This window comes from Actinomadura sp. NPDC047616 (assembly GCF_040642915.1).
GTDB lineage: Bacteria > Actinomycetota > Actinomycetes > Streptosporangiales > Streptosporangiaceae > Spirillospora > Spirillospora miaoliensis.
Window position 1 is genome coordinate 284,119 of record NZ_JBEYTB010000006.1, and the last position, 56,172, is coordinate 340,290.

Below are 56,172 nucleotides of genomic sequence, written 5' to 3' on the forward strand. Positions count from 1 at the left end.
CGATCCCGGGAGCGGGCCGGCGGTGGAGCCTGGCCGGGCAGCTGCTGGCGCTGCAGGCGGCCGTGGTCGCCCTGCTGGTGGTGGTCGGCGCCGCGCTGGCGTACCTGGACGCGGCGCGCGCCGCCGACGACCGCGCCCGCGAGACGGTCACCGTCGTGGCCACCACGCTGGCCGACTCCCCGGGCGTGCGGGAGGCGCTGGCCGAGCGCGACCCCAGCCGCACGCTGCAGCCGCTGGCCGAACGGGTCCGCGTCGACACCGGCGTCGACTTCATCACGATCATGAACCGGAACCGGATCCGCTACTCGCACCCGAACCCGGAGCAGATCGGCCGCCCCTTCGTCGGCAACATCGGCCCCGCCCTGGCCGGGCGGCCGTTCACCGAGACCTACACCGGCACGCTGGGGCCGTCCGTGCGCGCCGTCGTGCCCGTCTTCGACGAGGGGCACCGGGTGGTGGCGCTGGTGGCGGTCGGCATCACCGTCCACGCGATCTCCGCCGAGCTGCGCGAGCGGCTGGTCACGCTGGCCCTCGTCGTGCTGGCCGTGCTGGCGGTCGGGATCGCCGGCAGCGGCCTGGTCAGCGCGCGGCTGCGCCGGCAGACCCGGGGCGCGGCGCCCGCCGACCTGCGCGCCATGTTCGACTACTACGAGTCGATCCTGCACGCGGTGCGCGAGGGCCTGATCCTGCTCGACCGGGACGGCCGCGTCGTGCTGTGCAACGACGCCGCCCGCGAGCTGCTCGACCTGTCCGGCGACCCGCGCGGCCGCCGGGCCGCCGACCTCGGCCTGCCCGACGAGCTGACCGCCGCGCTGGTGTCGCCCGAACCCCGGTCCGACGAGATCCACGTCGCCGACACCCGGGTGCTGGTCGTCAACACCGTCCCGGTGCGGTCGCGGGGCCGCGCCATGGGCACCGCCGCCACCCTGCGCGACCACACCGAGCTGCAGACGCTCACCGGCGAGCTGGGCGCCGTGCGCGGGTTCGCCGAGGCGCTGCGCGCGCAGGCGCACGAGGCCGCCAACCGCCTGCACACCGTCGTGTCGCTGGTCGAGCTGGGCCGCAGCGAGCAGGCCGTCCAGTTCGCCACCGCCGAGCTGGAGACCGCCCAGCGGCTCACCGACCGGGTGGTGGACGCCGTCGGCGAGCCCGTGCTGGCCGCGCTGCTGCTCGGCAAGGGCGCCGACGCCGCCGAACGGGGCGTCGAACTCGTCCTCACCGACGAGTCGGCGCTCGGCGACACGGTGGTCGACCAGGCCGGGATCGACCCCCGTGACCTGGTCACTATCCTCGGAAACCTGATGGACAACGCGGTCGACGCCGCGATCGAGGGCGCGGCCTCCCACCGGGAGCCGCCCCGGGTGGTGGTCACCGCCCGGACGGACGGGGGAGAGCTGGTACTGCGGGTGGCCGACAACGGTCCGGGCGTGGACCTCGAGCGCGTGCCCGCCATGTTCCGGCGCGGCTGGACCACCAAGCCCGCCGAGGGCCCGGTGGGGCACGGCCTCGGGCTCGCGCTGGTCGGCCGGGCCGTGCGGCGGTACGGCGGCACCATCGAGGTCACGCGCGACGTCGGCGCGGTCTTCACGGTCCGCCTGCCGCTGCGCGCGAGGAGGACGCCGTGATCCGGGTGCTGGTGGTGGAGGACGATCCGGTCGCCGCCGAGGCGCACCGGACGTACGTGGAACGCGTGCCCGGGTTCGCCGTCGCCGGGGTCGTCCACTCGGGGGCGGACGCGCTGCGGTTCTGCGAGCGCACGCCCGTCGACCTGGTGCTGCTGGATTTCTACCTGCCCGACACCCACGGGCTGAAGGTCTGCCGGGCGCTGCGGGCCGCGGGCAGCACGGTCGACGTGATCGCGGTGACGTCCGCCCGCGACCTGGCCGCGGTGCGCTCGGCGGTGTCCGCCGGGGTGGTGCAGTACCTGCTCAAGCCGTTCACGTTCGCGGCGCTGCGCGACAAGCTGGAGCGGTACGCGCGGTTCCGGCAGCGCGCGGCGCGCTCCGGGGAGGTGACGGGCCAGGCCGACGTGGACGCGATGCTCGCCACCCTGCGCACCCCCGACCGCGGCTCGCTGCCCAAGGGCATGAGCGAGGAGACCCTCCAGGCGATCACCGAGGCGCTGGCCGGGGCGGACGAGGGGTTGTCCGCCGCGTCCGCGGCCACCCTGACCGGCGTGTCCCGGGTGACCGCGCGCCGCTACCTGGAGTACCTGGCCGACCAGGGCGTGGTGCGGCGCCGGCCGCACTACGGGCAGGTCGGCAGGCCCGAGGTGCGCTTCTACCGGGCCGGCGCGGCGGAGTAGATCTTCGCAGGTCCGGGTACGTAACCCGCTGTCCGACCAGGACCGAACGGCAACGGGGGGATGCGCTGTGGGGGACCTGCACGACAACACCGATCGCACGGGCGCCGCGCGGGCGGGCGGCCGGGCCGGGGGCAAGGGCACGGGACGGGACCGGCGCGCCGGCGGCGAGACCCGCCGCGACGACGCCCGCCGCGACGACGTCCGTCCGGATGACGCCCGGCGCAAGGGACAGGTGCGCCGGACCCCGGACAAGGCCAAACGGAACGACGCGGCGAAGAAGATCAGGGCGATGTTCGAGCCCAAGCTGTAGCGGCCGCACACGCGCGGGCCGGTGGCGCCGACTGAGGGGCCACCGGCCCTTCGGCGGACTGGACGGTTGTGTTCTCAAACTCACGACGCTACGTTCGGGGCCAGTGAGTTGGATTTTCCAACTCGACCATCGAACGTGATCTCGGAGGAACGCCGTGAGCAGTCCGACCATCCGGGCCGGGGACGCCGCAGCGGACGGGGCGGTGCGCGGGGCCCGGCCGGCGGCCGTCTTCGCCGTCGTCGCCGCCGGAGTGGCGATGTCCAACCTGGACTTGTTCATCGTCAACGTGGCCCTGCCGCGGATCGGGGAGCGGTACGCGGGGGCGTCGCTGTCCGAGCTGTCCTGGGTGCTCAACGCGTACGCGGTGGTCTTCGCCGCGCTCATGGTCCCGGCCGGCGGATTCGCCGACCGGACCGGGCCCCGCCGCGCCTACCTGCTCGGCCTGGCCGTGTTCACGGCCGCGTCGGTGGCCTGCGCCGTCTCGCCGGGCGTGTGGTCCCTGGTGGCCGCGCGCGTCGTCCAGGCCGCCGGGGCTGCGTTGCTCATCCCCTCCTCGCTGGGGCTCCTGCTGGCCGCGACCCCGCCGGAGCGGCGGCTGCCGGCGGTGCGCGGCTGGACCGCCGTCAGCGGGCTGGCGGCGGCGCTCGGTCCCGTCGCGGGCGGGCTGCTCACCCAGTTCGACTGGCGCTGGGTCTTCCTGGTGAACGTGCCGATCGGGCTGGCGGCGCTGGCGGCGGGCGCGAGGCTGCTGCCCCGTCCGCCCGCCCGCGCGGACGGGGCGCGACCGGACCTGCCGGGTGCGGCGCTGCTGACCGCCGGCGTCGCCGCGCTCGCCCTCGGCGTGGTCAAGAGCGACGACTGGGGCTGGACGTCGGCGCGGGTGCCGGGCTCACTGGCGGCCGGTGCCGTGCTGCTCGCGCTGTGCGCGTGGCGGTCGGCGCGGCACCCGTCGCCGGTGGTCCCGCCCGGGCTGCTGAGGCTGCCCGCGTTCGGCCCGGCCACGGTCGCCAACATCCTGTTCGCGGTGGCGTTCGCCGCCATGCTGCTGTCGGCGGTGCTGTGGTGCCAGCAGGTCTGGCACTGGTCGGCGCTGCGCACGGGGCTGGCGATCTCTCCCGGTCCGCTGATGGTGCCCGGACTGGCGGTGGGCGCGGCACCGCTGGCCCGCCGCGTGGGCGCCGGGCCGCTGTCGTTCCTCGGCTGTGTCCTCTTCGCGGCCGGGATCGGCTGGTGGATGTGGCGGATGGAGGACGGCTACGCCGCCGGCATGCTGCCCGGGATGCTGCTGACCGGAGTGGGCGTCGGGCTGACCCTGCCGACGCTGATCGGCGCAGCGGTGTCCGCGGTGCCGCCGCGAAGCTTCTCCACCGGCTCGGCGGTGGTCACCATGGCCCGGCAGGTCGGCACCGTCCTCGGCGTCGCGATGCTCGTGGCGCTGCTGGGCGCGGGGGACCCGCGCGCGATCTCGTTCGACGCCGGCTGGCTGGGCACCGTGCTCGCCGCCGCGGCCGCCGCCCTGGCCTGCCTGACGCTGCCCCGCGCCCGCCGAGCCTGAGCCGGCGCGGCGCCCGCCGGATGTGATCCGGGCCACCCGGCGAGTGGGTTGTCTTTTCCAACTAACCAGCCGAGAGTGGGATTCAGAACGGGATTCGGCCCGGTGGGGTCCGACTCATCGAAGGAGACCCAGATGCGAGACGCGGTGATCGTGGAGGCGGTGCGCACGCCGGTCGGCAAGGGCAAGCCGGGCGGGCGGCTGCACTCGGAGTACCCGGTCGACCTGCTGGCCCGTACCCTCAGGACCCTCGTGGAACGGGCCGGGATCGACCCGGCCGAGATCGACGACGTGGTGGGCGGCGTGGTCACCCAGGTGGGCGACCAGGCGGTGAACGTCACCCGGTCGGCCGTGCTCGCCGCCGGGTTCCCCGAGAGCGTCCCGGCGACCACCGTCGACCGGCAGTGCGGGTCCTCCCAGCAGGCCGCGCACTTCGCCGCGCAGGGAGTGATCAGCGGCGCGTACGACGTCGCGATCGCCTGCGGGCTGGAGTCGATGTCGCGCGTCCCGATGGGGTCCGGCGTGCTGCCCGGCAGCAACCCGTTCGGCGCCCTCCTCCCCGAGCGCTACCCCGGCGGGCTCATCGGGCAGGGCATCGCCGCCGAGCGGATCGCCGCCCGCTGGAAGCTCTCCCGCGAGGAGTTGGACGCGTTCGCCTACGAGTCGCACATGCGCGCGCACGCCGCCTGGGAGAACGGCGAGTTCGACCGCGAGGTCGCCTGGAGCGGGCAGCGCGACGAGACCGTCCGGCCCACCACCTCGATGGAGGCGCTGGCCGGGCTCAAGCCCGCCTACTACGACCCCGTCTACGAAGAGCGGTTCCCCGAGATCGGCTGGCAGATCACCGCGGGCAACGCCTCCCCGCTCAACGACGGCGCGGCCGCGCTGCTGATCATGAGCGGTGACGCCGCCCGGCGGCTCGGGCTGCGGCCGCGGGCCCGCTTCCACGGCTTCGCGGTGGCCGGGGACGACCCCCTGCTGATGCTCACCGCGATCATCCCCGCCACCGAGAAGGTGCTGAAGCGCTCCGGCCTGACCCCGGACGACATCGACCTGTTCGAGGTCAACGAGGCGTTCTCCTCGGTGGTGCTGGCGTGGCGGCGCGAGACCGGCGTCTCCTCCGACAGGGTCAACGTGCGCGGCGGCGCGATCGCCATCGGCCATCCGCTGGGCGCCAGCGGCGCGCGCATCATGACCACCCTCCTGCACGCCCTGGAGGACCGCGGCGCCCGCTTCGGCCTCCAGGCCATGTGCGAGGCCGGCGGCATGGCCAACGCCACCGTCATCGAACGCCTCTGACCACCGTCCGCCGGGGGCCGGGCGACCCCGGCCCCCCCTCCGGGGCGCACGACGAGCGGGCGCGTCGGAAAATCCAACCAACGTATTGTGGGGTCCATGCCGAAAGACGCCGACCCGCGCGAGTGCTCCATCGCCGACGCCCTGCAGATCGTCGGCGAACGCTGGAGCCTGCTGGTCATCCGCGAACTGGTCTACGGGGTGCGCCGGTTCGACGGAATCGCCCGCAACACCGGCGCCCCGCGCGACATCCTCACCGCGCGGCTGCGCAAGCTGGAGACCGCCGGAATCGTCCGGCGCGAGCTGTACAGCGAGCGTCCGGCCCGGTACGAGTACCACCTCACCGAGGCGGGCTGGGAACTGAGCGACGTGCTGGCCGTGTTCATGAGCTGGGGCGACCGGCACCTCAACCCCGACGACCCGCCCGTCCGGTGGACCCATGTCTGCGGCGAGCGCCTGCGGCCCCAGGTGGTGTGCGCCTGCTGCGGCCGCCCGGTCAGAGACGGCGCGACGCCCACCGGCCGCGGCGCCCGCACCTGACCCGCCCGTCCACCGCCCTCCAGGCGGACGGACGACACGACTCCGGCGGAACTCCTCACGCGGAGACGACGCGCAGCGCCTCGGCGATCTCCTTCACCTCGATCTCCGAACACGACGTCGCGATCCGGACCACCAGATCGAACGCCTCGTCCTCGGCGAGATCCGGCCGTCCGCCGTTGAGGGCGAGCATGGCCCGCATGGCCGTCCATGCCGTGCGCTTGTTGTCGTCGACGAAGGCATGGTTGCAGATGACCGAGTGAAGCAGGGCCGCCGCCTTCTCGGGGAGCGTGGGATACGCCTCGACGCCGAAGGCGACAGTGGTCGGGCGCATCGCCGACGATGTCACCAGGCCCGCGTCGCGTACTGTGGCCGTACCGCCCAGCACGGCCGCGTTGATCTCGGTCAGGTCTTCCGCGGTGAGGTATTCGGTCATGCGTCGGCCAGCCGCCTGAGCAGGTTCGCGTCCTCCGTCATGACCTCCGCGACAACCGCTTGCACCCGTGCGCGGTGGTCGCGCGCCTGGGCCCACTGCTCCACCGCCTGGACGATGGCCGCGTTGATGGAGATGTGCTCCGCTTCGGCGGCCCTGGTGAGAAGTTCGTCGATGTCGTCGGGGATGCGGACGCTGCGAGTGGTCATGTCCGCAGCATAACTCGTCGTCATACCGAAATGGTATCGCATGATCGTGGCACTGCGTCATCAATTGACTACGCAAGGCCATTTCGCCTGGCGGTCAGCACTCGATCACGTTGACGGCCAGGCCGCCGCGCGAGGTCTCCTTGTACTTGTCGAGCATGTCGCGGCCGGTGTCGCGCATCGTCTTGATGGCCTTGTCGAGGGAGACGAAGTGGCGGCCGTCGCCGCGCAGGGAGATGCGTGCGGCGCTGATGGCCTTGGTGGCGCCGACGGCGTTGCGCTCGATGCAGGGGATCTGCACCAGGCCGCCGATGGGGTCGCAGGTCAGGCCCAGGTTGTGCTCGATGCCGATCTCGGCGGCGTTCTCCACCTGCTCGGGGGTGCCGCCGAGCACCTCGGCGAGGCCCGCGGCGGCCATCGAGCAGGCCGAGCCGACCTCGCCCTGGCAGCCGACCTCGGCGCCGGAGATGGACGCGTTCTGCTTGAACAGCACGCCGATCGCGCCGGAGGTGAGCAGGAAGCGGACCACGCCGGTGTCGTCGGCGCCGGGCACGAAGCGGTCGTAGTAGTGCAGGACGGCGGGGATGATGCCCGCGGCGCCGTTGGTGGGGGCGGTGACGATGCGTCCCCCGGCGGCGTTCTCCTCGTTCACGGCCAGCGCGAAGAGGGTCACCCAGTCCATCGCGTGCAGGGGGTCGGCGGGGCTCTCGGCCAGGAGCTGGCGGTGCAGGTGGGGGGCGCGGCGCCGCACCTTCAGGCCGCCGGGCAGCAGCCCCTCGCGGGTGCAGCCGCGTTCGACGCACGCGCGCATCACCCGCCACAGGTCCAGCAGCCCGGAGCGGATCTCGTCCTCGGTGCGGCCGAACGCCTTCTCGTTCTCCAGCATCAGCGCGGGGATCGACAGGCCCGTGTCGCGGCAGAGCGCCAGCAGTTCGGCGGCGGACGCGAACGGGTAGGGCAGGACGGTGTCGTCGGGCTTGATGCGGTCGGCGCCGGCGGCCTCCTCGTCGACGACGAAGCCGCCGCCCACCGAGTAGTAGACGCGGGCGCGCAGCTCGCCGCCGGAGTCGTCGAACGCGGTGAAGAGCATCCCGTTGGGGTGGCCGGGCAGCGTCTGCTTGCGTTCGAAGACCAGGTGCTCGCCGACGACGAACGGGACGTCGTGGGAGCCGAACAACCGCAGCGCCTTGTTCGCCCGGATGGCGGCCAGGCGTTCGTCCACGGTGTCGACGTCGACGAGCTCGGGTTTGTCGCCTTCCAGGCCGAGGATCACGGCCTTGTCACTGCCGTGGCCCTTGCCGGTCAGGCCGAGCGACCCGTACAGGACCGCCCGGACGGACGCGGTCTTCTCCAGCAGGCCGTCACGGGCCAGGCCGCGGGCGAAGCGGTGTGCGGCTGCCATCGGCCCGCCCGTGTGCGAGCTGGACGGTCCGATTCCGATCTTGAAAAGGTCGAAGACACTGATGGCCATCGCACGCTCCCTCCGTGACCGGGGGGTCGCCCCGGTCACGGGAGGCACTAGAGGGTCGGATACAGGGGGTGCTTGTCGGCGAGCGCCCGCACGCGGGCCGCCAGGGCCGCCTGGTCGCAGGACGGCTGCAGGGCCTCGGCGATCACGTCGGCGACCTCGGCGAAGTCCTCGGCGGTGAAGCCGCGGGTGGCCAGGGCGGGGGTGCCGATCCGCAGGCCCGAGGTGACCATCGGCGGACGCGGGTCGTTGGGCACGGCGTTGCGGTTGACGGTGATGCCGATGTCGTGCAGCCGGTCCTCGGCGTCCCGGCCGGTCAGCTCGGAGTCGACCAGGTCGACCAGGACCAGGTGGACGTCGGTGCCGCCGGTCAGCACCTTCACCCCGGCCTTGGCCGCGTCCTCGGCCAGCAGCCGCTCGGCCAGGATGCGGGCGCCCTCCAGGGTGCGGGCCTGCCGGTCGCGGAACTCCGCCGACGCGGCGATCTTCAGCGCGACCGCCTTGGCGGCGATCACGTGCTCCAGCGGGCCGCCCTGCATGCCCGGGAACACCGCCGAGTTGATCTTCTTGCCGTACTCCTCGCGGGCGAGGATCAGCCCGCCGCGCGGACCCCCGAGGGTCTTGTGCGTGGTGGTGGTGACGATGTCGGCGTACGGGACGGGTGAGGGGTGCAGCCCGGCCGCGACCAGGCCCGCGAAGTGCGCCATGTCCACCATGAGCAGGGCCCCGACGGAGTCGGCGATCTCGCGGAACGCGGCGAAGTCGAGCTGGCGCGGGTACGCCGACCAGCCCGCCACGATCATCTTGGGGCGGTGCTCGGCGGCCAGCCGGGCGACCTCCTCCATGTCGACGCGGCCGTCCTCGGGCCGCACGTGGTAGGCGACCACGTTGAGCATCTTGCCGGAGTAGTTCAGGCGCATGCCGTGGGTCAGGTGCCCGCCGTGCGCCAGGTCCAGGCCGAGGATGGTGTCGCCGGGCTGGAGCATGGCGAAGTAGACCGCCGTGTTGGCCTGCGCGCCCGAGTGCGGCTGGACGTTGGCGTGCTCGGCGCCGAACAGCTCCTTGGCCCGGTCGATCGCCAGCTGCTCGGTGACGTCGACGTGCTCGCAGCCGCCGTAGTAGCGCCGCCCCGGGTAGCCCTCGGCGTACTTGTTGGTCAGCACCGAGCCCTGCGCCTCCAGCACGGCGACGGGCGCGAAGTTCTCCGAGGCGATCATTTCCAGCGTGCCCTGCTGGCGGCGCAGCTCGGCGGCGACGGCCTCGGCCACCTGCGGGTCGACGGCCGCCAGGGACTCGTTGAGGGACACGGGTCAGCCCTCCTCGATCAGCTTGCCGTAGGCGGTGGCGTCCAGCAGGTCGCCCGGCTCCTCGCTGAGCCGCACCTTGAAGATCCAGCCCTCGCCGTACGGGTCGTCGTTGATGACCTTCGGCTCGTCGACCACCGTGGCGTTGATCGCGGTGATCTCGCCGCTGACCGGCGAGTAGATGTCGCTGACCGACTTGGTCGACTCCACCTCCCCGCAGGGCTCCCCGGCCTCGACGGTGTCGCCCTCGCCGGCCTGCAGCTCGATGAAGACGATCTCGCCCAGGGCGTCGGCGGCGTGCTGGGTGATGCCGACGGTGACGATGCCGTCCTCGTTGTCGAGGCCGGACACCCACTCGTGCTCCTCGCTGTAGCGGAGCTGTTCCGGAACGCTCACGTTCGTTTCTCCCAGGTGTTTCAGGATCGCTTGTAGAACGGCAGGGGGACGACGTCGACCGGCTCGTGCCGGCCGCGGACGTCCACGGCGAGCCCGCTCTCCGCGACGCCGCTGTCGACGTACGCCATGGCGATCGGCCTGCCCAGTGTGGGCGACGGAGCGCCGCTGGTCACGACGCCGCACGGCGTGCCGTCGGAGCCGACGACCGGGTACCCCTTGCGGGGGGCCCGGCGGCCGCGCGCGACCAGCCCCACGAGCCTACGGCCTGGCGGGGTCTGGGCCTGCGCCGCCAGGGCGGACCTGCCGACGAAGTCGGCCTTCTTGTCGAGCTTGACCACGCGGCCGAGCCCGGCCTCGTAGGGGGTGGTCTCGGAGGTCAGCTCGTTGCCGTACAGCGGCATGCCCGCCTCCAGGCGGAGGGTGTCGCGCGCCGACAGCCCGGCGGGCACCACGCCCTCGGCGGCGGCGAGCGCCCGCCACAGCGCCACGGCGTCGCCGGACGAGACGAACAGCTCGAAGCCGTCCTCGCCGGTGTAGCCCGTGCGGGCGATGAGCGCGTCCACCCCGGCGACCTCCCCCGCCATGACGGCGTAGTAACGCAGGTCGGCCAGCGGGGCCTCGGTGTATCCGGAAAGGATGTCCTGGGAGCGGGGGCCCTGCAGCGCGACCAGGCCGTAGGAGGCGGAGCGGTCGTCGACGGCGGCCTCGAAACCGGCGGCCCGCCCGGTCAGCTCCTCGCGGACGGTGTCGACGTTGGCGGCGTTGGCGACCACCATGAACGTCTCGGCCGCGAGCCGGTAGACGATCAGGTCGTCCAGCACGCCCCCGTCGTGCGCGCAGATCATCGTGTAGCGGGCCCTGCCGACCGCCATGGGGGACAGGTTCCCCACCAGCGCGTGGTCGAGCGCGGCGCCCGCCCCCGGCCCGGACACGAAGATCTCTCCCATGTGGGACAGGTCGAACAGCCCGGCCCCGGTGCGGACGGCGCGGTGCTCGGCGGTCTCGCTCTGGTAGCGCAGCGGCATCTGGTAGCCCGCGAAGTCGACGAGCGTGGCGCCGAGGTCGGCATGGACCTCGTAGAGCGGCGTCTTCCTGGACATGGGTGGGCTCCTTCATCGCGGGGGCGCGCGTCGGGACGCGCATCATCATCGTCCCATCGGCGCACCGGCGTCGTCGGTGCCTCCCCCTCTGTCATCGGCGCCTGAGAGCTTCACCCCTCGCGCGGGGTTTTCACCTTCGGCGGGGGACCGTGTCCCCGCTTTCCAGAGGGCGCCTGGCCTGCGCGGTCCTGGGGCCTGAGAGGTTCCGGGGAGGATTTGCTCCTTCGGCGGCCCCCGCCGGCTGCGAGGGCGCTCTCCCGCACGGGATCAGCGGCGCAGGGTCAGCGTATCAGCGGCCTCCCCTCCCGCGTAGATCCGCGCCGCGGCGACGAAGGACAGGAACAGCGCCGGGTCGTCGCCCACCTCGGGATGCCACTGCACGCCCAGCGCGAACGCGCGTCCGGGCAGCTCGGCGGCCTCGACGACGCCGTCGTCCGCCCAGGCCACGGCGCGCAGGCCGGTGCCGAGACGGTCGATCGACTGGTGGTGGTAGTGCGCCACCGTCGGCGTCGTGTCGCCGCCGAGGGCCTCGGCCGTCCGCGACCCCGGCTCCACGCGGACGGGGAAGTGCCCGTAGACGCCGGGGGCGGGGGAGTGGTCGGTGCGGCCGCCGACGACGTCCGGCAGGTGCTGGACGAGCGTGCCGCCCAGCGCCACGTTCAGCACCTGCAGGCCCCGGCAGATGCCGAGGAACGGCAGGTCGCGGTCCAGCGCGGCGTGCACGAGCGCCAGCTCGGAGCCGTCGCGGAAGTCCCGGACGCCGGAGACCTCGGGGTGCGGCTCGGCGCCGTACAGCGCCGGGTCGATGTCGCCGCCGCCCGCGACGACCAGCCCGTCCAGCCGGTCCACCAGGGACGCCGGCGCCCCGACGGGCGGCAGCAGCACCGGCTGCCCGCCCGCCTCGGCCACCTGCCGGACGTAGGCGTAGGGCACCAGCGCCGACCGCATGTTCCACACGCCGAAGCTCGCGTCCTCGACGTATCCGGTGATGCCGATGACGGGGCGGTTCGTCTCGTTCGCGGTGCCGGTCATAGCGGGGTGACGTAGGCGCCGGAGATCCCGCCGTCCACCAGGAACTGGGACGCGGTGATGAACGAGGCGTCGTCGGAGGCCAGGAACGCCACCGCGGCGGCGATCTCGTCGGCCTCGGCGAACCGGCCCATCGGGATGTGCACCAGGCGCCGCGCCGCCTCCTCCGGGTTGGCCGCGTACAGCTCGCGCAGCAGCGGCGTGTCCACCGGCCCGGGGCACAGCGCGTTCACCCGGATCCCCTCGCGGGCGAACTGCACGCCCAGCTCGCGGGTCATGGCCAGCACGCCGCCCTTGGACGCGGTGTAGGAGATCTGCGAGGTGGCCGCGCCCATCACCGCCACGAACGACGCGGTGTTGACGATGGAGCCCCTGCCCTGCTCGCGCATGTACGGCAGCACGTGCTTGCAGCACAGGTACACGCTGGTCAGGTTGACCTCCTGCACGCGCCGCCAGGCGTCCAGCCCGGTGTCCAGGATGGACGCGTCGTCGGGCGGGGAGATTCCGGCGTTGTTGAACGCGACGTCGACGCGGCCGTAGGCCTCCTTGGCGGCCCGGAACAGGGCCTCCACCTCGTCCTCCCGCGCCACGTCCGTGCGGACGAACAGCCCGCCGACCTCCTCGGCGGCGGCCTTGCCCGCGGTCTCGTCGACGTCCGCGACGACGACCTTCGCGCCCTCGCGCGCGAACCGGCGCGCGGTGGCCAGCCCGATGCCGCCGCCGCCTCCGGTGACGACGGCGACCCGGTCCTGCAAGCGCTGCATCCTGAGCCACTCCTACTCGGTAGCGATGAAGACGTTCTTGACCTCGGTGAACGCGTCGAGGGCGTCCGGCCCGAGCTCGCGGCCCAGCCCGGACTGCTTGAACCCGCCGAACGGCGTCCAGAAGCGCACCGCCGAGTTGGAGTTGACCGACAGGTTCCCCGAGTCGACGGCGCGGGAGACGCGCACGGCGCGGCCCACGTCGCGGGTCCAGATCGAGCCGGACAGGCCGTACTCGGTGTCGTTGGCCAGCCGGACGGCCTCGTCCTCGTCGTCGAACGGCGCGACGACCACGACCGGGCCGAACACCTCCTCGGTCCAGGCGGGCAGGCGCGCCGGGTCGCCGGGGGCCAGCAGCACGGTCGGCGCGAACCAGAACCCCGGGCCGTCCGGGGCCGAGCCGCGGAACGCCACGTGCGCGTCGTCCGGGACGAACGAGGCGACCTTGGCGCGGTGCGCGGCGCTGATCAGCGGCCCGACCTCGGTGTCGTCCTTGCGGGGGTCGCCCACGACGACGTCGCGGACGGCCGGTTCCAGCAGCTCCATGAACCAGTCGAAGACGGGGCGCTGGACCAGGATCCGGGAGCGGGCGCAGCAGTCCTGCCCGGCGTTCTCGAACACCGCGAGCGGGGCCGCGGCGGCGGCCCGCTCCACGTCGGCGTCGGCGAAGACGATGTTGGCGCTCTTGCCGCCCAGCTCCAGCGTGACCCGCTTGACCCGGGGCCCGGACGCGGCCAGGATCTCCCGGCCCACCCGCGTCGACCCGGTGAAGACGATCTTGCGGACGTCCGGGTGGTTCACCAGCCGCCGGCCCGCCACCGGGCCCTCCCCGGGCAGCACCTGCAGCACGCCCTCGGGCAGGCCCGCCGCCAGCGCCAGCTCGCCGACGCGGCGGGCGGTCAGCGGGGTCAGCTCCGACGGCTTGACGATCACGGTGTTGCCCGCGGCCAGCGCCGGGGCCACGCCCCAGCCCATGATCGGCATCGGGTAGTTCCACGGGACGATCACGCCGACCACGCCCAGCGGCTCGTGGAACGTCACGTCCAGGCCGCCCGGCACGGGGATCTGCCGCCCGGTGAGGCGTTCGGGCGCGGCGGCGTAGTAGTACAGCGTGTCGCGCAGGTTGGCGACCTCCCAGCGGGCCTGGCCGAGCGGGTGCCCGCAGTTGGTCACCTCCAGGTCGACCAGCTCGTCGGCGTGGTCGTCGACCTGCGCGGCGAACGCCCGCAGCAGCCGGGCGCGGTCGCCGGGCGCCACGGCGCGCCAGGCGGGGAACGCGGCCTTGGCGCGTTCCACCGCCGCGTCGACCTCCTCGGTGGAGGCCATCGGCACGGCCGCGACGATCTCCTCGGTCGCCGGGTTGATCACATCGAAGTCCATCGGTCCCCTCACAGGCGCTCGAAGCCGCGGAACAGTTCCCAGTCGGTCACGGCACGGTCGTAGGCGTCCAGCTCCACCCGGGCGGCGTTGGCGTAGTGCTCGACGACCTCGTCCCCGAACACCTTGCGGGCGAGCGCGCTGGAGCGCCAGTCCGCGGCCGCCTCGCGCAGCGTCCCCACCACCCGCGGCGCGTCGGAGGCGTAGGCGTTGCCGCGGTAGGCCTCCTCCAGCGGCAGCCGCTCGTCGACGCCGTGCAGCCCGGCGGCGACCAGCGCGGCGACGGCCAGGTAGGGGTTGACGTCGCCGCCCGGCACCCGGTTCTCCACCCGCAGCGACGGCCCGTGGCCGACCAGCCGCAGCGCGCACGTGCGGTTGTCCACCCCCCACTTGATCGCCGTCGGGGCGAACGAGCCGGGCTGGTAACGCTTGTAGGAGTTGACGTTCGGCGCGTACAGCAGCGTGAGGTCGCGCAGGCACGCCAGCTGGCCGGCGACGAAGTGCTCCCCGATCTCCGACAGGCCGTACGGGCCGTCCCCGGCCATGACCGGCGTGCCGTCCTCGGCGCGCAGCGAGACGTGGACGTGGCAGGAGTTGCCCTCGCGCTCGTTCGGCTTGGCCATGAACGTGATCGACATGCCCTCCTGGGCGGCGATCTCCTTGGCCCCGGTCTTGTAGAGGACGTGCTGGTCGCAGGTGGTCAGCGCGTCGGCGAACCGGAAGGCGATCTCGTGCTGGCCGAGGTTGCACTCGCCCTTGGCCGACTCGACGTACATCCCGGCGCCCTCCATCGACAGCCGGATGCGGCGCAGCAGCGGCTCGACGCGGGCGCCGCCGAGCAGCGAGTAGTCGACGTTGTACTGGTTGGCCGGGGTCAGGTCGCGGTACCCCTTCGTCCAGGCCTGCTCGTAGGAGTCCTGGTAGACGACGAACTCCAGCTCGGTGCCCACGTACGCGCCCCACCCGCGTTCGGCGAGCCGGGCGAGCTGGCGCCGCAGGATCTGCCGCGGCGACGCGACGACGTCCGTCCCGTCCTCCCACGTCAGGTCGGCGAAGACCAGCGCGGCGCCCTCCTGCCAGGGGACGCGCCGCAGCGTGGCCAGGTCGGGGCGCATCACGAAGTCGCCGTACCCGGTCTCCCAGGACGACATCGCGTACCCGTCGACGGTGTTCATGTCGACGTCCACGGCCAGCAGGTAGTTGCAGCCCTCCGACCCGTGGGCGGCGACCTCGTCCAGGAAGTACCGGGCCGACAGGCGCTTGCCCTGCAGGCGGCCCTGCATGTCGGTGATCGCGATGATGACGGTGTCGATCCGGCCCGCGGCCGCCTCGTCGCGCAGCTCGTCCAGCGTGATCAGACCGGGGTTCCTCACAAGACGCTCATCTCTGTGGCATGGGGCGGACCGGGATGTCGGAGAGCGAATGGTCTGGACGAAGTCCATTTATCCGGGTCGGGGGGCCGGGGTGTCAAGAGCGGACGCGCGCGTTCGCGGGATCGAACAACGGCTCGCGGGCCACCTCGCCCGTCACCCACTCGCCGAACAGCTCGACCTCGACCTTCGCGCCGGGCGCGGCCCGGTCGGCGGGCAGGTAGGCATAGGCGATCGACGTGCCCACGGTGTAGCCGTAGCCGCCCGAGGTGACCCGCCCCACCACGTCGTCCCCGACGCGCACGGGCTCGTTGCCCAGGCAGACGGCGCGCGGGTCGTCCAGCGTCAGGCAGCGCAGCCGCTCGGCGACGCCGCGCTCCCTGGCGGCGACGAGCGCGTCCCGGCCGAGGAAGCCGCCCGGCTTGTCGAGCTTGACGCAGAAGCCCAGCCCCGCCTCGTAGGGGTTGCGGTCGGGGGAGATGTCGGCGCCCCACACCCGGTAGCCCTTCTCCAGGCGGAGGCTGTCGATCGCCCGGTAGCCGCCCGGCGTCGCCCCGGTGGCGGCCAGCGCCCGCCACAGCGCCGCGCCGTACTCGCTGGAGCAGTACAGCTCCCAGCCCAGCTCACCGGCGAACGTCACGCGCAGCGCCCGCACCGGCACGTCGCCGACGACGATCTCGCGGGACGTCAGGTACGGGAACGCCGCGTCGGAGACGTCGTCGGGGGTGAGCGGCGCCAGCAGGTCGCGGGCACGCGGCCCCCACAGCGCGAAGCAGGCGTACTGCCCGGTCACGTCGGCGACGCGCACGGAGCCGTCGGACGGGGCGTGCCGCCTGATCCAGTCCAGGTCGTGGCCGCCGAACGCCGTCCCGGTGACGATCAGGAACGCGTCCCCGGCCGTGCGGGTGACGGTGACGTCGCACTCGATGCCGCCGCGCGAGTTGAGGCACTGCGTGTAGGTGACCGCGCCGACCTCGCGGGCGACGTGGTTGTCGCACAGCCGCTCCAGCAGGCCCGCCGCGCCCGGCCCCGTCACCTCGATCTTGGCGAACGACGTCTCGTCGAACAGGCCCGCCGCGGTACGGGTGGCGATGTGCTCGGCGCCGATCGCCGGGGACCAGGCCCGTCCTGCCCAGCCGCGTGGACGCAGCGACTCGTCCCCGGCCGCCGCGTTCGGCTCGTACCAGTTGACCCGCTCCCAGCCCGCCTTCTCGCCGAACACCGCGCCGTGCGCCTCGTGCCAGGCGTAGATGGGGGAGACCCGCAGCGGACGCCCGGCCGTGCGCTCCCGGTCGGGATAGGGGATGTCGTAGTAGGTCTCGTAGTTCTCCACCGTGCGCTTGAGCGTGTACGACGGCGACCGGTAGTGCGGGCCGAAGCGGCGGATGTCCATGTGCCACAGGTCCATGGGCGGCTCGCCCGCCATGATCCACTCGGCCATGACCTTGCCGATGCCACCCGCGCCCGCGATGCCGTGCGCGCAGAATCCGGCCGCCACGAAGAATCCCGCGACCTCGGTCTCGCCCAGGCAGAACTCGTTGTCGGGGGTGAACGCCTCCGGCCCGTTGATCAGCTTGCGGATCCCGGCGTCGGCCATGGCCGGCACGCGCAGCTGGGAGTTGGCGGTGATCTCCTCGAAGCGGTCCCAGTCCTCGGCCAGCAGCCGCCCGTTGAAGTCGGCGGGGATCGCGTCGTGGCCGTTGCCGCCGTCGTCCGGCAGCGACCAGGACGCCGAGTCGCGCTCGTACCCGCCCATGAGCAGGCCGTCCACCTCCTCGCGGAAGTAGACCAGGTGGTCGGGGTCGCGCAGGGTCGGCAGCCGTCCCCGCCCGCCCCCGGGCCCGCTGCGCGTCCGCAGCGGCTCGGTGACCAGGTACTGGTGCGACATCGGCACGATCGGCACCCGCACCCCGGCCATCCGCCCGATCTCGGCGGCGAACATGCCGCCGCAGTTGACCACGATCTCCGCCTCGACGTCCCCGCGGTCGGTGCGCACGCCGGTGACGCGGCCGTCCTTCACCTCGACGCCGAGCACCCGGGTGCGGGTGAAGATCCGCACGCCGCCCGCGCGGGCCCCCGCCGCCAGCGAGTAGGTGAGCTGGGAGGGGTCCACGTACCCGTCGGTGGCCAGGTACGCCGCGCCGACCACGCCATCGGTGCTCATCAGCGGGAACATCGCCTTGGCCTCGTCCGGCGAGATCTCCTCCAGCGGCAGCCCGAAGGTGCGGGCCCAGCCGATCTGCCGCCGGATCTCCTGCATCCGCTCGGGCGTGCCCGCCAGCCGGATGCCGCCGCACTCCACCCAGCCGGGCGGGTCGTCGCCCTGCTGGAGCCTGCGGTACAGCTCGGCCGAGTACATGTTCATGCGGGTCAGCGTGGGGTCGGCGCGCAGCTGCCCGACCAGGCCCGCCGAGTGGAACGTCGAGCCGCTGGTCAGGTCGGCCCGCTCGACCAGGACGACGTCGCGCTCGCCCAGTTCGGCCAGGTGGTAGGCGATGCTCGTGCCGCCCACGCCGCCGCCGATGACGACGACGCGCGCGCGGCCGGGGAGGTTCTTCGACACGGGGGTCCCTTCATGCGTGCCAGGGTCGGTTCGTGCGTGCCGGGATCGGTTCGTGCGTGCGGGGTCGGTTCGTGTGCGGGGGGTGGCGTCCGGGCCGGGGGTCAGCGTTCTTCGGGGGACGTCCAGACGACGACGCGGGTGCGGTCGCCGCGGAACAGGTCGTCGGCGTGCTCGATCGGCTCGCCCGCCGCGTTGTAGGCGACCCGCTGCACGGCCAGCAGCGGGGTGCCGGGCGCCACGTCCAGCAGCCCGGCGGTCTCGGCGTCGGCGGCCACCGGCTCGATGCGCTCGACGGCGCGTTCGGGCGACTCGCCGTACTTGTCGCGCAGCAGGTCGTACAGCGAGCCGCCGAGCGCCTGCTCGGCCAGGTCGGGGAAGCGCCGGGCGGGGAAGCGGGAGCGTTCCAGCGCGATCGGCTCCCCGCCCGCCAGCCGCACCCGGGTGACCGCCACGACCGGCTCGTCCCTGTCCAGCCGCAGCGCCTCGGCGACCGGCGGCTCGGGGACGGTCAGCGCCACCGCGATCACCCGCGTCCCGGCGACCAGGCCCTGCCGGCGGATGTACTCGGCCAGCCCGGCGAAGTGCGCCAGGTCGCGCTCCACCTTCGGCGCGGCCACGAACGTGCCGCCGCCGCGGCCGGGCCGCCGCACCACCTGCCCGGCGCGCTCCAGGTCGTGCAGGGCCAGGCGCAGCGTGGCGCGGCTGACCCCGAGACGCTCGGCCAGCTCGCGCTCGGGCGGCAGCCGGTCGCCGGGCAGGTAGCCGCCCTCGCGGATGGCCGCCAGCACGCCCTCCCAGGCCCGGCCACGCAGCGATTCGTCGCTTCCGTCCGTCATGACCGACTTCCTACCACGCCAATGGACATACCAAAAGGGGGTGAGGTCGAACCGAAAGAAAACCGTCGACGCCCTATTGACGCGGGCCGCTCACGCTCGCAGACTTCCAGGACATCGAACGTCTTCGGGGGCATGGACGGGCCCCCGGACGCCCAGATCGTGTTTCCAATGGGTTAAGGGCAGCCCAATCCATGTAGCGCCGAACTCACATGGGGACGGTTCATGGCCGCTGCCATCGAGGAAGTGCTCGCCCGAGCCGGTCTGCCGCCGGACCCGTCCGGCGCCGGGGTCACCTGCACCACGCTCAAGGGCGGCCTCAGCCACCGCGTCATCCGCGTCGACACCGGCGGGCGGCGCTACGTCCTGCGGATCCTCGACCCGGCGGTGAGCGAGGCCGGGCTCGGCGTCCCGCTGCGCCAGGAGATCGACAACACCGTGCGCGCGGCCCGCGCCGGCGTCGGCCCGCGCGTGCTGGCGGTCGTCGACGACTACGCCGACGGGCGGCCCGCGCTGCTGCTGGAGTTCGTCGACGGCCGCACCCTCGGCCGGGACGACGTGCGCGACCCCGGCATGATCCCGCGCGTCGCCGCCGCCTGCCGCAGGCTGCACGCCGCGCCCGACCCGTTCGGCAACCGGTTCAGCATCTTCCGCAAGCAGGACGAGCTGGTCGCGCTGTGCCGCCGCCACGGGCTGCGGGTGCCCGACGGCTACGCCGACCACCTGCCGGTCATGGCCGGCATCGAACGCGCCATGGACGCCGCGCCGCTGCCGCTCGTCCCCTGCCACAACGACCTGCTGCCGGAGAACCTCATCGACGAGGGCGCGGCGGTGCGGATCGTCGACTACCAGCTGTCCGGCATGAACGACCCCGCCTTCGAGCTGGGCAACATCGCCGCCGAGGCCGACTTCGACCCCGACCGCGCCGCCGCCCTGGCCGCGGCCTACTTCGGCGCCGACCTGACCGAGGCGCTGGTCGCCCGGGTACGGCTCTACCTGCTGGCGTCCAACTACACGTGGACGCTGTGGTTCTCCGTCCACCACGGGCTGCTGGCCGCCGACGCGGCCGACGCCGAGTTCGACTACTGGGCCGAGGCCGCCGACAAATGGGGCCAGGCCCTGCGCGACCTCACCGACCCGGGTCTCGGCCGGCTCATCGACACCGTGCGGGCCGCCCGATGACCGGGCCGGGCCTGACGATCGCCGGGCTCCCCGGCGTCCGCGCCGCGATCTTCGACTTCAACGGCACCATCACCGACGACGAGGAGCTGCAGTACGAGGTGTACGCCGAGATCCTCGCCGAGCACCTCGGCGTCGTCCTGGAACGTGACACCTACTTCACCGACCTCGCCGGACGCAGCGACCCCGCCATCGTCACCGCCGTCCTGGAGCGCTGCGACCCGGCCCCCGCCGGGCCGGCCCGCGACGCCCTGGCGGCGCGGATCATCGAGGCACGGGTGCGGCGGTACGCCGAACGGGTGCAGGACGCCCCGCCGGTGCGGCCCGGGGCGGCGGCGCTGATCCGGGCGCTGGCCGGGCGGGTCCCGCTGGCCGTGGGCACCGGCGCCTTCCGGGCCGAGGTCGACCTGGTGCTGTCGGCGGCCGGGCTCGCCGGCGCGTTCGACGCGATCGTCACCGTCGAGGACGTGCGGGCGGGCAAGCCCGACCCCGAGACCTTCCTGCGGGCCCTGGACCTGCTGTCCCGCCAGGCTCCCACCCCGTCCGGCCGGGGCCCCGCGCTCCGGCCGGCCGACGTCGTGGTGTTCGAGGACTCCCCGTTCGGCATCGAGGCGGCGCGCGCCGCCGGGATGCGCTGCGTCGCCGCCCACCTCACCAGCGAGGCGGGCGCCGAGGCGGCCGGGGCGGTCGTCGGCGCCCTCGGGCCGGAGCTCCTCGCCGGCCCCTGACCCCGAAACCGCCCACCGCCTCACGAGGAGGCCCCATGGCCCGACAGCCCGACCCACAGGCCGACCCGCGGCTCGACGACGACGCCAGGCGGCTCGCCGAACTCGGATACAAGCAGGAGCTGGACCGCTCCTGGAGCGGCTTCTCCAACTTCGCCATCTCCTTCTCGATCATCTCGATCCTGTCCGGCTGCTTCACCACCTTCGGGCAGGCCTGGAACAACGGCGGGCCGGTCGCCATCGCCTGGGGCTGGCCGATCATCGCCGGCTTCATCCTGGTCATCGGCTTCTGCATGGCGGAGCTGGTGTCGGCGTACCCGACGGCGGGCGGCATCTACTGGTGGGCGGCGCGGATGGGCCGTCCGGTGCACGGCTGGTTCACCGGCTGGCTCAACCTGATCGGCCTGGTCGCGGTCACCGCGTCGGTGGACTACGGCGCCGCCACCTTCCTCAACGTGCTGCTGGGCATGCTGAACGAGGACTGGGGCGGCGACCTCGGCTTCGTCTTCGGGCTGTTCCTGGTGATCCTCGTCCTGCACGCGCTGATCAACATCTTCGGGCACCGGCTGGTGGCGCTGCTGCAGAACATCTCGGTGTGGTGGCACGTGTTCGGCGTCGCCGCCGTCGTGGCGATCCTGGTGTTCGGGCCCGACTCGCACCAGAGCGTCTCGTTCGTGTTCACCGAGCGGATCAACAACTCCGGCTTCTCCGAGGGCATGTACTGGTTCTACGTGCTGCCCCTCGGCTTCCTGCTGACCCAGTACACGATCACCGGCTTCGACGCCTGCGCGCACGTGTCGGAGGAGACGCGCGGCGCGGCCCGCACCGCCGCGCAGGGGCTGTGGCGCTCCATCGCCTATTCGGGCGTCGGCGGCTGGATCCTGCTGCTGGCCTTCCTGTTCGCCGCCACCGACGTCGACGCGGTCAACGAGCAGTTCGGCGCCGTGTCGGCGATCTTCACCACCGCGCTCAGCCCGGCGCCGGCCAAGATCGTGGTGGCGATCTCGGTGATCGGCCAGTTCTGCTGCGGGATGAGCTGCGTCACCAGCATGTCCCGGATGACCTACGCCTTCGCCCGCGACGGCGGCATCCCCGGCTCGCGGCTGTGGGCGAAGGTGGACCGCAACCGCACCCCCGTCAACGCGATCATCATGGGCTGCGCGGCCGCGCTGGTGCTGACCCTGCCCGCCCTCTACAAGAGCCCCACCGGCACGCCCGTGGCGTTCTACGCGGTGGTGTCGATCGCGGTGATCGGGCTGTACCTGGCGTTCCTCATCCCGATCTGGCTGCGGCTGCGGATGGGCGACGCCTTCCGCCCCGGCCCCTGGACGCTGGGCGCCAAGTACAAGGTCATGTGCTGGATCGCGGTCATCGAGATCGCGGTGATCTCGGTGTACTTCGTGCTGCCGCTGGCGCCCGCCGGGGTGCCGGGCGGCGGGGACTTCGACTGGACGGCGGTCAATTACGCCCCCATCGCCCTCGGCGTGGTGCTGCTGCTGGTCGGCGGCTGGTGGCTGCTGTCGGCGCGCCGCTGGTTCACCGGACCGCGAACCACCCTCGACGACACCGAGCTGGCCGTGCTCGGCGGCGAGAGGGAGCCGGGCGCGGGCGCGCCCGCCTGACCTCGCCGCGGCGGGCGGACGCCGGGCCGGGCCGCCGGCCCGGCGTCTACCCTTTGCCCACGGAACGAGGACGGCGTCGGGAGGGCGGAGAAGTGACCGGGGACGAGCCCGCGACGGTCGCCTCGATCGTGTTCCGCCCCGTCCGGGAGGGCAACGCGTTCGAGGAGACCGTCGAGCGGCTGCTGCAGGCGATCAAGCTGGGCGTCGTCGACCACGGCGAGCGGCTGCCGCCCGAGCGGGAGCTGGCGCCCCGCCTGGGCGTGAGCCGGGTGACGCTGCGCGAGGCGATCCGCGCGCTGCAGCAGGAGGGGTACGTCGAGTCGCGGCGCGGCCGCGCGGGCGGCACGTTCGTCACCTACCGGCCGCCGCGTCCCCGCGACGGCGACCTGGCCCGGGTCGCCGCCGATCGCGGCGCCGAGCTGAGCGACGCCCTCACCTACCGGCTGGCCGTGGAGAGCGGCGCCGCCGCGCACCTGGCCTCGACCGGGCTGACCGGCGGGCAGGCCGACCGGCTGCGCGCCGCGCTGGCCGCCGTCAACGGCGCCGACCTGGCCGGGTACCGGCGCCTGGACGTGCGCTTCCACCTGACCATCGCCGAGCTGACCGGATCGCCGCTGCTGGCCGCCGCCTGCGCCGACGCCCGGATGCGCGTCACCGACCTGCTCAACGCGATCCCCGTGCTGCGCCGCAACATCGAGCACGCCGCCGTCCAGCACGCCGCGATCGTCGAGGCCGTCCTCGCCGGGGACCCGGACGCGGCGCGCCGCGCCGTCGTCGAGCACCTGGAGGGCACGGGCGCCTTGCTGCGGGGTTTCCTGGCCTGAACGGCCCGGAGCGGCCAAGGTGAATTCGTACGCGGTCGGACGCGTATCTCATGACGTACCCTGAGCGGGTTGCCGGAGATCACGGAGGGATGCCACGGTGGACTGGCTGACGGGGGTGCTGATCCTCTTCCTGGGCCTGATGGCGTCCATCGCGCTGCACGAGCTCGGGCACTTCTCCTTCGCCAAGCTGTTCGGCGTGCGCACCACCCAGTTCATGGTGGGCTTCGGGCCCACGCTCTGGTCGCGCACCAGGGGGGAGACCGAGTACGGGGTCAAGTGGATCCCGCTCGGCGGCTACATCCGCATGATCGGCATGCTGCCGCCGCGCAGGGGAGACCGGCCCGGGCAGGTCCGGCAGATCTCCACCGGCCCGTGGCAGGGGCTGATCGAGTCGGCCCGCGGCGCGGCGCTGGAGGAGGTCCGGCCGGGCGACGAGGACCGCGTCTTCTACGCCAAGAAGTGGTGGCAGAAGCTCATCATCATGTTCGCCGGACCGGCCATGAACCTGGTCCTGGCCGTGATCTTCTTCGCGATCCTGCTGATGGGCATCGGCACGCCCACCCCGCAGCCGGTGATCGGCTCGGTGGCCAAGTGCGCCATCCCGGCCGGGCAGCAGACCACCGAGTGCCCGGCGAACTACACGCCCACGCCCGCCGCGCAGGCGCGGCTGCAGGCGGGGGACCGGTTCGTCTCCTACGACGGCCGCAAGATCTCCTCGTACGAGCAGCTGCAGGGGCTGATCCGCGACTCCGGCGGCCGCACCGTGCCCGTCGTCGTCGAGCGCGACGGCCGCACGATGAACCTGAACATCGCCGTCACCCGCAACCAGATGTACGACCTGGAGGACACCGACAAGGTCGTCAACGTCGGGTTCCTCGGCATCACCCCGCTGCAGGAGCGCGAACGGCAGGGTCCGGTGGCCGTCGCCGACTACATGGGCGAGCTGACCGCGCACACCGCCGGGTCGCTGCTGCGCCTGCCCGAGCGGATGGTCGGGGTGTGGCAGGCGGCCTTCGGCGGCGAGGAACGCGACCCCAACGGGCCGATCGGCGTGGTCGGGGTGAGCCGCCTCGGCGGCGAGATCGCCGCCTCCGAGAGTCCGGTGGTGGAGAAGCTCGCCATGTTCATCGCCCTGCTCGGCTCGGTGAACCTGGCGGTCGCCCTGTTCAATCTGATCCCGCTGCTGCCGCTGGACGGCGGGCACATGGCCGGGGCGCTGCTGGAGGCGCTCAAGAAGGGCGTCGCGCGGCTGCTCGGCCGCCCCGACCCCGGGTACGTGGACGTCGCCAAGGCGCTGCCGGTGACCTACGTGATGGCCGCCGTGCTGATCGTCATGGGCGGCCTGCTGATCTACGCCGACCTGGTCAACCCCATCAGGTTCTCGGGCTGACGGGCCCGCCCGCCCGGCGTGCCCGCCGGACGGGCGCCTCGGTCACGGCGTGCTGTCGTCCGATGACACGGGCATCTCGCCGGTCTTGTGGAAGGCGCGCAGCGCCTCCAGGTACGGGGTGACGTCCAGCCCCCGGTCGGCCAGCCACGCGTCCGACCCGTACGTCCCGGCGTACCGCTCCGCGCCGTCGCAGATCAGCGTGACCACGCTGCCGCGCTCGCCGCGCGCCCGCATCTGCGCGATCAGCTCGACCGCGCCCCACATGTTGGTGCCGGTGGAGCCGCCGACGCCGCGCCCGGTGACCTCGGCGGTCCAGCGCATGGCGGCGATGGACGCCGCGTCCGGCACCTGGATCATCCGGTCGATCACGGTGGGCAGGAACGACGGCTCGACCCGGGGCCGTCCGATGCCCTCGATCCGCGAGCCCGTGGCGGTGCGGGCGGGGTCCTCGTCGCGGAAGGCCCCGAAGAACGCCGAGCCCTCCGGGTCGACGACGGCCACCCGCGTCTGGTAGCGGCGGTAGCGCGCGTACCGGCCGATCGTCGCCGACGTGCCGCCGGTGCCCGCGCCGACCACGATCCACGCCGGTTCGGGGAAGCGCTCCAGCCGCATCTGCTCGTAGATCGACTCGGCGATGTTGTTGTTGCCGCGCCAGTCGGTGGCGCGTTCGGCGTAGGTGAACTGGTCCATGAAGTGCCCGCCGCACTCCTCGGCCAGGCGCCGCGACTCGTCGTAGATCGCCGCCGGGTCGTCCACCAGATGGCAGCGGCCGCCGTGGAACTCGATCAGCCCGATCTTCTCCGGGCTGGTCGCCGCCGGCATCACCGCCACGAACGGCAGGCCCAGCAGCCGCGCGAAGTACGCCTCGCTGACCGCCGTGGACCCGCTGGACGCCTCGATGATCGTCGTGCCCTCCCGGATCCACCCGTTGGCCAGCGCGTACAGGAACAGCGAACGGGCCAGCCGGTGCTTGAGCGACCCGGTCGGATGCACCGACTCGTCCTTGAGGTACAGGTCGACGCCCCATTCGGGCGGCAGCGGGAACACGTGCAGGTGCGTGTCGGCGCTGCGCCCGGCGTCCGCCTCGACCTTGCGGATGGCCTCGGCGATCCAGGCCCGCGACCCCGGATCGCAGCGGTCCACGACGCGGCTCATGAGCGGCCTCCCCTCCCCGGTTCACCGGGCACGATATCTCCCGCCCGGGGTCACGGCGACGGCTCGTCGTCCAGCACCGGGGCGACGGCGCGGACGGTGTCGATCGTGTCGGCCTCGGCGGCGGACTTGTCGGGGCGGTAGCGCAGGACACGGGCGAACCGCAGCGCGATGCCGCCGGGGTAGCGGGGGCTGCGCTGCACCCCGTCGAAGGCGATCTCGACCACCAGCTCGGGACGCACGTGCACCGTCCAGGAGTCCTCGTGCGTGGCCAGGGCCCGCAGCCGCTCGGTCTGCCAGGCCAGCAGCTCGTCGGTCAGGCCCTTGAACGTCTTGCCGAGCATCACGAACCCGCCGGTGGCCGGGTCGCGGGCGCCCAGGTGCAGGTTGGACAGGAAACCGCGGCGGCGGCCGTGCCCCCACTCCACCGCCAGCACCACCAGGTCGAGGGTGTGGCGCGGCTTGACCTTGATCCACCCGGCGCCGCGGCGGCCCGCGGTGTAGGGGGAGGCGAGCGACTTGACCACCACGCCCTCGTGGCCGTGCGCCACCGCCTCGTCGAACATCCGCTTGGCCTCGCCCGGGTCGCCGGTGACCAGCCGCGGCATGCGCAGGTCGCCGGGCACCACCCGGGCCAGCGCCGCGCCGCGCTCGGCGCCCGGCGCGTCCAGCAGGTCGACGCCGTCCAGGTGCAGCACGTCGAACAGGAACACCGACAGCGGCACCGGCTCGGCGATCTTGCGGGTGCGGGTGGCGGTGCGCGCGGCGGTGACCTGGAACGGGTGCGGCCGCCCGTCCGGACGCAGCGCGATCAGCTCCCCGTCGAACACCGCGTCCCGCACCGGCAGCCCGCGCATCACCTCCACGACCTCCGGCAGCCGCTCGGTGATCTCGTCCAGCGTCCGCGTGAAGATCCGCACCTCGACCCGGCCGGCGTCCTGCCGCGCGTCGTCGTGCCCGTGCCCGTCCTCGTGCGCGGGGACGCGGCGGATGTGGATCTGGGCGCGGATGCCGTCGAGCTTCCACTCGACGGCGGCGTCGGCGGCCTGGTCGGCTTCCCCCACGGGGAGCTTGGCGAACGCCTCGTCGAGCGTGGGGGCGGAGGCCGCCAGCATGGGACGGATCGGGCGGCCGACCTGCAGCCCGAAGGCGCGCAGGCCCGGCACGCCCTCGGCGAGGGCGGCGGTGGCGACCGGGCCGAGCGCGCCGCGCAGCATGGCCGCGCGCCGCACCTCGGCGGCGGGCACCCCGGCGGCCGCGGCGATCGCCTCGGCCATCACCCCGTCCAGCGCGCCCTGGCGCAGCTCACCGGCCAGCAGGCGGATGAGGAAGTCCTGCTCGGCATGGGTGGCGCGGGCCATCAGCGCGCCCACCAGCTCGCGCCGCCGGGCCACCGAGCCCTTGCCGGACACCGCGCCGATCTCGGTGAACGCCGCGTCCACCTGCGGGACCGTCAGCGTCGCCGTGGCGGCGGGCGGCGGCAGATCGCGCAGCGCGGCGTACCCGACCCCGATCTGGCGCTGCGGAAGCTCACCGGACAGGTAGGCCACCACGATGGGCGCCTCGTCGGGGGCCGCGGCCCGCAGGCACTCGGCCAGCGCCCCGACCTTGGCCTTGCGCGCCGACGTCCCGGCCACCGACCCCGAGGTACGGGCGATCCGCTCCAGCAACACACGACCCATTGTGGCTTCGGAGTCTGACAATTGGCGCTTCCGGGGGCCCTGGTCAGTACCTTGCTCGTCTTATTACCTTGCCTGGGGTAGGGGTGGTGCGATGCCCGGGCCCGCGCGGGGCGCGCGACGCGTGCCGCGGACGGCCGGGAGTGAGGAGCGGGAGAGTGGGCCTTCCGCGTCCGTCGGAGTTCCAGCGGGTCTACTCGGCGCCCGAGCCGCCGTCGGGACGGCGGCCGCGCCTGCTGGCCGTGGTGGTCGCGCTGGTGGCGTTCGCGCTGGCCGCAGGGGCGGTGTTCGTCCTGGCGCCGGGCGGGGACGACGGCGAGCGGGCCGCGTCCACGTCGTCGCCGCCGGACGAGGACCGCGGGTCGGTGACCGATCCGGGTGCCACGCCCACGTCGTCGCCCTCGCCTTCCCCTTCGCGGTCGCGGGCGTCCGCGTCGCCGTCGCCGGACACGGCCCACCCGATCACCTCGCTGCCGCCGCCGTGCGGTAGCGTGCCGCGGGCGACGGTCGCGCGGCTGGTGCCGAACGCCCAGCAGCGCGAGAGCTCCAACAGCACGTTGACCACCTGCACGTACTCGTCCACCGGGAAGGACTTCCGCTGGCTGCGCGTCGAGGCCCACCTGTACGCGCCGGCCGACACGGCCACGCCGGTGCAGGACGCCCGCAGCTACTACGGCGCGCAGTGGACGCAGGCCCACGAGGCCACACTGGAGCGCACCGTCCGCCTGGAGCGTGAGCGCGGCCTCGGCGACGAGGCGTTCCGCTGGTTCAAGATGGACAAGGGTCAGCCGACGGTGGTGGGGCAGGTCACGATGCGCATCCGCAACGTGGTCGTCACGGTCGCCTACAGCGAGCAGGCCCGCGACGCGGCGGCCGCACGGGATCGGGAGAACGCTTGCCTGAGCAATGCCGGCGCGGTCGCGCGAGAAGTACGCGGCCGCTTCGGTTAACTTGGTTTCTGACCTCAATCGGCCGATCATGGCATATTCGCTGTCAAGGGAAACTAAGGTGTTTTCGTAAAGGGGAGGAAAGACACCGGTCGGGGCCCGTGCCCATGGCGGGCCCACCGGCGCCGAGCGCCTGGGGAGGAGGAGATCGGCGACGTGACCGCATATCGGACAGGAGTGTCCTGGGTGAGGTAGCCGCAGGTGAGGCGGATCGACCACAAGGCCGCGGAATGGAGCATCCGTTCCGCGGCCTTTGCCGGTCCGGACGCGGACCAATCGTCCGGCGCCCGGGGCGGCCGCCGCGCGAACCCGTGCAGAAAATCGGCCGCCGTCCTCTTTGCGGCGGCTTTCCTCAATCGTCATCCTGACGAATGTCGACGGCCCGTAGGAATGGAGTGAAGGTGGAACCGGTTACCGTTTGGTGGGGCGAGCCCGGCTGGGCGGGCGCCGAGCACGTGGCGTTGCTCGACCCGGTGGAGCGGGGCCGGCGTGACCGCTTTCTGCGGGACGCGGACCGGAACCGGTTCACGCTCGGCGTGGCGGTGACCCGGCTGGCCGTGGGCGCGCTGCGCGGGCTGCCGCCGGAGCGGGTGCCGATCTCACGGGCCTGCGCGGACTGCGGCAAGCCGCACGGGCGTCCGGTCGTCGAGGGCGGGCCGCACGTGTCGGTGTCGCACTCCGGCGACCGGGTGGCGGTGGCGCTGTCCCCGCACGGGCCGGTCGGTGTGGACGTGGAGGCCGCCGACCGCGAGCTGGGCGCCGGCATCGTCCGGCACGTGCTGGGCGCGTCCGAGATCGAGGCGTCCGCCGGCGGCCCGGACATGGGCCGGGACGAGCTGCTGACGTACTGGACGCGCAAGGAGGCCGTGGTCAAGGCCACCGGGGACGGGCTGCGCGTCCCCCTGACCGACGTCACCGTGTCGCCCGCCGCCGAGGCGCCCGGCCTGCTGGCGTGGGGCCGCCGTCCCGACATGCCGGGACGGATCGTCATGCGCACGCTCGACCCCGGCGAGGGCTACGCGGCGGCCATCGCCCTGCTCGACCACCCGCCGGGCGTCCCGGTCGTCGAACGCTCGGCGGCCGACCTGCTCAGACCCGCCCCACGCCCCTGAACGCGCGCGCCCCTGAACGCGCGCGCCTGAACGCGCGCGGCCCTGAACGCGCGCGGCCCTGAACGTTCCGCGGGTCTGAGCGTCCGGTGGGTCTGAGCGTCCGGTGGGTCTGAGCGTTCAGCGCAGGGGGCTCGGGACGCGGGCCAGCATGCGCATGGTGCCGGGCGACACGCGCGACAGCACGCGCGCCATGTGGCTCTCGGCGGAGACCGGCACCAGCGGCTTGTTCTTCACGATCGCCGTGACGATGTGCTCGGCGACCTTCTCCGGCGGGTAGTTGCGCACCCGCAGCGCCTTCTCCGCGCGTTCGCGCGCCCGGCGCCGCCCGGCCTCGTCCAGCCCCACGAACGTGGCCGCCTGCGCGATGCCGGTGGCGGTGAAGCCGGGGCAGACGGCGGTGACCCCGATCCGCAGGCCCGCCAGCTCGGCGCGCAGCGACTCGCTCAGCATCACCACCGCGGCCTTGGTGGTGTTGTAGGCGGCCTGCCCGCGCCAGGGCGCGAACGCGGCGGCCGAGGCGATGTTGACGATGTGCCCGCCGAAGTTGGGCGGCTCGGGCCGGACCGGCAGCGCCCGCACCCGCTCGGCCATCTGGCGGCCGAACAGGCGGCAGCCGTGGATGACGCCCCACAGGTCGACCCCGACGATCCGCTCCCAGTCGTCCAGTCCCGTCTCCAGGAACGGGCCGGTGACCAGGATGCCCGCGTTGTTGACCACGATGTCGGGCACCCGGTGCTCGGCCCGCACCCAGGCGGCGAACCGCTCCATCGCCGCCGCGTCCGACACGTCCACCTGGTAGGCGACGCCGGCCGGGCCGAGATCCCCGGTCAGCGCGGCGGTGTGCTCGGCGGCGGGCAGGTCGAGGTCGGCGGCGACGACCGTCGCGCCGCGTTCGGCCAGGGCGAGCGCGGTGGCCCGGCCGAGGCCGCGGCCGGCGCCGGTGACGACGGCCAGCGCTCCGTCGAACTGCGCGATGGGCATGGGCACCTCCGGGAGGCAAGGGGTACCCCAACCGTACTCAGCGGGCGCCCGCCGGCGCGATCACTTCAGGTACGGCGCGAGTCCGTGGCGGCAGAAATCGGTCATGTGGCGGGCCGCGTCCTCCACGGTCAGCTCCGGGTGTCCGGCGCGCCACAGGGCCAGCCGTTCGCAGGCGCCCACGATGATCTGGGTGTAGGCGGCGACGGCGGTGGCGGGGGCGTCCGGGGCGAACGTGCGCAGCACTCCGGCGATCAGCTCGCTCTGCTGGCGGCGGGTCTCCTCGATCGCCTCGGCGGTCTCCGGCGGCCCCGACAGCGGCTCCTGCAGCAGCATCGCGAAGGGGCGGCTGTGGGAGTCGATGAACGAGAAGTAGGCGACCATGCCGCGCCACAGGATGTCGTCGGGGGTGCTCGCCCCGGCCATGGCCTTCTGGGTCACCTCGTACAGCTCGGCCTTGGCCCGGCCCATGCAGGCCAGCAGCAGCCCGTCCTTGGAGCCGAAGTACTCGTAGAGCATCGGCTTGGACACCCCGCAGCGTTCGGCGATCTCGTCCATGGACGTGCCGCGGTAGCCGCGCTCGGTGAACACCTGCTCGGCGACGTCCAGCATCTGCCGCTCCCGCTCGGCGCGCGACATGCGGCGGCGCCGGGGCGGCCCCGGGTCGGCGCCCGGTGTGGCGGTGTTCACAGAAGAATCCTATTCATTGGACCTACCGTCAGTAAGCTACCGCGAGTAACTTACTCATAGTAGGTCACGTGGAGGGACGAGCATGGACGAACGGCACCCCGCGATCGTCATCGTCGGCTCCGGCTTCGCCGGGCTCGGCATGGCGATCCAGCTGAAGCGGCACGGCTTCCACGACTTCGTGGTACTGGAGAAGAGCCCGGCCCTGGGCGGGACCTGGCACGACAACACCTATCCCGGCTGCGCCTGCGACGTGCCGTCGCACATGTACTCGTTCTCCTTCGAGCTCAACCCCGGCTGGTCGCGCATGTTCGCGCCGCAGCCGGAGATCCGCGCCTACCTGGAGCGCACCGCCGACAAGTACGACGTCCGGCGGCACATCCGCTTCGGCGTCGCGGTCGAGACGATGGAGTACGACGAGACGGCGCGGCGCTGGAACGTCACCACCGCCGACGGCGCCGTCCTGCGCCCGCGGGCGGTCGTGTCGGGCATCGGCGCGCTGCACATCCCCAAGTACCCCGACCTGCCCGGCATCGAGAACTTCCGGGGCACCGCGTTCCACTCCGCCGAGTGGGACCACTCCTACGACCTGACCGGCAAGCGCGTGGCGGTCATCGGGACGGGCGCGTCGGCCATCCAGTTCGTCCCGAAGGTCGCCGAGCAGGCCGCCGAGCTGGTGGTGTTCCAGCGCACCGCGCCATGGATCCAGCCCAAGCCCGACTTCACGTTCCCCGCCCCGGCCCGCGGCCTGCTCAAGACGGTGCCCGGCGCCGCACGCGCGTTCCGGAACGGCATCTACTGGGTGCTGGAGGCGCGCGCCGTCGGCTTCACCATCGACCCGCGGCTGTCCGGCCCGCAGAAGCAGGTGGCGCTGCGGCACATCCGGCGGCAGATCCCCGACCCGGAGCTGCGCGCCAAGGTGACCCCCGACTACACCATCGGCTGCAAGCGGATCCTGCTGTCCAACGACTACTATCCCGCGCTCACGCGGCCCAACGTGGAGCTGGAGACCGCCGGCATCGCCGAGGTGCGCGAGCACTCGATCGTCACCGCGGACGGCCGCGAGTACCAGGTCGACGCCATCATCTACGGCACCGGCTTCAAGGTGACCGACGCGCTGGCCGAACAGCGCGTCGTCGGCCGCGACGGCGTCAAGATCCAGGAAGTGTGGGCGAACGGCATCGAGGCGTACCGGGGCACCACCGTCCCCGGCTTCCCGAACCTGTTCTTCCTGCTGGGGCCCAACACCGGCCTCGGCCACACCTCGGTCGTCTTCATGATCGAGGTGCAGATCCAGCACGTGCTGAGCTGCCTGCGGCTGCTGGCCGAGCACGGCGCCGACGCGATCGAGCCGCGTCCGGCGGCGCTGCGCCGCTTCAACGACCGCATGCAGCGCCGCCTGCGCCGCGCGGTGTGGAACGAGGGCGGCTGCCAGAGCTGGTACCTGGACGAGGACGGCGTCAACCGCACCCTGTGGCCCGGCCACACCTTCGAGTTCTGGGCGGGCACCCGCAAGGCCAGGCCGGAGGACTACATCCTCATCCGCTGAGCACGCGCCTGCGGCCCCTTCCGGCCGGTTGCGGGGGCAGGGTGCGCAGGCGGGCCACGGTCAGGCGCTTGCCGGCGTACAGGTGGCGGGCGCGGCGCACGTCGCGGCGGCGCCGCGCCACGCGCACCCGGACGAACACGATGGCGCCCGTCGCGGTCAGCGCGGTCAGCCAGCCGGCCTGGATCGCGGCCAGGTCGCCGGCGTCCCAGCCGTCGTCCGGCATGGCCCGCAGCCCCGCCACGGGCGTGATCGGCGTCGGGCTCGGCGCCAGCTGCGGCGCGGACACCGGCGGCAGCGCCACCTGCGGCGAGCGGATCGCCGGCACCGACTGGAACGAGGAGTTGGTCAGCGGCGGCGCCACCTGGGGCGCCACGCCGGTCAGCCCGGACGTCCCGGAACCGGACCCCGAACCCGACCCGGAGCCCGAGCCGCCGCCGCTCGACGGCGCCTCGGTCACCTTGAACGTGAACGTCCGCGACACCGGCTTGGCCTTGGCCGCGGTGACCTTCGCGGTGAGCCTGACCGTGCCGGGCTCGGCGTCGGACGGCACCCGCACCGTCACCCGCGCGGTGCGCCCGCCGGCGCCGACCTTGCCGAGCGCCACGCTGCCCGGTTTCACCGTCACGTCGGCGGCGTTGACGCTGAGCCTGGTCTCCTCCGCCGTCGCCTTGGCCGCCTTGACCTTGGCGGTCGCGGTCAGCGACTCGCCGGGCCGCACCGACTTCTTCGACACCGACACGCCCAGCGACAGCACCGGCGTCCGCGGGTTCTCGCTCGGCGGCGGCTCACTGGGCGGTGGTTCGCCGGTCGGCGGGTCGCTGGGGGGCGGGTCGCTGGGGGGCGGCTCACTGGTCGGCGGGTCGCTGGGAGGGGGTTCGCTGGTCGGCGGGTCGCTCGGAGGCGGCTCGCTTGACGGCGGGTCGCTCGGCGTGGGCTCCGGTGAGGTGGGCTCCTCGGACGGCTCGCTCGAGGACGAGCCGCTCGGCGACGGCGTGGGATCGGCCAGCACAGGCGGCGCCATCACCCCCAGAACCGCCGCCGCTCCGAGCCCGGCCAGGACCGTACCGCCCGCCGTCCGCGAGAGCACCCGTCGCACCTCCACGCGCCGATCCCTCTGCCCGCACATCGTCGGAAGCGATCAGAGCACGAACCCCGCAGCCGATTCAACCCCCGGCGGGCGGGCCTCTCCCGGGCGCCGGGCGGGTGTCGCGCCGGCGTCAGGGACGCCGTCGGGCGTTGCGGCGCACGTCGCCGCCCGGTCCGCCTCAGGCGGGGTTGCGCGCGCCGTGCAGGTTGCGGAGCAGGCCGACCTCGGCGACGTTCTTGGTCAGCTCGACGGTGACCCAGCCCGCCACGTCCGCCAGCGTCATCTCGCCCCACGGCAGGGTGGCCGTGCGCTCGGTGGAGTCCAGGTCGGCGTCGCCGAGCCGCGTCAGCTCCTCGCGCCAGCGGTCCTTGAGCCCGCCCAGCCACGCGGCCGTGGCGGCCGCGCCGCCCGGCCAGGTGATCTCCTCGCGGTCGGGGGCGCCGTCGCCGAAGCAGTGCCCGAGCACGGTGGTCCACCAGTAGCCGATGTGCCAGGTCACCCAGGCGATCGTCACGGCGGGCACCGGGTCGGGCTCGGGCACCTGCCAGTCGGCGACCCAGCGTCCCCGCTCGTCCTGCCGGACGGTCCAGCAGTGCGGCGCCGGCTCCCACAGGCACACCGCGTCGTCGAGGTCCTTCAGGTGGTATTCGAACAGCGCCCAGGCGATGTCGAGCTGGCGCAGCAGAAGTTCGGTACGGGGTACGGACATCCGCGCAGTGTTCCATCGCGCCGGTGGGCCGGCGCAACAGGTTTTCGCGGCCCCACACGGGGCGCCACGTGGGGCGCCACCGGAGCGGGGCGCTACTTGAGCGGCGCGAAGACGGGGCGGAGGCCGGAGATGAGGCGGCGGATGATGGCGCGCTGCTCGGCGGGGGTGCGGCCGCGCAGGCCGAGGACGGGGTCCAGTCCGTCGTAGTACGGGGCCAGCGCCAGGTGCGGCAGCGTCATCAGCATGATCGTCGCCAGTACGTCCAGGTCGGCGTCCTCGCGGATGTCGCCGCGCTCCTGCCACAGCTTCAGCACCGGGTGGAGGACCTGGAGGTAGTGCTGGTTGGCGGTGTCGCGCACCACCGAGCGCACCGCGTTGTCGAGCTCGAAGTTGGTGGCCGCCGTGACCGCGCGTTCCAGCGGGTGGTCCGCCATGTACTCGGTCCACTCGCACAGGACGTCGAACAGCCAGTCGTCGAAGGGCTGGTCGAAGTCCAGGCGGGCGATGCGGCGTTCCATCTCCTCGCGGATGCGGCGGGACGTCTCGTCGCACACGAACGCGAAGAACTCGAGCTTGTCGGAGAAGTACTGGAACAACGAGCCCTTGGCGATGCCGGCCTCGCGGGCGATGGTGTTCAGGCTGCCGGTCGAGTACCCGTGCTCGCCGAACTCGCGCATCGCCACTTCGAGGACCCGTTCGCGCTTGGCGACGTTGAGCCGGAACCACGTGGAGGTGGGCATGTGGGGTCACGTCTCCTGTCAGCGTGCGCGTGGCCGACGGTCAGGCTATCGGTACGCAGCGGGGTCGGGCAGGCGAATTGGCGGCGGACCCGCGGCCGGAGCGCCGGTCAGCCCGCCAGGCGGATCAGGATGCGGCAGACCTCTTCGATGATCTCGGTGGCGTCCGACTCGTCGTCGGCGAGCGCGATCTCGCGGCCCGCCTCGCCGATCACGGTGGTCAGCACCAGGCTGAGCACCTGCTCGGGGCGTCCGGTGCCGGCGATGCCGCGCAGCAGCTTGGTGTTCTGCCCGATCCACTGGCGGGCGCGGGTGCGGCGCATCAGCGAGAAGCCGGACGGGCCCTCGCCGCCGTGGAAGAGCCGGGCGGCCTCCCGCCGCTCCCAGCAGACCCGGAGGTAGGCGCGGGCGCCGGCGATGAACAGCGCGATCGGGTCGCGCTCGCCGTCCCTGCGGGCGGTGGCCACCGCCTCGGCGGCGCTGCGCTCCTGCTCGGCGCTGAGGTCCTCCCACAGCGCCAGGTACAGGCCGGCCTTGCCGCCGTAGTGGTGGTAGAGACTGCCCACGCTGATGCCGGACCGTTCGACGATCTCGGCGATGCCGGCGTCGGCGTAGCCCCGGTCGGCGAAGACCTCCAGGGCGGCCGTCAGCAGCGCCTGGCGGGTGGCGTCCGCCCGCGCCCACTGCCGTCCCGTGCCCTCGCCCGCGCCGTTGCCCCCGGTCCGGGCCCTGCTCGTCCGCATGCTCACATGGTGCCTCACGGAGCCGCCGTGAACCGAGCCGTTCAGTACCAGTGGTTGCGCTGCCAGAAGGCCCACGCCCCGCAGGGGTCCTTGTAGCGGGCCTTGATGTAGCCGAGCCCCCAGGCGATCTGGGTGGGGGAGCTGGTGCGCCAGTCCGCGCCCGCGCTGGCCAGCTTGGAGGCGGGCAGCGCCTGGGGGATGCCGTACGCGCCGCTGGACGGGTTCACGGCGCGTTCGTTCCAGCTGCTCTCGTGCGTCCAGAGGGTCTCCAGGGACGGCCAGCAGCGGCCCCAGCCCTTGAGGGCGTTCATCTTCTTGCCGTACGCCTTGTTCTGCGCGGCGCTGGGGTTGGACCGGGCCAGCCGTTCGCGTTCCTGTTCGGCCTTGAGTTTGGCGCGGGCGGCGGCGTCCCGCTCGGCCTTCTCGCGCAACGCCTTCAGGTCGCGCTGGTGCTGCTCGTAGGCCCGCTTCTTGGCCTGGGCGATGGCGTCGGCGGCGATGGGGTCCATGTCGGACGAGGTCATCATCGCCAGCATGTCGTTGGTCGACAGGTCCTCGGTGCCCGGCGGCGGCTCGGGGTCGCCGGCGAAACGGTGCCAGTCGACCGCCACGACGGCCGTCATGATCGCCGCGAGGGCCACGACGGTGATGGTGACGTTGCTGGTCAGCACCCGCAGGAGCCGTCGCCGTCCCCGCCGTCGCGGCGGGGATGGGGGCTCGGCGTGGACGTCGTGGGCCGGGTGATCGTCGTACGGGCCCGTGCCGTAACCGCCTGTCTCGTACGGGGGCGCGGGCGGGAGCCCGGACTCGCGCTGCGCGCCTCCTGCGCGGCCTGCCGCCCGTCCCGTCCGTCCGCGCCGGGAGCGCCCCTGCGGACGTGACGCGGGAGTACGTCTGCGCGTGCCGTGACTTTGAGGCATGGGAGTACTTTGCCTTATCGCCCGTCGGTTTTGGCCTTCGCTGACCCTGTACGCGTGCGGCGTCCCGTCCGGTTCACGCCATCGCGAGCGGACGGGACGGGGTCACAGGTCGGCGTCCCCGGCCGCCAGGCGGGCCGGCTGCAGGGCGTCGAAGATCTCACGGTGCCGTCCGGCGAACGCGCCGAGGGCGCCGTCGGGCGACTCCAGCGCCTCGTTGGCCGCGGCGGCGCGCTCGCGTCCCTCCTCGGTGATGGACACCAGGGTGGCGCGCCGGTCGGTGGGGTGCGGGCGGCGCGCGACCAGGCCCGCCGCCTCCAGCTGGTCGACGGTCAGCTTGACCGTGGTCGGGTGGAGCATCATCAGCCTGCTGAGCGTGCTGAGCCGGGCCTGGCCCTCGCGGGTCAGCGCCAGCGTGGTCAGCAGGAAGTAGCCGGTGCGGCCGAGATCCAGCCGTTTCAGCTCCGCCTCCAGGGCCTTGGTGAGGAGGTGGTGGAGCCGGGCCACCGAGCACATCGCCATGAACGGCCAGGGCGCGCCGGGCAGTCCGCGTTCGGTCCAGCGCTCCTGTACACCGCTGACCAGTGGATCGTCTACGCACCTCGGTGTGGGTGTTCGCACCGGTCGATCGTAGCCGCCGCACATTTCGGATGTAAGTACTCGCTTCTTAGAGCTTTCTGGCATAGAGTGCTCCAGATCACACCGGTGCTTCCAGGGCTTCGTGCGGCGGAAGGGAACCGGGTGAGGTATCGGATGGGCGCCAACGTCCGAGAACGAAGGAGGGCTGGAATGTTCCTTCCCCCCACCCCCGAAGGGAAGGGATCCGGCTGATGGCCCCCTCGGTCGTCACGGGCCTGGCGAGGGCACCCGACCTGGCCCGGCGGCGCGTCGGGCGGGCGCTCGACGAGACCGGGCTGCTGTGCGTGACGTTCCTGGAGGGGCTGCGCCGCACCTGGGACCTGCGTCAGTGGTGGGGCGAGTTCATCGAGCAGTGCTGGTTCCTGGCGCGGGTGACCAGCGTCCCGGTCATGCTGATCGCCATCCCGCTGGGCGCCACCATCTCGCTGCAGGTCGGCGACATCGCCCGGCAGCTCGGCGCGCAGTCGGGCACGGGCGCGCTCCTGGTCGCCGCGATGATCCAGCAGGTCGCGCCGCTGGCCGCGGCGCTGCTGGTGTCGGGGGTGGGCGGCTCGGCCATCACCTCCGACATGGGGGCGCGCAACATCCGCGACGAGCTGGCCGCGCTGGAGGTCATGGGCATCAACCCCGTCCACCGCCTGGTCACGCCGCGGCTGTGGGCGGCCAGCACGGTGTCGGCGCTGCTGTGCTCGGTGGTGATCCTGGCGGGGGTGCTCGGCGGCTACTACTTCAACGTCGTCCAGCAGGGGGTCAGCCCCGGCGCGTTCTTCGACGGCGCCACCACGCTGCTGCAGTTCTCCGACCTGGCGGTCACCCTCTTCAAGGCGTGGATCTTCGGGTTCATCGCCGCGGCGGTGGCCTGCTACATGGGCATGAACTGCGACTACGGGCCGGTCGGCGTGGGCCGCGCGGTCAACCGGGCGGTGGTGGTCACCTCGATCGTGGTGTTCGCCGCCAACTACGTGATCACGATGATCTACCAGGTCCTGTTCCCCCCGAGGTTCTGAATGGTCGCGATCTCCCCCGTACGCAGGCTCGGCCGCGCGGTGCGCGGGCGCACCGCCGGGCTGGGCGCCTCGCTGAACCTGCCGGTGTTCCTCGGCCGGGTGCTGTACCACCTGGTGGTCGACATCGTGCTGCGGCGCAAGTACGGCAGGACGCTGGCCCGGCAGGTCAGCGACATCACCGTCGGCGTGGGCGCGCTGGTGATCGGCGGCGGCATGATCTTCGTGATCGCCACCATGTCGCTGGCCACCGGCGCCATGGTGGGCCTGCAGGGCTATCCGGGGCTGGAGCGCATCGGCGCCGAGGCGTTCACCGGCCTGGTGGCCAGCTACTCCAACGTCCGCGAGGTCACCCCGATCATCGCCGGGGTGGCGCTGGTGGCGCAGGTGGGCACCGGGTTCACCGCCGAGATCGGGGCGATGCGCATCTCCGAGGAGATCGACGCCCTGGAGGTCATGGGCATCAACTCGCTGGCCTACCTGGTGTGCACCCGGGTCGCCGCCGGGGTGATCGCGCTGGTGCCGCTGTACCTGGTGTCGCTGTTCATGGCGTTCGCCGCCACCCGGCTGATCACCATCGAGTACTTCGGGCTGTCGCCCGGCATCTACGACTACTACTTCAACCTCTACCTGCCGCCGATCGACGTGTTCTACAGCGCCATCAAGGTCGCGGTGTTCGCGTTCATCGTGATGTTCGTGCACTGCTACCGCGGCTACTACGCGGCCGGCGGGCCGGTCGGCGTCGGGGTGGCGGCGGGCCGCGCGATCCGGGAGTCGACCATCCTGATGATCCTGACGAACCTCGTCCTGTCCTACATCTTCTGGGGCCACGGCGGCACCGTGAGGCTGACCGGATGAGCGGCGCCCAGACCAGCGGGGCCCAGGCCAGCCGGGCCCAGGCGAGCGGGGGGCGCCGATGAGCGAGGAGACCCTGTCGGGCCGGTCACGGCTGATGTTCGGCCTGGTGGGCGCCGGGGTGCTCGCCGCCGCGGCGGTGGCGGTGGCCGCCGGGTCCCGGGAGGACACCTCCGGCTCGACGTACTACACCGCCTCGTTCGGCCGCGCGGGGCAGGGCCTGGACCCCGGCCGGTCGGACGTGAAGATCCGCGGCATCACCGTCGGCACCGTCGACCGGCTCACCCTGGAGCGCGACGGCCGGGTGACGGTGCGGCTGCGGCTCGACGAGGGGGTGCGCGTCCCCGGCACCACCAGCGCCCGCATCGAGCCGGTGTCGGTGTTCGGGCCCAAGGACCTGGCGCTCGACCTCGGCCGGGACGAGGGCAGGGGCCCCTACCTGGCCGACGGCGGACGCATCGCCCGCACCGAGGACCCGCGCGAGCTGTCGGAGACCGCCTGGCCCGCGTACCGGCTGACCCGGGCCATCAACCCCGACGAGGTGACCACCATCCTGCGCACGTTCGGGGCGGGGCTGTCCGGGGAGGGGCCCGCGCTGCGCCGCACCATCGACAACGGCGCCAAGGTGATCGACGCCGCGCACGCCAACCGCGCCGTCATCCGCCAGTTGATCGGCGACCTGGACGGCCTGTCCGGCGAGTTCGCCGACAGGGGCGACACCGTGATCGCACTGTCGCGCGACTTCAACCGGGTGTCGCCCGCGCTCAGCGGACGCCCCGACAAGGTGTCGCAGCTGCTCGCCCAGTCCTCGGAACTGGCCGCCAAGGTCGGCACGTCCCTCGAAGGCCACGGCGCCAACCTCGGCAAGGTCGTCGACGGGGCGGGCGACACCGCGTCCGTGCTGGCCTCCCGCCGCCGCTACATGCCGCTGATGCTGGACAACCTCAACGGGTTCTTCGGCCTGCTGTCGCAGGTCATCCGCGTGCCGGGCCCGCAGGGGACCATGCTGGGGCAGGTCGTCGACACCCTGCCGCTGGACCTGTGCCAGACGTTCGTCGACCTGTGCCCGACCAGGCCGACGCGCACGGCGTTCGACCAGCCGGTGAAGACGGTGGTGCAGCGGTGAGCGGGCTGGGCGGCGTCGTCCTGCGCGGGCTGGGCATCCGGCGCGGCCGGGGCCGCAGCGCGCGCGGCCCCGCGCCCGGCGTCACGCTGAAGTTCGCGGTGTTCGCCGTGCTGACGGTGCTGCTGACGTTCTTCATCGGCCAGCAGATCCTGGGCGCCAGCCTGCGCTCGCGCTACCAGCTGACCGCGGTGTTCGACGACGTCACCGGCCTGCTGGAGGGCGACGTCGTGAAGATCGCGGGCGCCCCGGTGGGCCGGGTCGAGGACATCAGGGTGCGTGACGGCAAGGCCGTGGTGCGCATGGCGATCGACGACGACGTGCGCGTCCCCGCCGACTCCACCGCCGCGATCCGCTGGCGCAACGTCGCCGGGCAGCGCGTGGTGTACCTGGAGCCCGGCACCAGCCCGGGACGGCTGGGCGACGGGGCGCGGGTGCCGCGCACCCGCTCGGTCGTCGACCTCGGCGAGATCGTCAACAGCCTGGGCCCGCTCACCCGCAACCTGGACCCCGACCAGCTCAACAAGATCCTGTTCGCGCTGGCGCAGGCGCTGGACGGCAACGCGCAGAGCGTCAACCTGATGATCGACAACCTGGACGCGCTGCTGCGCACGTTCGCCGCGCGCCGGCAGACCATCGAGCGGATGATCGACGACTACGAGACCGTCTCCGCCGCCGTCGCCACCCGCGACAGGCAGATCGCGGCCAGCGTCGACAACCTCAGGGAGCTCACCGAGGTCTTCGCGGGCAACCACCGGATGCTGGAGGACGCCGTGGTCCAGATCTCCGGCGTCACCACCGACCTCAACCGGGTGCTCGGCGGCAACGACGCGCAGCTGTCGCGGATCATCCGCAACCTCGGGGTGTTCGCCGACACGTTCCGGCGGAACGTCGACCAGCTGGAGAAGATGGTCCAGCAGCTCCCGCTGACGATGCGGCAGCTGTTCGCCGCCGTCAACGGCGGCCACTTCATGCGCACCAACGCGCTGTGCCTCAACGTCGTCCAGGGGCCGTGCCCGTTCCCCATGGAGCTGCCGGGCGCGCAGGGCCGGGGCGGCGCGTCCGCGACGTCGAACGGGCCGACCAAGGAGGACCTCGAACAGCTCAGGCGCATCCTGCGGGGTGGTCGCTGATGGCGCTGAAGTCCCTGCGCGACGTCAACCAGCGGATCGTGGCGATCGTGACGCTCTCGGCGCTGACGGCGGGCTGCGTGTTCGCCTTCGCCGTCGGGCAGCTGCACCTGTTCGACCGCGGCTACACCATGAGCGGGGTGTTCGCCGACACCGGCGGCCTGAAACCCGGCCAGGACGTGCGGGTCGCGGGGGTCAAGGCCGGGCGCGTGACCTCGGTCGAGCCCGACTTCGGCAGGGGCCGGGTCGTCATCACCTGGCACGTCGACGCCGGGATCGACCTCGGCCCGCAGACCCACGCCGACGTGCAGACCACCACCCTGCTGGGCGGCCGCTACCTGCGCCTGTCCGGCCCGGTGACCGAGCCGAAGATGGCCGACGTGCCCGAGGCGCGGCGGCGCATCCCGCTGGAGCGCACCAGCGTGCCGTTCACCGTGCCGGACGCCATCGAGGGCGCCCAGAACATCGTCGGCCGCCTCGACCAGCGCAGCGTCAACAAGCTGCTGGAGGAGATCAACAAGATCGAGTCGCCGGACGCGCCGAAGCTGCGCCGGATGCTGGTCAACGTGCAGGAGCTGTCGCGCACCTTCAACGACTCCTGGCCCGAGGTGCGCCGGCTCATCGACAACAGCCGTCAGGTCACCGGCACGCTGGCCAGAAAGGACGAGCAGCTCCGCGAGATCATCAACGCCAGCCAGGTGCTGCTGCGGGCGCTGGTGCGGCGGCGCGACGAGCTGGCCGCCACCATCGGGCAGGGCAGCCGCACCGTGCGCACCCTGTCCAACGTCATCGAGCGCAACCAGCGGGAGATCAACGCACTGCTGGACAACCTGCACCTGCTCACCACCCGCCTGGCGCCCAACATGGACGCCCTCAACACCGACTTCGCGCTGATCGGCCCGACGCTGCTGCAGGTCGCGGGCATCAAGGGCAACGGCCACTGGGTCGAGGGCGTGCTGATCGGCCTCGGCCCGCTGCAGCCGCCCGGCCCCATCTCCACGCGGCGCCCGCCCGCCGGCGAGCAGGGCGCCGCCACCGGACGGGAAGGGGGCAACTGATGACACCCGGACGCGCCGCCCTGCGCAGGACGCTCGTGGCGGGGCTGTGCCTGCTGGTGACGGCGTCGCTGGGCGGCTGCTCGCTCGTCCCGCGGCCCGCCGCCGGGCAGCGCACGATGACCGTCTACTTCCCCAAGGCCCGCTCCTTCTACAAGGAGTCCAAGGTCAAGATCATGGGCGTCGACGTGGGCCTGGTGGACCGCGTCGAGACCCAGGGCGACCGCATCAAGGTCACCTTCCACCTGCGCCGCGACATCCGGCTGCCGCGCGGCGTGCGGGCCTCGATCGTCCCGCTCAACCTGGTGGGCGAGCGCAACCTGATCCTGCATCCGCCGTGGAAGCCGGGCGTGCCGGTGGAGACGAGCGACGTGATCCCGATCGAGCGCACGCACGTGCCCGTGGAGGTCGACGACGCGCTCACCTCGTTCACCAACCTGGCCACCGCGCTGGACCCCACCAAGACCCGCACCGCCCTGGACCGCACCGCCCGCTCCTTCAAAGGCAACGGCCGCGAGTTCAACGCCACGCTGGAGCAGAGCGCCCGCCTGGTGGAGAACGTCGCCGGGCAGGACAAGGAGCTGATCGAGGTGGCGCGCAACCTCAACCGCCTGGCCGGGGTGGTGCGCGGACGCGAACAGGTGCTCGGCCAGCTGATCGGCGACTTCTCCGAGGCCACCCGGGTGCTCAGCGCCGAACGCGGCGACCTGCAGGAACTGGTCCGCGGCATCCTCGCCCTGGCCGACAACGGCGGCAAGCTGCTCGACAAGTACAAGGGCCGGCTGCCGTACGACCTGGCCGTGCTCACCCGCACCGCGCTCATGCTCCGGGGCAACTCCCGGCAGGTCGCCCAGCTGCTCGACGCGCTGCCCGGCATCAACGACGCGCTGATCGGCGGCTACAACCCCGAGAACAAGTCGCTGCAGATCCGCTTCACCACCGACGCGTTCCTGCGCACGTGGCTCAAGGGGCTGCTGGACGACGACGACGTCGCCTGCCCGCTGCCCCCGCCCAACTCCAACTGCCCCTGGCAGAACGGGACGCAGGGAGGCGGCGGATGATCGCCGGGGCGCGGGCGAACGCCGGGACGTGGACGGTGACGGCCGTGTGCGCGCTGGTCGCCGCGCTGCTCACCGGCTGCTCCATCCAGACGGCGGGCGCGCCCAAGGGCGGGCTGACCCTCACCGCGACGTTCGACGACGTGCAGGGGCTCGTCACCGGGCACAGCGTGCAGATGTCGGACGTCAAGGTCGGCACGGTGACCGGCGTGCGGCTGGACAAGCGCGCCTTCAGGACGACGGTCACCATGTCGATCAGGGACGAGTACCGGATCCCGCGCGGCACCCGCGCCGAGATCAAAGTGACCTCGCTGCTCGGCGAGAACTACGTCGACCTGGTGCTGCCGCCCGGCGGCCGCACCGACCGCGGGCCGTTCCTGGCCGACGGCGCCGCGATCTCCGACACCAGCGTGCAGCCCTCCTTCGAGCAGGTGGTGGGACAGGCCGGGCCGCTGCTCAAGGCGCTGGCCAGCGACGACGTCGCGGCCGTCGTCAACGCCGGGGCCACCGCCCTGGACGGCAACGGAGGGAAGCTGAACACCGTCGTGGCCAAGAGCGGCGACCTGCTGGCGACCTTCGCCCGGCAGCGGGCCGAGCTCGGCCGGTCGGTCGACCGGCTCGCCCGGCTGGGCCGGTCGCTGGCCGAGGGCGACGACGAGCTGGAACGCACCCCCGCCGAGCTGGAGAAGACGACCCGGCTGCTCAACGACAACAAGGAGGAGATCCTCACGACGGTGCGCCGGCTCACCGACCTTGCCGTCCAGCTCAACGACAAGGTGCTGGAGGGCCGGATCCAGAAGTTGCGCAAGCTGCTGCGCGACCTGGACCCGGTGCTGGCCACCCTCGCCGGGAACCGGCAGCGCCTCACCGACCTCGTCAACGGCCTGGTGACGTTCACCCAGAAACTGCCGCTGGCCACCTACGACGGTCAGCTGCTGATCTATCCGCTGGTCAGGGTCGTGTGGCCGGACGGCACCCCGGTCATCCCCGGCCTGTCCGGCAACGGCGGCAACGGCGGGAGCAGGGCGAACGGGAACGGCGGCAACGGGACCGTCCGGGACGGGAAGCAGCCCGACAAGCAGCCTGAGAAACAGCCCGAGAAGCCGGAGAAGCCGGAGAACACCTTGCCCGACATCGGCGAGCTGCTGGGGGGACGGCCACGATGACCCGGCGCGTCGCGATCAACCTGGTGGCGTTCGCCGTCCTCGGCGTGGTGATGGTGTTGTGGGCGTTCCGCAACGTCGTCCACTTCGACTTCGTCGACCGGCCGTACCACATCACGGTGGAGTTCGAGTCGTCGCCGGGCCTGCATCCGGGCTTCGAGGTGGACTACCTCGGCGTGCGCGTCGGCAAGATCGACTCGGTGCGGCTGGACGGCAGCCGGGTGGTGGTGCGGCTCGACATGGAACGCGGCGTGAAGATCCCGCAGGGGGTGACCGCCGCCGCGGCGCGCAAGTCGGCCGTCGGCGAGCCGGTGGTCGAGCTGACCCCCGGCCCGGGGCGGGGCGACGCGCCGCCGCTGCGTCCGGGCGCGGTGATCCCGGTGTCGAAGACCAAGGTGCCGCCCAAGTACAGCGACCTGTTCGACTCCGTCCTGGACTCGCTGGAGGCCATCGACCCGGACGACGCACGGATCCTCACCCACGAGCTGGCCGAGGGCTGGTCCGGCCGGGACGGCTCGCTGCGGCAGATCATCCGCGGTTCCGACCAGCTCACCGCCACGTTCGCGAGCAACAGCGAGCTGCTGGACGGGCTCACCAAGGACCTCGGCAAGATCACCGAGGTGCTCAACCGGCACCGCGGCGAGCTCGGCGCGGGCATCGACGACCTGGCCGCGCTGACCGCGGCGCTGCGGCAGGTCCGCGGCGAGCTGACCCGGCTGCGCGACGACGGGCCCGGCCTGCTCAACACCGTCAACGGCCTGCTGGACAAGACCACGCCCGACTTCGAGTGCGCCGTCGACACCCTGGCGAACTGGGGGATCCGGCGCCACAACCCCGACCCGCTGGACGACCTGCGCCGGACGCTGGAGCTGGCGCCGCAGCTGAACGAGGTGCTGCGCAACGTCGTCGGCCGGGACCAGGGCAAGCCGGTGCTGAACGTGGTATTCCTGGTGACCCTTCAGAAGCAGGCCGCGCTGGAGTACCGCTATCCGCTGCCGCAGCCGGGCGTGTCGGAGATCCCCGACTGCCCGGACGGCCGGCAGCCCGGCGTGACCGAGCAGAAGCCCTACAAGGCCAAGGACCCCGGGGAGACCATCCCCACGCACGACCCGTCCGTCCAGCGGGCCGATGACGAGCTGCGGGCGCGCAACGCCGCCGGACGGTCCGCGGACGAGGGAACCGGGGGCCCGCCCGGGTGGCTGCTGTACCTGCCGCCGCTGCTGGCCGTGCTGGTGCTGATCAGGGTGATGGCGGGCTCGGTCCCCGTCCTGTCCCGCCTGTCCCGCCTGCGGCGCGGCAGGAGATGACCCCGACTCCGAGGAGCATCTGAAGTGACAGACAGCGAGAAGACGGCCGCGGAGCGCCCGGGCGGCGACGGAGCCGCGCCTCCCGACCGGCCGCGCCGCAGGCGCCGCGTGCGCGTCATCGAGGTGCTCGACGACGAGGACCTCGACGAGGTCCTGGACGCCATCGAGGCCGAGGAGGAGCAGGACGCCGAGCCCGCCCCGAGGCCCGTGAACGGCACCAAGGCCCGTCCGGCCGAAGAGGACGACGAGGACGCCAAAGGCGCCAAGGAAGGCGCAGGCGTCAAGGAAGACAACGGCGTCAAGGAAGACAGCGGCGCCAAGGTCGTCAAGGACGAGGACGACGAGGGCGACGAGGAGGCAGGCAGCGACGCCGAGGACACCGCGACGACTCGCAAGCTTGCGCGCAGGGCCGCCGCCTCGTCCGCCTCCGGGGACGGAGCAGGGACGCACGGGACGTTCCTCGGCCTCGCACGCACCCAGGCCGTGGTGGTCGTGCTGCTGGTCGCGGTGCTGGCCACCTTGGCGATCTGGCAGTGGCGCAGCGCGTCCGCCCAGTCGTCCACGGGGGACGCGCGCGAGGAGGTCGCCAAGGTCGCCTCCGCCTACGGCGACGCGGCGCTGTCCTACAACGCGTCCAACTACCAGGAGCAGATGGACAAGGCGCAGAAGCTCATGGGCGGCGACCTGCTGGAGACGTTCAAGACCCAGACCCTGCCCAACCTCGGCAGCACCTTCAAGGACAACCCCGACGTCGCGCTGACCTCCAAGACGAACCAGGTGTTCGTGGGCAGCGTGGACGACCGGTTCGCCACCGCCGTGATCTCGGTGGACATCACGATCCGCAACAAGGAGCAGTCCACCGACCAGCCCGCCACGCTGCTCCGCCTGGCGCTGTCCAAGATCGACGGTGAGTGGAAGGTGACCCGGCAGTACGCCTCGGGCGTCAACGACCAGAACCGCGACGGCGGCACGCTCGGCAACGTGCCGGGCGGCACGCCGTCCCCGTCGCCCAGCGCGACCTCCACCGGCAAGGACGCCAAGTCCGGCAAGGACGATAAGTCCGGCGACGGCAACTGAGCCGGCGCTGTGGCAGTGTGCGCCCCGTGCGGGAAGCCGTACGGGGCGCACGCGCGTTGTCAGCGGGCAGGACGGGGGAGGAGGCGGGGATGGGGACGACCGCGGAGAGGGACGGGGTGGTCCGCGAGTTCGGCGCGCTGCTGGGCGCGGCGGCGCTGCTGGAGCGCATCGCGGGCCGGGAGCTGGAACGCCGCTGCGGCATCCGGCACGTGGCGTTCGAGGTGCTGCTGCGGCTGTCGGAGGCCGACGGCCCGCTCACCATGGGCGGCCTGGCCGAGCAGATGATCCTCACCAGCGGCGGCATGACCCGGCTGGTCGACCGGATGGAGGCGGCCGGGTACGTGCGGCGGCACGCCGCGCCCGGCGACCGGCGGCGGCAGCTGGTGGAGCTGACCGACGCCGGTCGCGCCAAGCTGGCCGAGGCGCTCCGGGTGCACGCCGCGACCCTGGACCGCCACTTCGCCGGGCCGCTCGCGCCCGAGCGGCGGCGTCAGCTCGTCGAGGCGCTCGCCGTCCTGCGCGAGCACGCCCGCCGCGAACTCGGCAGCCTCGGCTGAGGCCGCCGGGTCACAGGTAGCGGGCGGCGGCGGTCTCGGCGGGGGCGTCGGCGCCGGTGACGCCGCCGGGGCCCTTGGGCACGCCGTCGTCGATCTCGGCGGGCGCGTTGATGGTGACGCGGTGCATCTTGCGGCGCTGGGTGTAGTCGGCCACGGCGTAGTGCTGGGTGGGGCGGTTGTCCCAGAACGCCAGGGTGCCGACGCGCCAGCGCAGCCGCACCTGGAACTGGGGGTCGCGGACGGCGTCGAACAGCAGCGGCAGGATCTGCTCGTTCTCCCGGCGGGACAGGCCGACCAGCCGGGTGACCGACGAGCGGTTGACGTACAGCGCCTTGCGGCCGGTCTCGGGGTGCACCCGCACCACCGGGTGCACCACCGGCGGGTTCTTCTCCTGCATGTCGCGCAGGTCCAGCCGGTGGCCCTTGTCGATCGCCTTGGTGACCGACATGGTCAGGTCGTGCTCGGCGTACAGCTCGTCGCACAGGCGCCGCAGCCAGGGCGCCAGCGACTCGTACACCAGGTACATGTTGGCCCACAGGGTGTCGCCGCCGACCTCGGGCAGGATGACCGCGCGCAGCAGCGAGCCCATGGGCGGGGTCTTCATGAACGTGTTGTCGCTGTGCCAGGAGTCGCCGCCCTCACCCTTGGGGTCGGTCTGGTCCAGGACGTGCACCGCGCTGCCGGAGACGTCCATGGGCGGCAGGTTGGCGGTGCCGAACCGCTTGGCGAACGCCACGTGCTGCTCGTCGGTGATGTGCTGGTCGCGGAAGAACAGCACCATGTGGTCGAGCAGGCCCTGCCGGATCGTCCGCACCTGCTCCTCGTCGAGCGGCTTTGCGATGTCGACGCCGGTGACCTCGGCGCCGATGTTCCGGGTCATGGGGTGGAATTCGATCATGTCCTGGCCTCCATCGATCACCAAGCAATCGCTAGGTTGATGCTAACCGATGGAGGCGGACGCCTGTCCAGTCCCGGGGCCGGCCGGGGGCTCAGCGGGAGTAGTGCTCGACGACGAGCTGCTCGTCGCAGATGACCGGGATCTCCGCGCGCTCGGGCAGCCGCGCCAGGCGGGCGACGAGCGCCTCGTGCCGCACCTCCAGGTACGGCGGAACGCCGTCGGCGTGCGCGCCCGCCGCCGCCTCGGCGAACGGCACCGTGTCGCGGCTGCGCGGCGCGATGGAGATCACGTCGCCGGGCCGGACGCGGAACGACGGCCGGTCCACGCGCCGTCCGTTCACCAGCACGTGCCGGTGCACGACGAACTGCCGGGCCTGGTAGATGGTGCGGGCGAACCCGGCCCGCAGGACGAGCGCGTCCAGGCGGCGCTCCAGGTCCACCAGCAGCGCCTCGCCGGTCTTGCCCTCGACCTTGGCGGCCTTGGCGAAGGCGTTGCGCAGCTGGGTCTCGCGGATGTTGTACTGCGCGCGCAGCCGCTGCTTCTCGCGCAGTCTCAGCTTGTAGTCCGACTCCTGCTTGCGGCCGCGGCCGTGCTCGCCGGGCGGGTAGGGGCGGGCCTCGAAGTACCTGACGCTCTTGGGGGTCAGCGGAATGCCGAGCGCCCGGGACATCTTGATCTTGGGTCGGGGGTTGTTCACGGTGCTCCTCGGGTGGTTAGGTAAGCCTTACTTAGGTAACCCTAACTTACAGCGTCAAGGAGGGGCCGTGAGCGAGCAGCCACACGACCGGGCGGACGCGCACCCCAGGCGGCGGGGCCGGACGCCCCGTCCGACGGCGGGGGAGCGGGCCCGCACCCTGGCCTACGGGATCGCCGACGGCGTCCTGACGGTGCCGGACGTGCCGTACGCCCCCGTGCCCGCGCACGCCACCGACCACGACGGCCGCCCGCTGCTGCTCGTCGAGACCGGATCGCCCGTCGTCGCCGCCCTGCGCGGCGAGCCCGACCTGCCCGCCATCCTGCAGATCGGCGACGTGGCGCCGGTGCCGTTCCCCGACCGGGTGCGCGGACGCGCCTGGCTGCACGGCTGGGTCACCGAGGTCCCCGCCGCCGAGCGCCCGCACGCGGCGGCGGTGCTGGCACGCCTGCACCCGCGCCCCGAGGTCCTCGGCATCCGGTCCGGCGACCGGGGCTTGGACGGGGCCGAGCCGTGGACGCTGCTGGCGCTGGAGGTCGCCGAGGTCGAGATCGCGGACGCCTGGGGCGGCGCCGCCGTCGAACCGGAGGTCTACGCCGACGCCGCGCCCGACCCGTTCGTGGCCGTCGAGGCGGGCGTGCTGTCCCACCTCGACGCCTTCCACCGCGACGAGCTGGCGACGCTGCTGCGCGGACTGGTCGCCACCCGGGCGGCGCCCCGGCACGAGGCGCCCCGCAACGAGGGGCTCGCGGCCGTCGGGCGCGCCGCGACCGTGCGGCCACTGGCCCTGGACCGGCACGGCATGTGGCTGCGCTGCGCCCACCCCGGGGAGGGGGACGGCGCGGCGCCGTGGACAGCGGACGTGCGGATGGTGTTCCCCGAACCGGTCAGTGATCTCCCCGGTCTGCGGTGCGCGTACCGGCGGCTGTTCGCCGCCGCGTCCCGCTGAGTCCCACCACCTACGTGGACGAGATCCGGCCACCTCGTAGAGGAATCCGGGTCGGTTGCCGGTGTTGTCCCGGATGTGGAAACGGCCGCCGCCGGGTGATGCTCGGTACTCCGGCCGTGGGCGGCCCGCGGCGTCCGGCTCGGCCGGCTCCGGTGAGTCTTCGCGGGGTTGGCGATCCGGAGCGGGATCGGGGACGGGCCTCTCCGGGCGTCCGGGGCGTCCCGGCCGGTGACGGTGGCCCGGCGCCGCGATGTTCACGGGGACGCGGCCCGGGCCACTCTTCGCGATTGGATCTGTCGACGCCGCGCGTCCCGCCCGCACCCTGGTGACATGAGCGACGTACACCCGACGAACGCACAGCCAACGAACGCGCAGCGTCCGCAGACGCGGGCCGTCCACCCGACCGTCGAAACACCTGTCGGGAGCCGGCCGTTGAACGTCCCCCTCTACCAGGGGCACCTGTTCGCCTTCGACGACGCCGACGCCTTGGCGGCGGCGTTCGACGGCCCGCGCGCCGCGTACCTGTACGGACGCATGGGCAACCCCACCGTGCGCGCCTTGGAGAACGCCGTGGCCGAGCTGGAGGGCGGCACCGGCGCGTACGCGACCGCCTCCGGGATGGGCGCGATCAGCGCCGTGCTGATGGCGCTGCTGCGCACCGGCGACCACGTGATCGCCCAGTCCGGCCTGTACGGCGGGACCTGGGCGCTGCTGCACGACCTGCGCGAACGCTGGGGCGTCGAGGTCAGCGAGGTCTCCGGCGACGACGCCGGCGAGGTGCGCGCCGCGCTGCGCCCCACCACCCGCCTGCTGTACCTGGAGACCATCGCCAACCCCATGACGCAGGTGGCCGACATCCCCGCGCTGGCCGCCGTCGCCCGCGAGGCCGGGGTCACCACCGTCGTGGACAACACCTTCGCGCCGCTGCTGTGCCGTCCGCTCGACCACGGCGCCGACATCGTGGTGCACTCGGCCACCAAGTACATGGGCGGGCACGGCGACATCGTCGGCGGGGTCGCGGTGTTCGCCGACCCCGCCGTGCACCGCCGCGTGTGGGACCACGCCGTCGAGCTGGGCGCCACCGCCGACCCGTTCGCCGCCTGGCTGGTGCTGCGCGGCCTGGTCACGATGCCGATGCGCGTCGAGCGGCAGAGCGCCACCGCGCTGGAGCTGGCCCGGCGCCTGGCCGCCCACCCGTCCGTCGAGGGCGTCCATCACCCGGGGCTGCCCGGCCATCCGCAGCACGAGCTGGCGGGCCGGCTGCTGTCCGGCGGCTACGGCGGCGTGCTGTCGTTCGACCTGGCGGGCGGACGCGACGCCGGGCGCGTCTTCGTCGAGTCGGTGCGCGTGGCGTCGCTGGCACCGTCGCTGGGCGACGCCGCGACACTGGTGATGCACCCGGCCAGCACCTCGCACCGGCAGCTCGACGCCGCCGCGCTCGCCGCCGCCGGGATCGGGGAGGGCACCGTCCGCGTCGCCGTCGGCCTGGAGGACCCCGACGACCTGTGGGCCGACATCGAGCAGGCCCTCGCCAAGGCCGCGGGCTGACCCCGGGCACCCCCACCCGGCCCAAGCCCATCGCCGCGCCGCGGCCGGGCCCGCGCGGGCTCTACAGGTAGAAGCCGGTCGCCGTTCCGGAGGGGGCGTCCCCGTCGCCGGGGCGTCCGTCGCCCCGGCGCAGTGCCGCCAGTTCCGCCAGCGTCGCCCCCTCGGCGGGGACGGCGGCGCCGGCGGCCGCGTCGTCGCCCAGCCACGTCAGCGCCTCCGGCCGGGTGAGCGGCCCCACCTCGATCTGGGCCAGGCAGCGTCCCGGCCGCACCACCGCGGGGTGCAGGCGCGCGATGTCCTCGTTGGTGGTGATCGCCACCAGCACGTTGCGGCCCTGCCCGAGCATCCCGTCGGTCAGGTTGAGCAGCCGCGACAGGCCCTGGCCCGTGGACTGCTTGGCCTCGCCGCGGATCAGCTCGTCGCAGTCCTCCAGGATGAGCAGCCGCCAGCGGCCCTCGTCGTCGTCATCGTCGCCGATGGTGACGCGCATCAGGTAGCTGGGCGTGCCGAACAGCGCCTCGGGGTCGAGCACGCAGTCGGCCTGGCACCACGAGCTCCACGCGCGGGCCAGCGCCCGCAGCGCGGTGGTCTTGCCGGTGCCCGGCGGGCCGTGCAGCAGCAGGAGCCGCCCGTGCGCCTCGTCGCGGCCGAGGCCCATCACCCGGTCCAGCTCGCGGGCGACGCGCGCGGTGTAGTTGCCGCGGATGTCCGCCCAGGCGTCCGCGGTGATCGTCCGCTCGGTGCGCTGCGGGCCGTGGCCCAGATGCCAGAAGCCCATCTGCACCGCGGACTCGTCGACCTTCGGCGGCTCGACGGCGTCGCGGACGCACTCGTCCATGACCGAGTCGGCCAGCTCCTCGCTGACCGCCGACACCTCCACGTACGCCGAGCCGGTGTTCCAGCGGATCGTCAGCAGGCTCCAGCCGTCGCCCTCGGCCAGCTCCGCCACCCGTGACTTCTCCCGCGACACCCGCACCACCCGGGCGGTCGGCGGGCGCAGCGGCGCGTCGGCGCGCACGTGGTCCAGGTGGGCGGAACGCCCCCACGGGTGCTCCCCGGTGGCGAACGGACGCAGCGCCATGACCTGCATCACGTCGGCGTGGCCGTTGTTCTCGTCCAGGTTGAACACCACAGGCAGTCCCAGCTCGCCCTGGAACACGGGCTCCCGGGCGGGGGTGGGCTGCTGCCGGGCCTGGGGGAGACGCACGACCTCCCGGGGCCCTTCCTTGGACGCGGACATGTTTCGATCATCAGGCGTGACGGCCGCAGCCGTCCAACGAATTACCGATGATTCACCGAGGGATCGCCGTGTACGCCCCATCTCTGCCATGGTGGGAGGGACGTGATCCTGTGAAGGGGGATGAGCATGGAACCGTTGGACGCGGCGGCGGACGCGCACGCGCTCATCCGGGACCTGCTCCCGGTGCTGGCGCCCACCGCCTGGTTCGACGGCGGAACCTCGGAGGTCGTGGTGCCGGTCGGCCGGTCCGAGGCCCGCGCCTCCACCTGGACGCTGCTGGAACGGTGCGCGCGGGCGCCGCGCCCGGCCTGGCCGCGGCTGGTGGACGAGTGGCTGCGCGAGGCCCGCGACCGCGCCTTCCTGGCGATCGGCGAGATGGAGCTGTTCGGCGACCTGCGCGAACTGCTGCGGCTGCGGATCGTGCCCAAGCTGGATCCGCGCGACCGGGAGGGCCTGGTGGTGGTCCCGGCCGGGGACCACTTCGACGCCATGGTGATGATCGAGCACCCCCGGTACGGCGGCCCGCTGACCAAGGCGCGGGCCGGGCTGCTCGGGCTGCGCCGCCTCGGCTACGTGGTGACCAACACCCACGACCGGGAGCTGGCGGACGTGGCGGCCCGCGAGCAGCCGCTGCTGCTCGGCGAGAACGTGCGCGTCGTCACCAAGCCCGGCAGCCGGTACGTGTCGGCGCTGCTGGGCGAGATCGACCAGTTCCTGCCCCGGCACAATCCGTACGGCGCGCTGGTGGGCGTGCCGAGCCACAGCACGCTGCTGCTCTACCCGATCACGTCGACGGCGGTGCGCCGGGTGCTGCCGGTCTTCGCCGACGTGGTCCGCGAGATGCACGACGACGCCGACGACCCGTGCGCGCCCGGCGTGTACTGGAGCCATGGCGAGCGCCGCCTCACCCCGCTGCGGCCGCCCGCCGACCTGGAGGGCTCCACCGAGTTCGCCGCCCTGCTCCGCCGCCTCCCCGACGCGTAGTCACGGGGGCTTGCGCGGGTCACGGGGCCTGCGGGCTACGGCAGCTTCCAGTCGAGCGGCTGGGCGCCCTGGCGTTCGAGGAGCTGGTTGGCGCGGCTGAACGGGCGGGAGCCGAAGAAGCCGCGGTCGGCCGACATCGGGCTGGGGTGGGCCGACTCGATGCACGGGACGGCGCCGAGCAGCGGCTTGAGGTCGCGGGCGTTGCGTCCCCACAGGATCGCCACCAGGGGACGGCCGCGTGCGGCCAGGGCGCGGATGGCCTGCTCGGTGACCTCCTCCCAGCCCTTGCCGCGGTGCGAGTTGGGCCTGCCGGGCATCACCGTCAGGGACCTGTTGAGCAGCAGCACCCCCTGCTCGGCCCAGGGCGTCAGGTCGCCGGTGGACGGCTGGGGGTGTCCGAGGTCGTCGCAGTATTCGCGGAAGATGTTGATCAGGCTGCCGGGCAACGGCCGCACGTCCGGCGCCACCGAGAAGCTCAGGCCCACCGGGTGACCCGGGGTCGGGTACGGGTCCTGGCCGACGATCAGCACTTTGACCTCGTCGAACGGCTGGGTGAAGGCGCGCAGGATGAGGTTTCCGGCGGGCAGGTAGCGGCGGCCGGCCGCCACCTCGGCGCGCAGGAAGTCGCCCATGGCGGCGATCCGTCCGGCAACCGGCTCCAGCGCCCGGGCCCAGCCCGCCTCCATGATCTCGGTGAGTGGTCGTGCCGTCATGACCGACCAGCGTAACGGCGTGATCTCGGGCCCGTTCGCCGAACGAGCGTTTGATATTCCAGTAAGATCTCTTGACCTCATGCGGTCAGAAAAATTGCTCGTTTTCCATGCTTCAGGCCGGTGAACTGCGACGAATGCCCTGTTAAGTCCGCGTTACTTTCTGAGGTGGCGCATTGACGTACCGTCCCGTACCGGCATACCTCTCGGAAGAGCAGCGGACTTCGACAGGGACGGGACGACGAGCATGAGCCAGCTGACCGCCGTGGACGCCGCGTTCCTCAACGCCGAGACGGACACGACGCACGCGCACATCGCCGGGGTCGGGATCCTGGACCCGGCCGCCTGCCCGGGCGGCAGGCTCACCGTGGAGGACGTGGCGGACGTGGTCCGGCGGCGCGCCCACCTGGCCCGGCCGCTGCGGCAGCGGCTCGCCCAGGTCCCGCTCGGGCTCGACCTGCCCTACTGGGAGGACGACCCGGACTTCGACCCCCGCCGGCACATCCTGGAGATCGCCCTGCCCGCCCCCGGCGGTCCCGCCCAGCTCAGCGAAGCCGTCGCGATGCTGCACGAACGCCCGCTCGACCGGGCCCACCCGCTGTGGGAGCTGGTGCTGATCCAGGGACTGGCGGGCGGGCGCGTGGCCGTCTACCTCAAGGTGCACCACGCCGCCATCGACGGCGTCATGGCCGCCGAGACCCTCGCCGCCTTCCTGGACCTGTCCCCCGTGCCGCGCGAGGTGCCCGCCGACGACGCCGAGCCCCGGCGCGCTCCCGGCCCGCTGCGCATGCTCCGCACCGGGCTGCTCAAGGCGGCGCTGCACCCGGTTCGCAGTGCCGTGACCATGGCCAGGACCGCGCCTTACCTGGACGAGATCCCCGTGCTCTCCCAGCTCCCCGGCGCGGGGCTGATGTCGCAGGTCGCGCAGGCGCTCGGCCGTGAGGAGATGCCGCGCGCCCCCCGCGTCAACGCCCCGCCCACCCCGTTCAACCGCCCGATCGGCCGCCGCCGCTCGGTCGCCTGCGGGGAGCTGTCGCTGGCGGAGATCAAGCAGGTGCGGCAGGCGCTGGGCGGCAGCGTCAACGACGTCGTCATGGCGATGTGCGCGAGCGCGCTGCGCATGTGGCTCGACAAGCGCGGCGAGCTGCCCGACCGTCCCCTGGTGGTGGGCGTGCCGGTGTCGCTGCGCCGCGGCGACGGCGCCGGCGAGGCGGGCAACCAGTTGTCGATCATGTCCGCTCCGCTGGCCACCCACATCGCCGACCCGGCCGACCGCTACGCCGCCGTCCGCGCCGACATGGACG

Annotated in this window: 54 protein-coding genes and 1 riboswitch (2 of these 55 cut by a window edge); of the genes, 28 read left to right on the forward strand and 26 right to left on the reverse strand. The window is 73.0% G+C overall.

Features of this window, described 5'->3' with window-relative positions; translation table 11 throughout:
- The 6 genes from ABZ801_RS17115 to ABZ801_RS17140 form a co-directional block, all read left to right on the forward strand.
- A protein-coding gene (locus tag ABZ801_RS17115) for a sensor histidine kinase (RefSeq protein ID WP_360698630.1) crosses the window boundary here: on the forward strand, positions 1 to 1,625 show its 3' portion. The gene continues 10 nt to the left of window position 1, outside the view; only the last 1,625 of its 1,635 coding nucleotides appear in the window; its start codon lies off the left edge, out of view; the stop codon is at positions 1,623 to 1,625.
- A complete protein-coding gene (locus tag ABZ801_RS17120; protein ID WP_344950540.1) occupies positions 1,622 to 2,305 on the forward strand; it encodes a response regulator in 684 nt (227 codons plus the stop codon). Before ABZ801_RS17115 ends, ABZ801_RS17120 begins: the two co-directional genes overlap by 4 nt.
- A 67-nt stretch (positions 2,306 to 2,372) precedes the next feature.
- A complete protein-coding gene (locus tag ABZ801_RS17125) occupies positions 2,373 to 2,615 on the forward strand; it encodes a hypothetical protein (protein WP_344950537.1) in 243 nt (80 codons plus the stop codon).
- Positions 2,616 to 2,769: 154 nt separating this feature from the next.
- Entirely contained in the window at positions 2,770 to 4,170 is a 1,401-nt protein-coding gene (locus ABZ801_RS17130) for an MFS transporter (RefSeq protein WP_360698633.1), read from the forward strand.
- A gap of 132 nt (positions 4,171 to 4,302) precedes the next feature.
- Entirely contained in the window at positions 4,303 to 5,466 is a 1,164-nt protein-coding gene (locus tag ABZ801_RS17135) for a thiolase family protein (protein WP_360698635.1), read from the forward strand.
- 96 nt (positions 5,467 to 5,562) lie between these two features.
- Entirely contained in the window at positions 5,563 to 6,003 is a 441-nt protein-coding gene (locus ABZ801_RS17140) for a helix-turn-helix domain-containing protein (RefSeq protein ID WP_360698637.1), read from the forward strand.
- A gap of 55 nt (positions 6,004 to 6,058) precedes the next feature.
- Here ABZ801_RS17140 and ABZ801_RS17145 read toward each other — a convergent pair whose 3' ends face one another.
- The 12 genes from ABZ801_RS17145 to ABZ801_RS17200 all read right to left on the reverse strand — a co-directional run bounded on the left by ABZ801_RS17145 (position 6,059) and on the right by ABZ801_RS17200 (position 18,843).
- Positions 6,059 to 6,436, reverse strand: a complete 378-nt coding sequence (locus ABZ801_RS17145; RefSeq protein WP_360698639.1) for a type II toxin-antitoxin system death-on-curing family toxin — start codon at positions 6,434 to 6,436, stop codon at positions 6,059 to 6,061.
- A complete protein-coding gene (locus tag ABZ801_RS17150) occupies positions 6,433 to 6,642 on the reverse strand; it encodes a ribbon-helix-helix protein, CopG family (protein WP_360698641.1) in 210 nt (69 codons plus the stop codon). Before ABZ801_RS17150 ends, ABZ801_RS17145 begins: the two co-directional genes overlap by 4 nt.
- A gap of 94 nt (positions 6,643 to 6,736) precedes the next feature.
- The gene (locus tag ABZ801_RS17155) at positions 6,737 to 8,110 is read right to left on the reverse strand and encodes an L-serine ammonia-lyase (protein ID WP_360698643.1); all 1,374 of its coding nucleotides are present in this window, start codon (positions 8,108 to 8,110) and stop codon (positions 6,737 to 6,739) included.
- A 47-nt stretch (positions 8,111 to 8,157) separates the two neighbouring features.
- Entirely contained in the window at positions 8,158 to 9,414 is a 1,257-nt protein-coding gene (glyA, locus tag ABZ801_RS17160; RefSeq protein ID WP_344950517.1) for a serine hydroxymethyltransferase, read from the reverse strand.
- Positions 9,415 to 9,417: 3 nt separating this feature from the next.
- Positions 9,418 to 9,807: a glycine cleavage system protein GcvH gene (gene gcvH / locus ABZ801_RS17165; protein ID WP_360698645.1), complete on the reverse strand. Its 390-nt coding sequence runs from the start codon at positions 9,805 to 9,807 to the stop codon at positions 9,418 to 9,420.
- Between the two features lie 20 nt (positions 9,808 to 9,827).
- A complete protein-coding gene (gene gcvT, locus ABZ801_RS17170; protein WP_360698647.1) occupies positions 9,828 to 10,907 on the reverse strand; it encodes a glycine cleavage system aminomethyltransferase GcvT in 1,080 nt (359 codons plus the stop codon).
- 173 nt (positions 10,908 to 11,080) lie between these two features.
- Positions 11,081 to 11,177, reverse strand: a riboswitch (glycine riboswitch).
- A complete protein-coding gene (locus ABZ801_RS17175; RefSeq protein ID WP_360698649.1) occupies positions 11,175 to 11,939 on the reverse strand; it encodes a gamma-glutamyl-gamma-aminobutyrate hydrolase family protein in 765 nt (254 codons plus the stop codon). (Overlaps the previous riboswitch by 3 nt.)
- Positions 11,936 to 12,700, reverse strand: a complete 765-nt coding sequence (locus ABZ801_RS17180; protein WP_344950505.1) for a 3-oxoacyl-ACP reductase — start codon at positions 12,698 to 12,700, stop codon at positions 11,936 to 11,938. Before ABZ801_RS17180 ends, ABZ801_RS17175 begins: the two co-directional genes overlap by 4 nt.
- A gap of 12 nt (positions 12,701 to 12,712) precedes the next feature.
- Positions 12,713 to 14,077, reverse strand: coding sequence for an aldehyde dehydrogenase family protein (locus ABZ801_RS17185; protein WP_360698652.1), 1,365 nt, complete (start codon positions 14,075 to 14,077; stop codon positions 12,713 to 12,715).
- Between the two features lie 8 nt (positions 14,078 to 14,085).
- Complete coding sequence (locus ABZ801_RS17190; RefSeq protein ID WP_360698654.1) at positions 14,086 to 15,447, reverse strand: glutamine synthetase family protein; 1,362 nt, start codon at positions 15,445 to 15,447, stop codon at positions 14,086 to 14,088.
- Positions 15,448 to 15,541: 94 nt separating this feature from the next.
- On the reverse strand, positions 15,542 to 18,007 hold the full coding sequence (locus tag ABZ801_RS17195) for an FAD-dependent oxidoreductase (protein WP_360698655.1): 2,466 nt from the start codon (positions 18,005 to 18,007) through the stop codon (positions 15,542 to 15,544).
- A gap of 101 nt (positions 18,008 to 18,108) precedes the next feature.
- Positions 18,109 to 18,843 carry a GntR family transcriptional regulator gene (locus ABZ801_RS17200; RefSeq protein ID WP_360698657.1) on the reverse strand — a complete coding sequence of 245 codons (735 nt, stop codon included), beginning with the start codon at positions 18,841 to 18,843 and terminating at the stop codon, positions 18,109 to 18,111.
- A gap of 222 nt (positions 18,844 to 19,065) precedes the next feature.
- Between ABZ801_RS17200 and ABZ801_RS17205 the strand changes: the two genes are divergently transcribed.
- The 5 genes from ABZ801_RS17205 (at position 19,066) to ABZ801_RS17225 (ending at position 24,580) form a co-directional block, all read left to right on the forward strand.
- The gene (locus ABZ801_RS17205) at positions 19,066 to 20,022 is read left to right on the forward strand and encodes a phosphotransferase (RefSeq protein WP_360698659.1); all 957 of its coding nucleotides are present in this window, start codon (positions 19,066 to 19,068) and stop codon (positions 20,020 to 20,022) included.
- Complete coding sequence (locus ABZ801_RS17210; protein ID WP_360698661.1) at positions 20,019 to 20,747, forward strand: HAD family phosphatase; 729 nt, start codon at positions 20,019 to 20,021, stop codon at positions 20,745 to 20,747. The genes ABZ801_RS17205 and ABZ801_RS17210 overlap by 4 nt, the downstream gene beginning before the upstream one ends.
- 35 nt (positions 20,748 to 20,782) lie before the next feature.
- Entirely contained in the window at positions 20,783 to 22,366 is a 1,584-nt protein-coding gene (locus ABZ801_RS17215) for an amino acid permease (RefSeq protein WP_360698663.1), read from the forward strand.
- 92 nt (positions 22,367 to 22,458) lie between these two features.
- The gene (locus tag ABZ801_RS17220) at positions 22,459 to 23,190 is read left to right on the forward strand and encodes an FCD domain-containing protein (RefSeq protein WP_360698665.1); all 732 of its coding nucleotides are present in this window, start codon (positions 22,459 to 22,461) and stop codon (positions 23,188 to 23,190) included.
- Between the two features lie 97 nt (positions 23,191 to 23,287).
- Complete coding sequence (locus ABZ801_RS17225; RefSeq protein ID WP_360698667.1) at positions 23,288 to 24,580, forward strand: site-2 protease family protein; 1,293 nt, start codon at positions 23,288 to 23,290, stop codon at positions 24,578 to 24,580.
- A 42-nt stretch (positions 24,581 to 24,622) separates the two neighbouring features.
- On the opposite strand, the gene ABZ801_RS17230 is transcribed toward ABZ801_RS17225, so the two are convergent.
- Both ABZ801_RS17230 and ABZ801_RS17235 read right to left on the reverse strand, forming a co-directional pair.
- A complete protein-coding gene (locus tag ABZ801_RS17230) occupies positions 24,623 to 25,735 on the reverse strand; it encodes a PLP-dependent cysteine synthase family protein (protein ID WP_360698669.1) in 1,113 nt (370 codons plus the stop codon).
- A gap of 50 nt (positions 25,736 to 25,785) precedes the next feature.
- Entirely contained in the window at positions 25,786 to 27,405 is a 1,620-nt protein-coding gene (locus ABZ801_RS17235; RefSeq protein WP_360698671.1) for an ATP-dependent DNA ligase, read from the reverse strand.
- A gap of 164 nt (positions 27,406 to 27,569) precedes the next feature.
- Between ABZ801_RS17235 and ABZ801_RS17240 the strand changes: the two genes are divergently transcribed.
- A complete protein-coding gene (locus ABZ801_RS17240; protein ID WP_360698673.1) occupies positions 27,570 to 28,361 on the forward strand; it encodes a hypothetical protein in 792 nt (263 codons plus the stop codon).
- A gap of 398 nt (positions 28,362 to 28,759) precedes the next feature.
- Positions 28,760 to 29,470, forward strand: a complete 711-nt coding sequence (locus ABZ801_RS17245) for a 4'-phosphopantetheinyl transferase superfamily protein (protein ID WP_360698675.1) — start codon at positions 28,760 to 28,762, stop codon at positions 29,468 to 29,470.
- 117 nt (positions 29,471 to 29,587) lie between these two features.
- Here the strand turns inward: ABZ801_RS17245 and ABZ801_RS17250 are convergent, their stop codons facing one another.
- Positions 29,588 to 30,451, reverse strand: a complete 864-nt coding sequence (locus tag ABZ801_RS17250) for an SDR family NAD(P)-dependent oxidoreductase (protein ID WP_344950462.1) — start codon at positions 30,449 to 30,451, stop codon at positions 29,588 to 29,590.
- A gap of 60 nt (positions 30,452 to 30,511) precedes the next feature.
- Complete coding sequence (locus tag ABZ801_RS17255) at positions 30,512 to 31,138, reverse strand: TetR/AcrR family transcriptional regulator (protein ID WP_344950459.1); 627 nt, start codon at positions 31,136 to 31,138, stop codon at positions 30,512 to 30,514.
- Between the two features lie 82 nt (positions 31,139 to 31,220).
- On the opposite strand from ABZ801_RS17255, the gene ABZ801_RS17260 reads away from it, so the two are divergent.
- Positions 31,221 to 32,684, forward strand: coding sequence for an NAD(P)/FAD-dependent oxidoreductase (locus tag ABZ801_RS17260; protein ID WP_360698678.1), 1,464 nt, complete (start codon positions 31,221 to 31,223; stop codon positions 32,682 to 32,684).
- Here the strand turns inward: ABZ801_RS17260 and ABZ801_RS17265 are convergent.
- The 6 genes from ABZ801_RS17265 to ABZ801_RS17290 all read right to left on the reverse strand — a co-directional run bounded on the left by ABZ801_RS17265 (position 32,674) and on the right by ABZ801_RS17290 (position 37,498).
- Complete coding sequence (locus ABZ801_RS17265; RefSeq protein ID WP_360698680.1) at positions 32,674 to 33,786, reverse strand: hypothetical protein; 1,113 nt, start codon at positions 33,784 to 33,786, stop codon at positions 32,674 to 32,676. The two genes, ABZ801_RS17260 and ABZ801_RS17265, sit on opposite strands and share 11 nt — an antisense overlap.
- 163 nt (positions 33,787 to 33,949) lie before the next feature.
- On the reverse strand, positions 33,950 to 34,480 hold the full coding sequence (locus ABZ801_RS17270) for a DinB family protein (RefSeq protein ID WP_360698682.1): 531 nt from the start codon (positions 34,478 to 34,480) through the stop codon (positions 33,950 to 33,952).
- A gap of 92 nt (positions 34,481 to 34,572) precedes the next feature.
- Positions 34,573 to 35,220: a helix-turn-helix domain-containing protein gene (locus tag ABZ801_RS17275; protein ID WP_344950446.1), complete on the reverse strand. Its 648-nt coding sequence runs from the start codon at positions 35,218 to 35,220 to the stop codon at positions 34,573 to 34,575.
- A gap of 107 nt (positions 35,221 to 35,327) precedes the next feature.
- The gene (locus ABZ801_RS17280; RefSeq protein WP_344950443.1) at positions 35,328 to 35,960 is read right to left on the reverse strand and encodes a TetR/AcrR family transcriptional regulator; all 633 of its coding nucleotides are present in this window, start codon (positions 35,958 to 35,960) and stop codon (positions 35,328 to 35,330) included.
- 41 nt (positions 35,961 to 36,001) lie between these two features.
- A complete protein-coding gene (locus ABZ801_RS17285; RefSeq protein ID WP_344950441.1) occupies positions 36,002 to 36,631 on the reverse strand; it encodes a lytic transglycosylase domain-containing protein in 630 nt (209 codons plus the stop codon).
- Positions 36,632 to 36,982: 351 nt separating this feature from the next.
- On the reverse strand, positions 36,983 to 37,498 hold the full coding sequence (locus ABZ801_RS17290; RefSeq protein WP_344950438.1) for a MarR family transcriptional regulator: 516 nt from the start codon (positions 37,496 to 37,498) through the stop codon (positions 36,983 to 36,985).
- Between the two features lie 209 nt (positions 37,499 to 37,707).
- On the opposite strand from ABZ801_RS17290, the gene ABZ801_RS17295 reads away from it, so the two are divergent.
- The 10 genes from ABZ801_RS17295 (at position 37,708) to ABZ801_RS17340 (ending at position 47,845) form a co-directional block, all read left to right on the forward strand.
- On the forward strand, positions 37,708 to 38,523 hold the full coding sequence (locus ABZ801_RS17295; RefSeq protein ID WP_344950435.1) for an ABC transporter permease: 816 nt from the start codon (positions 37,708 to 37,710) through the stop codon (positions 38,521 to 38,523).
- The gene (locus tag ABZ801_RS17300) at positions 38,524 to 39,378 is read left to right on the forward strand and encodes an ABC transporter permease (RefSeq protein ID WP_344950432.1); all 855 of its coding nucleotides are present in this window, start codon (positions 38,524 to 38,526) and stop codon (positions 39,376 to 39,378) included. It abuts the gene before it with no gap.
- 58 nt (positions 39,379 to 39,436) lie between these two features.
- Positions 39,437 to 40,501, forward strand: a complete 1,065-nt coding sequence (locus ABZ801_RS17305; protein ID WP_344950430.1) for an MCE family protein — start codon at positions 39,437 to 39,439, stop codon at positions 40,499 to 40,501.
- Positions 40,498 to 41,631, forward strand: coding sequence for an MCE family protein (locus ABZ801_RS17310; protein WP_344950428.1), 1,134 nt, complete (start codon positions 40,498 to 40,500; stop codon positions 41,629 to 41,631). The genes ABZ801_RS17305 and ABZ801_RS17310 overlap by 4 nt, the downstream gene beginning before the upstream one ends.
- Positions 41,631 to 42,686, forward strand: a complete 1,056-nt coding sequence (locus ABZ801_RS17315; RefSeq protein ID WP_360698687.1) for an MlaD family protein — start codon at positions 41,631 to 41,633, stop codon at positions 42,684 to 42,686. The genes ABZ801_RS17310 and ABZ801_RS17315 overlap by 1 nt, the downstream gene beginning before the upstream one ends.
- Positions 42,686 to 43,744, forward strand: coding sequence for an MCE family protein (locus ABZ801_RS17320; protein ID WP_360698689.1), 1,059 nt, complete (start codon positions 42,686 to 42,688; stop codon positions 43,742 to 43,744). Before ABZ801_RS17315 ends, ABZ801_RS17320 begins: the two co-directional genes overlap by 1 nt.
- Positions 43,741 to 44,907 (forward strand): MlaD family protein, encoded by a 1,167-nt coding sequence (locus ABZ801_RS17325; RefSeq protein WP_360698691.1) that lies wholly within the window; start codon positions 43,741 to 43,743, stop codon positions 44,905 to 44,907. Before ABZ801_RS17320 ends, ABZ801_RS17325 begins: the two co-directional genes overlap by 4 nt.
- Positions 44,904 to 46,211: an MlaD family protein gene (locus tag ABZ801_RS17330; RefSeq protein ID WP_360698693.1), complete on the forward strand. Its 1,308-nt coding sequence runs from the start codon at positions 44,904 to 44,906 to the stop codon at positions 46,209 to 46,211. Before ABZ801_RS17325 ends, ABZ801_RS17330 begins: the two co-directional genes overlap by 4 nt.
- Positions 46,212 to 46,235: 24 nt before the next feature.
- Positions 46,236 to 47,288, forward strand: a complete 1,053-nt coding sequence (locus ABZ801_RS17335) for a hypothetical protein (RefSeq protein ID WP_360698695.1) — start codon at positions 46,236 to 46,238, stop codon at positions 47,286 to 47,288.
- A gap of 89 nt (positions 47,289 to 47,377) precedes the next feature.
- Positions 47,378 to 47,845 carry a MarR family transcriptional regulator gene (locus ABZ801_RS17340; RefSeq protein ID WP_344950415.1) on the forward strand — a complete coding sequence of 156 codons (468 nt, stop codon included), beginning with the start codon at positions 47,378 to 47,380 and terminating at the stop codon, positions 47,843 to 47,845.
- Positions 47,846 to 47,855: 10 nt separating this feature from the next.
- On the opposite strand, the gene ABZ801_RS17345 is transcribed toward ABZ801_RS17340, so the two are convergent.
- On the reverse strand, positions 47,856 to 48,743 hold the full coding sequence (locus ABZ801_RS17345; protein ID WP_344950412.1) for a TauD/TfdA family dioxygenase: 888 nt from the start codon (positions 48,741 to 48,743) through the stop codon (positions 47,856 to 47,858).
- Positions 48,744 to 48,834: 91 nt separating this feature from the next.
- Positions 48,835 to 49,440 (reverse strand): 30S ribosomal protein S4, encoded by a 606-nt coding sequence (rpsD, locus tag ABZ801_RS17350; protein ID WP_360698698.1) that lies wholly within the window; start codon positions 49,438 to 49,440, stop codon positions 48,835 to 48,837.
- A 67-nt stretch (positions 49,441 to 49,507) separates the two neighbouring features.
- On the opposite strand from rpsD, the gene ABZ801_RS17355 reads away from it, so the two are divergent.
- Together ABZ801_RS17355 and ABZ801_RS17360 are read left to right on the forward strand one after the other, a co-directional pair.
- Positions 49,508 to 50,386: a DUF2470 domain-containing protein gene (locus ABZ801_RS17355; RefSeq protein WP_360698700.1), complete on the forward strand. Its 879-nt coding sequence runs from the start codon at positions 49,508 to 49,510 to the stop codon at positions 50,384 to 50,386.
- Between the two features lie 330 nt (positions 50,387 to 50,716).
- On the forward strand, positions 50,717 to 51,934 hold the full coding sequence (locus tag ABZ801_RS17360; RefSeq protein WP_360698702.1) for an aminotransferase class I/II-fold pyridoxal phosphate-dependent enzyme: 1,218 nt from the start codon (positions 50,717 to 50,719) through the stop codon (positions 51,932 to 51,934).
- Between the two features lie 61 nt (positions 51,935 to 51,995).
- Here ABZ801_RS17360 and ABZ801_RS17365 read toward each other — a convergent pair whose 3' ends face one another.
- Positions 51,996 to 53,174, reverse strand: a complete 1,179-nt coding sequence (locus ABZ801_RS17365; protein WP_360698704.1) for a DUF5925 domain-containing protein — start codon at positions 53,172 to 53,174, stop codon at positions 51,996 to 51,998.
- Positions 53,175 to 53,300: 126 nt separating this feature from the next.
- Between ABZ801_RS17365 and ABZ801_RS17370 the strand changes: the two genes are divergently transcribed.
- Positions 53,301 to 54,158: a hypothetical protein gene (locus ABZ801_RS17370; protein WP_344950397.1), complete on the forward strand. Its 858-nt coding sequence runs from the start codon at positions 53,301 to 53,303 to the stop codon at positions 54,156 to 54,158.
- A gap of 35 nt (positions 54,159 to 54,193) precedes the next feature.
- On the opposite strand, the gene ABZ801_RS17375 is transcribed toward ABZ801_RS17370, so the two are convergent.
- Complete coding sequence (locus ABZ801_RS17375) at positions 54,194 to 54,871, reverse strand: uracil-DNA glycosylase (protein WP_344950394.1); 678 nt, start codon at positions 54,869 to 54,871, stop codon at positions 54,194 to 54,196.
- A 244-nt stretch (positions 54,872 to 55,115) separates the two neighbouring features.
- Here ABZ801_RS17375 and ABZ801_RS17380 point away from each other — a divergent pair, with 244 nt between their 5' ends.
- A protein-coding gene (locus ABZ801_RS17380) for a wax ester/triacylglycerol synthase family O-acyltransferase (RefSeq protein ID WP_360698706.1) crosses the window boundary here: on the forward strand, positions 55,116 to 56,172 show its 5' portion. The gene runs 650 nt beyond the window's last position; 1,057 of the gene's 1,707 nt are visible here — the first part of the coding sequence; its start codon is at positions 55,116 to 55,118; the stop codon falls past the right edge of the window.

What these genes read in the sequence shown, in the direction of transcription:
- ABZ801_RS17135 (WP_360698635.1), top strand. Translation starts at nt 4,303, where the DNA reads ATGCGAGACGCGGTGATCGTGGAGGCGGTGCGCACGCCGGTCGGCAAG.
- ABZ801_RS17140 (WP_360698637.1), top strand. Translation starts at nt 5,563, where the DNA reads ATGCCGAAAGACGCCGACCCGCGCGAGTGCTCCATCGCCGACGCCCTG.
- ABZ801_RS17145 (WP_360698639.1), bottom strand. Translation starts at nt 6,436, where the DNA reads ATGACCGAATACCTCACCGCGGAAGACCTGACCGAGATCAACGCGGCC.
- ABZ801_RS17150 (WP_360698641.1), bottom strand. Translation starts at nt 6,642, where the DNA reads ATGACCACTCGCAGCGTCCGCATCCCCGACGACATCGACGAACTTCTC.
- ABZ801_RS17155 (WP_360698643.1), bottom strand. Translation starts at nt 8,110, where the DNA reads ATGGCCATCAGTGTCTTCGACCTTTTCAAGATCGGAATCGGACCGTCC.
- gcvT (WP_360698647.1), bottom strand. Translation starts at nt 10,907, where the DNA reads ATGTCCAGGAAGACGCCGCTCTACGAGGTCCATGCCGACCTCGGCGCC.
- ABZ801_RS17175 (WP_360698649.1), bottom strand. Translation starts at nt 11,939, where the DNA reads ATGACCGGCACCGCGAACGAGACGAACCGCCCCGTCATCGGCATCACC.
- ABZ801_RS17180 (WP_344950505.1), bottom strand. Translation starts at nt 12,700, where the DNA reads ATGCAGCGCTTGCAGGACCGGGTCGCCGTCGTCACCGGAGGCGGCGGC.
- ABZ801_RS17185 (WP_360698652.1), bottom strand. Translation starts at nt 14,077, where the DNA reads ATGGACTTCGATGTGATCAACCCGGCGACCGAGGAGATCGTCGCGGCC.
- ABZ801_RS17200 (WP_360698657.1), bottom strand. Translation starts at nt 18,843, where the DNA reads ATGACGGACGGAAGCGACGAATCGCTGCGTGGCCGGGCCTGGGAGGGC.
- ABZ801_RS17205 (WP_360698659.1), top strand. Translation starts at nt 19,066, where the DNA reads ATGGCCGCTGCCATCGAGGAAGTGCTCGCCCGAGCCGGTCTGCCGCCG.
- ABZ801_RS17210 (WP_360698661.1), top strand. Translation starts at nt 20,019, where the DNA reads ATGACCGGGCCGGGCCTGACGATCGCCGGGCTCCCCGGCGTCCGCGCC.
- ABZ801_RS17215 (WP_360698663.1), top strand. Translation starts at nt 20,783, where the DNA reads ATGGCCCGACAGCCCGACCCACAGGCCGACCCGCGGCTCGACGACGAC.
- ABZ801_RS17230 (WP_360698669.1), bottom strand. Translation starts at nt 25,735, where the DNA reads ATGAGCCGCGTCGTGGACCGCTGCGATCCGGGGTCGCGGGCCTGGATC.
- ABZ801_RS17250 (WP_344950462.1), bottom strand. Translation starts at nt 30,451, where the DNA reads ATGCCCATCGCGCAGTTCGACGGAGCGCTGGCCGTCGTCACCGGCGCC.
- ABZ801_RS17260 (WP_360698678.1), top strand. Translation starts at nt 31,221, where the DNA reads ATGGACGAACGGCACCCCGCGATCGTCATCGTCGGCTCCGGCTTCGCC.
- ABZ801_RS17270 (WP_360698682.1), bottom strand. Translation starts at nt 34,480, where the DNA reads ATGTCCGTACCCCGTACCGAACTTCTGCTGCGCCAGCTCGACATCGCC.
- ABZ801_RS17275 (WP_344950446.1), bottom strand. Translation starts at nt 35,220, where the DNA reads ATGCCCACCTCCACGTGGTTCCGGCTCAACGTCGCCAAGCGCGAACGG.
- ABZ801_RS17280 (WP_344950443.1), bottom strand. Translation starts at nt 35,960, where the DNA reads ATGCGGACGAGCAGGGCCCGGACCGGGGGCAACGGCGCGGGCGAGGGC.
- ABZ801_RS17295 (WP_344950435.1), top strand. Translation starts at nt 37,708, where the DNA reads ATGGCCCCCTCGGTCGTCACGGGCCTGGCGAGGGCACCCGACCTGGCC.
- ABZ801_RS17300 (WP_344950432.1), top strand. Translation starts at nt 38,524, where the DNA reads ATGGTCGCGATCTCCCCCGTACGCAGGCTCGGCCGCGCGGTGCGCGGG.
- ABZ801_RS17305 (WP_344950430.1), top strand. Translation starts at nt 39,437, where the DNA reads ATGAGCGAGGAGACCCTGTCGGGCCGGTCACGGCTGATGTTCGGCCTG.
- ABZ801_RS17315 (WP_360698687.1), top strand. Translation starts at nt 41,631, where the DNA reads ATGGCGCTGAAGTCCCTGCGCGACGTCAACCAGCGGATCGTGGCGATC.
- ABZ801_RS17320 (WP_360698689.1), top strand. Translation starts at nt 42,686, where the DNA reads ATGACACCCGGACGCGCCGCCCTGCGCAGGACGCTCGTGGCGGGGCTG.
- ABZ801_RS17325 (WP_360698691.1), top strand. Translation starts at nt 43,741, where the DNA reads ATGATCGCCGGGGCGCGGGCGAACGCCGGGACGTGGACGGTGACGGCC.
- ABZ801_RS17330 (WP_360698693.1), top strand. Translation starts at nt 44,904, where the DNA reads ATGACCCGGCGCGTCGCGATCAACCTGGTGGCGTTCGCCGTCCTCGGC.
- ABZ801_RS17340 (WP_344950415.1), top strand. Translation starts at nt 47,378, where the DNA reads ATGGGGACGACCGCGGAGAGGGACGGGGTGGTCCGCGAGTTCGGCGCG.
- ABZ801_RS17345 (WP_344950412.1), bottom strand. Translation starts at nt 48,743, where the DNA reads ATGATCGAATTCCACCCCATGACCCGGAACATCGGCGCCGAGGTCACC.
- ABZ801_RS17360 (WP_360698702.1), top strand. Translation starts at nt 50,717, where the DNA reads ATGAGCGACGTACACCCGACGAACGCACAGCCAACGAACGCGCAGCGT.
- ABZ801_RS17365 (WP_360698704.1), bottom strand. Translation starts at nt 53,174, where the DNA reads ATGTCCGCGTCCAAGGAAGGGCCCCGGGAGGTCGTGCGTCTCCCCCAG.
- ABZ801_RS17370 (WP_344950397.1), top strand. Translation starts at nt 53,301, where the DNA reads ATGGAACCGTTGGACGCGGCGGCGGACGCGCACGCGCTCATCCGGGAC.
- ABZ801_RS17375 (WP_344950394.1), bottom strand. Translation starts at nt 54,871, where the DNA reads ATGACGGCACGACCACTCACCGAGATCATGGAGGCGGGCTGGGCCCGG.